Here is a 55,764-nt window from a genome sequence, read left to right as displayed (position 1 = left end):
CTGTGGGCTGGTGGCGGCGGGCTTGCACGGCGCTGCTGTGCAGGCTGCCGACAAGGGCAAAGAGCCCGTGAGCTTCCAGCACAAGGACTGGGCCTTGCAGTGCGACAACACCCGCACTTGCAGGGCCGTGGGTTACCAGTCGGAGAGTGGCGAGTCGGAGCCGGTCTCCATGCGCCTGACCCGCGAGGCAGGACCTGACACGCCGGTGCTGGTGGACCTGCAGGTGTCCACCGAGAAAGCCACTCCAGCGTCGCTGCACCTCAAGGTGGGCACACTGTCTTTGCCAGGGCTCAAGGGCGACACCCCCAGCGTGCCGGCAGCGCAGGTGCCCCGCCTGCTGCAGGAGCTGCTCAAGAACGAAGAGGCCACGGTGGCCGCTGGCAAGGACCGTTGGGTGCTGTCACTGGCGGGTGTCACCGCGGTTCTGCTCAAGATGGACGAGGCCCAGGGCCGGGTGGGCACACCGGGCGCCTTGGTGCGCAAGGGCACGAAGCCAGAGGCTTCTGTGCTGCCGTCTTTGCCTGCTCCGGTCATCAAGGCTGTGACCCCGATGCCTGCGCGCAAGGGGGATGCCGCACTTGCCAAGCCGCTGGTGGCTGCGCTGGGCCGCGCCAGTACCGAAGGCCAGTGCAACGGCGACGATGCGTTCAACCCCGCCAATGTGCAGGTCTACCGGCTCACGGAGCGCAAGGTGCTGCTGTCCGTGCCCTGTGGCATGGGCGCTTACAACTTCAGCAGCTTGCTGTGGGTGGCCAACGACCGCCCGCCCTACAAGCCAGAGCCCTTGCAGGACGTGGACGGCGATTTCGATCCGGCCTCGGGCACGGTGCATTCGGCAATGAAGGGCCGGGGCATTGGCGACTGCTGGTGGGTGCGTGAGTGGCAGTTCGACGGCCAGGGTTTTGTGCTGCGCGGCGAGTCTGGCGACGGCATGTGCCGTGGCTTTGCGGGCGGCGCCTGGCAGTTGCCGACCTATGTCACGCGTTGAGGGATCTGCTGCTCGACACCGCGCCCTCTACATCCCTCCCGAATCATTGTTTTTCTTTCCCTTCCCATTGCTATGAAACCCATCCAAGTAGGCCTTCTGGGCATCGGCACCGTCGGCAGCGGCGTGTTCAACGTGTTGCAGCGCAACCAGGACGAGATCAGCCGCCGTGCTGGCCGTGGCATCGAGATCACCATGGTGGCGGACCTGGACGTAGCGCGCGCCAAGGCTGTGGTGGGTGACGGCATCCAGGTCGTCAACGACGCCCGTGCCATCATCGCCAACCCCGACATCGACATCGTGATCGAGTTGATCGGCGGCTACGGCATCGCACGCGCACTGGTGCTCGAAGCCATTGCCGCAGGCAAGCATGTCGTCACCGCCAACAAGGCGCTGCTGGCCGTGTATGGCACCGAGATTTTTGCGGCCGCATCGGCCAAGGGCGTGATGGTGGCCTTTGAGGCCGCCGTGGCAGGTGGCATCCCCATCATCAAGGCGCTGCGCGAAGGCCTCACGGCCAACCGCATCCAGTGGATCGCCGGCATCATCAACGGCACCACCAACTTCATCCTGTCCGAGATGCGCAGCAAGGGCCTGGACTTCGACGTCGTGCTCAAAGAAGCGCAACGCCTGGGTTACGCCGAAGCCGACCCGACCTTCGACATTGAAGGCGTGGATGCCGCGCACAAGGCGACGTTGATGAGCGCCATCGCTTTCGGCATCCCGGTGCAGTTCGACAAGGCCTATGTGGAAGGCATCACCAAGCTCTCCTCCGCCGACATCAAATACGCAGAACAACTGGGCTACCGCATCAAGCTGCTGGGCATCACCAAGCGCGCCGAAAAGGGCATCGAGCTGCGCGTGCACCCGAGCCTCGTACCCTCCAAGCGCCTGATTGCCAACGTCGAAGGCGCGATGAACGCCGTGGTGGTGCAGGGCGATGCCGTGGGCACCACGCTGTACTACGGCAAGGGCGCAGGCAGTGAGCCCACCGCCAGTGCAGTGATCGCCGACCTGGTAGACATCGCACGCTTGCACACGGCCGACCCTGAACACCGCGTGCCGCACCTGGCCTTCCAGGCCAACACGCTGCAGGGCGCCATGGACCAGCTGCCCGTGCTGCCGATGAGCGAAGTGGTCACCAGCTACTACCTGCGCCTGCGCGTGGCCGATCAGGCCGGCGTGCTGGCCAAGGTCACAGGCCTGCTGGCCGAGGCCGGCGTGAGCATCGATGCCGTGCTGCAGCGCGAAGCCGATGAGGTGGGTGGCGAAGGATCGACTCAGACCGACCTGATCATCCTGACCCATGACACCCGCGAAGGCACGATGGATGCCGTCATTGCACAAATGCAGGCCCTGCCTACCGTGCTGGCGCCCATCACGCGCATCCGCAAGGAAGAGCTCAACTGATGATGGACCACGCCGCGCCATGATGCTGCCCCGCCGTGCCCACGCTGGTTGCCGCCCTCACGCTGTCGGCGCTGCTCAAGATGGCGCATGTCGATCTGCCGCGCTGGCATCTGGCGTTCTGGTTTGGCCTGCTGGTCGCACTGGCCCTGTTCGGGTCCATGCCGCGCACGCAGGCCGTCCTCAACGGGGCGGGCAGCTTTCTGGCCGCGTGGCTGTACTTTGTGCTTCTGGAGCGCACCGACAACCGCCAGGACCGGGCACTGCACTGGCTCATCCTGATCGGCGGGTTCTTCCTGCTGATCGCCTCGCGTCTCTACATTGACATCCGTGTGTACGGCATAAGCTTTTAGCCAGTTCACCCCATTCACCGATACCGACGGGAACCCCTCATGAAGTACCTCAGCACCCGCGGCCATGCAGACCGCAAGCAGTTTTGCGACATCCTCCTCGAAGGCCTGGCGCCCGATGGTGGTCTGTACCTGCCCGAGCATTACCCGCAGGTAGATGACGCCATGCTCACGCGCTTGCGCAAGGCTTACCACGAGCAAGGCTATGCCGAGCTGGCGTTCCAGATCCTGTCGCTCTACATCGACGACATCCCCGCTGCCGACCTGAAGGCCCTGTGCGCCAAGACGTACACCGCCGAAGTGTTTGGCACGGGCGAGATCGTGCCCCTGCGCCACCTCGAAGACGGCCTGTGGCTCGAAGCCCTGTCCAACGGCCCCACGCTGGCCTTCAAGGACATGGCCATGCAGTTGCTGGGCAACCTGTTCGAGTACGAACTGGGCCGCCGTGGTGAGCAGCTCAACATCCTGGGCGCCACCAGCGGCGACACCGGCAGCGCGGCCGAATACGCCATGCGTGGCAAGGCGGGCGTGCGTGTGTTCATGACCAGCCCGCACGGCCGCATGAGCGCCTTCCAGCAGGCGCAAATGTTCAGCCTGCAGGACGAGAACATCCACAACATCGCCATCGAAGGCGTGTTTGACGACTGCCAGGACATCGTCAAGGCAGTCTCCAACGACCACGCCTTCAAGCACAAGTACAAGATCGGCACGGTCAATTCCATCAACTGGGCGCGCCTGCTGGCGCAGGTGGTGTACTACTTTGCGGGCTACATCCAGGCCACCGAGACCAACGACCAGAAGGTCAGCTTCACGGTGCCCTCGGGCAACTTCGGCAACGTGTGCGCCGGCCATGTGGCGCGCATGATGGGCCTGCCCATTGCCAAGCTGGTGGTGGCCACCAACGAGAACGATGTGCTCGACGAGTTCTTCCGCACCGGCGTGTACCGCGTGCGCAGCAGTGCCGACACGCACGAGACGTCCAGCCCTTCGATGGATATCAGCAAGGCCAGCAACTTCGAGCGTTTCATTTTCGACCTGCTGGGCCGCAACGGCCAACGTACCAAGGCCTTGTTCGGCGCTGCATTGCAAACCTACGGCCGCTTTGACTTGAGCGCGGAGCCGCTGTTTGCCGATGCCGCCACCAAATACGGTTTTGAGAGTGGCAAGAGCACCCACGCCGACCGCTTGGCCACCATCCGCGACAACTATCAGCGCCATGGCGTGACCATCGACACCCACACCGCCGACGGGGTGAAGGTGGCCCTTGAGCATCACCAAGACCCCAACGTACCGATGATCGTGCTGGAAACGGCGCTGCCCATCAAGTTTGCCGAAACCATCGTCGAAGCGCTGGGCCATGCGCCCGAGCGGCCTGCCAAGTTTGCAGGCATCGAAGACCTGCCCAAGCGTGTACAGGTGATGCCCGCCGACGTGGACTTGGTCAAGGCCTACATCGAACGCCATTGCTCCCCTGCCGCGCTGGGGTGAACGGTCGGTACCTGCCTGTCCGCGTGAGCGGCCGGCAGATGCCGGGCGGGCCAGGACAAGGTCGTTTGTGGTCAATATTGCCCCGGGCGCTAGTCTGGCATGCACTTAATGCTATAAATAACATAGCTAATCAAGGAGCAGTGGATGAAGGTTGTCGGTTTTGCCGGGTTTTCCGGCAGTGGCAAGACCACGCTGGTCGAGCAGTTGATCCCCGCGCTGCGGCTGCGGGGCCTGCGAGTGTCGGTGGTCAAGCATGCCCACCACAGTTTTGATGTGGACCACCCGGGCAAGGACACCTACCGCCACCGCGAGGCGGGGGCTTTCGAGGTGGTCGCGGCATCGGACAAGCGCCTGATGCTGGTGCGCGAGTTCGAGCAGCCCGCCACCCTCAGCGTGCACCACCTGCTGGCGGAGCTGTACCAGGGTGTGGACTGGGTGCTGGTGGAGGGTTTCAAGGACAGCGACCTGCTCAAGATCGAAGTCTGGCGAGCCCCCGAGCCAGGGCAAGTGGCCAAGCCCGTGCGTTACCCCGAAGACGACTTTGTGGTGGCTGTGGCCACTGATGCCCCCGAGAGCCTGCCGGTCGCCACGCAATTGCCCTTGCTGGACCTGAACGCACCCGACCAGGTGGTGGACTGGCTCATCCAGTACGAACACCGCTTTGAGTACAACTGGGAACTGCACGGGGGGCTGCTGCCATGCGCCCCGCAATGAAGCCGCTCAAGCCGCTGGACGAGGCGCTGGCGGACCTGCTGGCGCACGCCCAGCTGCTGCCAGGCTCCGATACCGTCACCACCTTTGACGCCGACGGCCGCGTGCTGGCGCAAAGCTGTGTGTCGGCTCTGCAGGTGCCTCCCCAGGACAACAGCTCGATGGATGGTTACGCCGTGCGCTGCGCCGACGTGGCAGCGGCAGGGGTGTTGTTGCGCGTGTCGCAGCGCATTCCTGCCGGCAGTGCGGGCGACCCACTGCAGCCCGGCACGGCAGCGCGCATCTTCACCGGTGCGCCAGTGCCTGCAGGTGCCGATGCCATCCTGATGCAGGAAGACTGTGAAGCCCTTGCGGCGGCCGATGGCTTGGGCTCGGTGCGTATCAACGCCGTTCCGCGAGCCGGGCAGTGGATCCGCAGCGCGGGCGAAGACATCACGCGGGGTGCGGTGGTGCTGTCGGCTGGCACGCGTCTCACTCCGGCCGAACTGGGCCTGGCCGCCAGCATTGGTCAGCACCAGCTGCAGGTCGTGCGCCGCCCGCGCGTGGCGCTGTTTTCCACGGGCGATGAACTGGTCATGCCCGGCGAAGTCCCGCCCGAGCAGATGCGCCCCGGTGCCATCTACAACAGCAACCGCTTTTTCCTGCGTGCGATGCTGCTACGCTTGGGCTGCGAGGTGACCGACTTGGGCATCGTGCCCGACCGGCGCGAGGCCACCATCGACGCCCTGCGCCAGGCCAGCAGCGCGCACGACCTGATCCTGACCAGCGGGGGCGTGAGTGTGGGTGAGGAAGACCACATCAAGCCTGCTGTGGAGACTCTGGGCACGCTGGACCTGTGGCAGATCGCGATGAAGCCCGGCAAGCCGTTTGCCTATGGCCAGATCCCGCGTGAAGGCGGTGCTGCCCACTTCATGGGCCTGCCCGGCAACCCGGTGTCTAGCTTTCTGACCTTTGCATTGCTGGTGCGGCCCTTTGTGCTGCGGCTGCAGGGCGTGCAGGACGTGACTCCACAGGCCGTGGCGGTGCGTGCCGATTTCACCTGGCCCAAAGCCGATAAACGCCGCGAATTTCTGCGCGTACGGCACAACGCGGCGGGCGGACTGGACCTGTTCAACAACCAGAGTTCGGGCGTGCTCACTTCGGCCGCCTGGGGTGATGGCGTGGTGGACAACCCGGCGGGCCAGACGATTGCGCCAGGCGATATGGTGCGGTTTATCGCGTTTTCGGAGTTGCTGGGATGAAGGTCTCTGTGCGCTACTTTGCCTCGATCCGTGAGGCCATTGGGCACGGCAGCGAGGCGGTCGAAACCGCTGCCACCACGCTGGGCGCCTTGCGCGATGAGCTCATCGCACGCGGTGGTGCCCATGCCAGCAGCCTGGCGCGGGGCCGGGCCGTGCGCATGGCACTCAACCAGACCTTGAGCGACGAGTCCGCCACCCTGGCCGATGGGGCCGAGGTGGCTTTCTTCCCCCCGGTTACGGGCGGTTAACCGGGGCGCTCCCGCGCTCGCCAGCACGTCACCTCAAAGCGCCTTCAAACGATCTTGCAGCGCCTTTGAGGCCGGCATCATCGGCGCGCGCAGTTCACTGTGCATCCACCCTGCATGCGCCAGCATGGCCTTGAGCGGGGCAGGGTTGGGCTCTGCAAAACACGCTTCCACCCAGGGTTGCAAGGCCTGCCACAAATGGCGGGCTGCGGGCAGGTCGCCCTGACGCAGCAATGCCATCAACTCCACAAAAAGCGGCGTCTGCCAGTGTGCACAGGCAGAGATGGCGCCTGCGCCACCGAGGGCCAGCGTATGGAAGATCTGCGCGTCTTCGCCCGTCAGCACCTGCAGCCGGCCATCGGCGATCAGGGCCTGCGTCTTGGCCGTGTTGCCGCCACAGTCCTTGATGGCCTCTATGCGCGGATGTGCGGCCAGCGCCAGCAGCGTTTCGGTGGTGAGCGTGGCGCCTGTGCGGTACGGAATGTCGTAGATCAGCAGGGGCACCGCGCTGGCATCGGCCAGAGTGCGGAACCAGTGCAGCAGGCCCTCCTGCGAGGGGCGGATGTAGTGCGGGGCGGACACCAGCAGGCCTGCCACCGGGTAGTGTGCAAGGGCCTGCACCTGCTCCAGCACCTGGCCCTGGTGGTAGCCCGACACGCCCATCACCACGGGCAGACCCTGGGCGGCGCTGAGCACGGTATCCAGCACCTGCAGTTGCTCGGCCTTGTCGAGGGCCGCGGCCTCACCGGTCGAGCCGCAGGCAACGAAGCCCGCAACGCCGTCGGCACGCAGCCGGGTGGTGAGGGCGGCAAGGGCCGGGTGATCCACGGCGCCATCCTTGAACGGTGTGACCAAGGCGATCCAGAGCCCGCTGAACAGCGGCTGGTGGGAGGTAGCGGTATCGGTGGCAGACATGCGAAGCGTCCTTTCAGGGTTCGACCAGGGGAAGAACCGTCTGGAGGGAGCGCGCGCGGAATGCCGGGGAGTGAAACGAGAAAAGGAAATTTCTCTACCAGGTGGTTCCGTCGCTCATCCGGACGGAACCACAGCTCCGGTCAGATGAGCTCTGGTTTTTTGGTTTTGCCCACGCACTGCAACGCCACCGCAAGTGCGGCGGTCATGGCAAAGGGGGTGTGCGTGGACATGGGCCGCAGTATAGCCAAGCGCGCACCGTGTCCCAAGGTTGGTCAGCCTGCCTGCGGTGGCTGGGCCGCGTCGGCTGCAGATTCAGGCTGCGGCGGAACTAGCACGGGGCATTGCCACACCAGCAGCTCGGCCAGTCGGGTGACGATCCATGTCGCTTCGGCCACCGCCACGCCAGATTCGGCCGTGCACAGCCCCGCGTGGATGCGCTGCAGGATCTCGGTCTCGGAAGGCGCCTGCACGTGGTACAGCGTCTGCGCGTGCTCCACCAGGTGGCCTGCCAAGTCTTCGCACAGTTCGTAGCGGGCGCGCACGCCGTCCGCCTTTTCCGTCAGGCGCCCTCGGGTGTCGGTGTACACCGCCATGAAGGAGGGCGGCACGTGGATCTGGTTGTCGTCGTCCATGGGGTGGTTTAGTCGGGGGTGAACAGCCGTTCGAACTTGGCCTGATCGGAGGCCAGCTCGAAAGTCACCACCTGGCCCATTTTCATGTCCGACAGGCGGCAGGCACCAAACAGCGTCGTTTTGCCCGCCAGCTCCATCACATCCAAGTCAATGATGGCGTAGGGGTGGGGCACGAAGACCTGGTGCTCGAACACATCGCGGACCGTATTGCGCGGGGATGGGTAGAGCTTGTAGAGATCGGTCTGAATCGTTTGCGTGGCCATGGGTGGAAAGGGCTTGGAAGATCACGTACCGGATCGCATGCGGGTACAGTGCGGGCGAATCGTACAGACAAACGTTATTACCAATCTATGGCACGCAATAAAAGTGAATGGCCCGCCAAGGTGCTGGCGTTGGTTCGGGGCGGCAACCTGCCCGCTGCCATTGCTCAGATCAAGGTGGCACCGACCGTGGGCGACGTCACGCGGCTGCAGGCATTGCTGGCGCAGTTGCCCCCATCGCCCGCACTGGCGCAGTTGAACAAGGTGGTGGAGGAAGAACGTGCCCTGCTGGCTGCGCCACGGCTGCATCGTTCGCCCTGACGCGACTTCCTGTCTGAACTCCACACTCCCTGCTGAGAGCCTTTTGTCATGACCTTGCCCCGCGTTTCTATTCAGACCGAGGACTTTGACCTGTCCACCGAAATCGCTACCTTGCGTCGTGAGAACAAGGGTGTGGGCGCTGTCTGCAGCTTCGTGGGCACCGTCCGTGATCGCAACGAGGGGGATCAGGTGTCCTCCATGGAGTTGGAGCACTACCCTGGCATGACCGAAAAATCCATCGAAGCCATGGTGGACGAGGCCTTTCGGCGCTTCGATATTTTTGGCGCCCGCGTGATTCACCGCGTAGGTCTGCTGCAGCCCCTGGACCAGATCGTGCTGGTGGCGGTGACCAGTGCCCACCGGGGTCAGAGTTTTCAGGCCTGCGAGTTTTTGATGGACTACCTCAAGACCCAGGCGCCGTTCTGGAAAAAGGAACAAACCTCACATGGCGCTCGCTGGGTGGATGCACGGGTGAGTGACGATGCAGCGCTCGCGCGCTGGGGGATCACGGCGGCCAACGCCTGAAAGAGCAACGGCCTTTTCGCAGCGCCGGCGCCACGCCCCGGGGTGTCTCTGAGGGATGCGGATGACTTCAGGCTTGGCAGCGTGGTGTGTGGGGTCACGGTTTGTGGGTGTATCCGAGGCAGGCGCCCGCATTGGCGCGCCCCTTGCACTCCCGATACAGCCGGCGGTCGCGTTCCGAGCGGCTTTCCTCGGATGAGCTTCGCTCCTGTTTCACCTTGGTGGATTTCTTTTTCTTGCTCACTTCGCTATGGCCGCTTTGGGTCGCATTTTGGGTGGTGGCGTGGCTTGCCCCGGTATGCAGCCCGAGGCCAAGGGCCAGCATCCACGAAAGCAGGGGAGCGATAACCTTGCGCAGTGCCACGTTGGTCGAGGGGTGGAGGGCCGGGGGGAATGGCATGTTGAGTGGTCCGGGGGAGTGAATGTTGGGATGCCGGGGCGCCGGGTGATCTTAAAGTGGGCTTGGGCTGCAATGCTTCGAGGCGGGCTCACGCCGATGAGGCCTGTGCTGCGGCGTATCCTCTACGCTACACCGGCGGCGAAGGGCGGCAGCAAGCCCCCGTGTTCTGGTCCGGCGAGATCGGGCTGGCAAGGTGCCTGTGGGCTGGTCAGAGGCGAATTGAGGGCCTCGGGTTATAATCCACGGGTTTTGCATGGTGCAAGACGCACGCCTGCGGCCGTTCCAGCTGCTGGCGCAAGTAAAAACCATGGTCTTCCGCCTGCGGCAGGCCACATTCAAGGAAAAACATGATCGCATCCTCCATCAAGGCCGAAGTCGTCAAGGCGAACGCCCGTGCTGCCAATGACACTGGTAGCCCAGAAGTGCAAGTGGCCCTGCTGACCGCTCGCATCAACGAACTGACTCCCCACTTCAAGACGCACGCCAAGGACCACCATGGTCGCCGTGGCCTGCTGCGCATGGTGAGCCGCCGTCGTAAGCTGCTGGACTACCTGAAGGCCAAGGACGCTGACCGTTACACCGCGCTGATCGCCAAGTTGGGTCTGCGCAAGTAATCTTCATTGCATGCCAAAACGCCTGGGTTAGTCCGCTAGCTCAGGCGTTTTTTACTTCGGAGCCGCAAAACAGAGCGAAGCTGTGTCATTCCAATGAAGTTGTTGTTACTGCCTGGCGCAGAACTTCCCTGGAATGGCATCGTGTTCTGAATTGCTCTCCAAGACAATCTGGTAGGGCACTACCAGCTATTAAAACAGGAGCTGAACATGAGCATTTTTAATAAAGTCACCAAGACCTTCCAATGGGGTGACAAGACCGTCATCATGGAAACCGGCGAAATCGCCCGCCAGGCCTCTGGCGCCGTGCTGGTGAATATTGACGACACCGTGGTGCTGGCCACTGTGGTCGCCTCCAAGTCCGCCAAGCCCGGCCAGGACTTCTTTCCCCTGACGGTGGACTACATCGAGAAGACGTATGCTGCCGGCAAGATCCCTGGCAGCTTCTTCAAGCGCGAAGCCAAGCCCAGCGAGCACGAAACCCTGACCAGCCGCCTGATCGACCGCCCGATCCGTCCGCTGTTCCCCGAAGGTTTCTTCAACGAAGTGCACGTGGTGATCCACACGGTGTCGCTGAACCCTGAAGTGGATGCCGACATCGCTGCGTTGATCGCTACCAGTGCTGCCCTGGCCATCTCTGGCATTCCGTTCAACGGCCCCATTGGTGCCGCACGCGTGGGTTATATCAACGGCGAGTACGTGCTCAACCCTGGCCAGACTGCGCGCAAGAACTCGCAAATGGATCTGGTGGTGGCGGGTACCGAAGCCGCAGTGCTGATGGTCGAATCCGAAGCCCAGCAGCTGTCTGAAGAAATCATGCTGGGTGCCGTGGTGTTCGGTCACGAGCAAGGCAATGTGGCCATCAACGCCATTCACGAACTGGTGCGCGACGCGGGCAAGCCCGTGTGGCAATGGGAAGCGCCTGCCAAGGACGAAGCCCTGATCGCCAAGGTGGTGGCACTGGCCGACGACAAGCTGCGCGCTGCCTACCAGATCCGCAACAAGCAAGCCCGCACCCAGGCCTGCCGCGAAGCCTATGCAGCCGTGATGGCGGCGTTGAAGGCCGATGGTGTTGAGTTCGACGCCGTCAAGGTTGAAGGCATGCTGTTCGACATCGAAGCGGGCATCGTGCGCAGCCAGATCCTAGCTGGCGAGCCCCGCATCGACGGCCGCGATACGCGCACCGTCCGCCCCATCGAGATCCGCAACAGCGTGCTGCCCCGCGCCCACGGCTCAGCCCTGTTCACGCGTGGCGAAACCCAGGCGCTGGTCGTGACCACGCTGGGCACCGAGCGTGATGCACAGCGCATCGATGCGCTGGCTGGCGAGTACGAAGACCGCTTCATGATGCACTACAACATGCCTCCCTTCGCCACCGGCGAAGTGGGTCGCATGGGCTCGACCAAGCGCCGTGAAATCGGCCACGGCCGTCTGGCCAAGCGTGCTCTGGTGGCTGTTCTGCCGACCAAGGAAGAATTCCCCTACACCATGCGTGTCGTGTCGGAAATCACTGAGTCCAACGGTTCCTCGTCGATGGCTTCGGTTTGCGGCGGCTGCCTGTCGCTGATGGATGCCGGCGTGCCCATGAAGGCCCACGTGGCCGGTATTGCGATGGGGCTGATCAAGGACGCCAACCGTTTCGCCGTGCTGACCGACATCCTGGGCGATGAAGATCACCTGGGTGACATGGACTTCAAGGTAGCGGGTACCACGGGCGGTATCACGGCCCTGCAGATGGACATCAAGATCCAGGGCATCACCAAGGAAATCATGCAAGTGGCACTGGCCCAGGCCAAGGAAGCGCGCATGCACATCCTGGGCAAGATGCAGGAGGCCATGGGTGAAGCCAAGACCGAAGTGTCGAACTTCGCGCCCAAGCTGTACACGATGAAGATCAACCCCGAGAAGATCCGTGACGTGATCGGCAAGGGCGGCGCTGTGATCCGTGCGCTGACCGAAGAAACTGGCTGCCAGATCAACATCGAGGAAGACGGCACCATCACCATCGCCGCTACCGACGCTGCGAAGGCCGACGAAGCCAAGAAGCGCATCGAGCAGATCACGGCAGAAGTCGAGATCGGCAAGATCTACGAAGGCCCTGTGACCAAGATCCTCGACTTTGGCGCGCTGATCAATCTGCTGCCTGGCAAGGATGGTCTGCTGCACATCAGCCAGATCGCTCACGAGCGCGTCGAAAAGGTGTCTGACTACCTGACCGAAGGCCAGATCGTGAAGGTCAAGGTCATGGAAACCGACGAAAAGGGCCGTATCAAGCTGTCCATGAAGGTGTTGGCAGATCGTCCCGCCGGTGGCAGCGACCGTCCAGCGCCTGCAGAACGTGGCGATCGCGAACCCCGCCGTGATCATGGTCGCGATGGCGGCCGTCATCCCGCAGAGCAGCAACAGCAGCAGGCCCTGCCTGCAGATGGTGCGTCTGTTCAGGTGAATGGCTAAATTGTTGATCTGCTATTGATTTGGTAGCTGCTGGTGCATATAAATCATGCGCTAGCGGCCTAAATCATCTGAATCCATCTTCGGTAAACCCCGTTATGCATGCTGTTGAGATCACATCGTTTGGTGGGCCTGAGGTGCTGCGTCTGGGTGAGCGCCCCGCTCCTGTAGCGGGTGCGGGTGAGCTGCTGATCCGCGTGGCGGCCAGTGGCATCAACCGCCCAGATGTATTGCAGCGAATGGGCCACTATGCGCCGCCTCCTGGCACCTCGGATCTTCCGGGGCTGGAGGTCGCGGGGGTGGTTGAGTCGGGCGATGCTTTGGCGATGGCAGAGGCGGGCATTCGTGTGGGTGACCGTGTTTGCGCCTTGGTGGCGGGTGGTGGTTATGCCCAGTGGTGTGTGGCGCCGGTGGTGCAATGCCTGCCGGTGCCTGATGGCTTCAGTGACGTAGAGGCTGCATCACTTCCGGAGACGTTCTTCACGGTGTGGAGCAATGTCTTTGACCGTGCGCGTTTGCAAGCCGGTGAAACCTTCCTGGTGCAAGGCGGTACGAGTGGCATTGGCGTGACGGCTATTCAGCTGGCACGTGCCTTCGGTGCTACCGTGATTGCCACCGCTGGGAGCGATGACAAGTGTGCAGCGTGCCTGGCGCTGGGCGCGCACCACGCCGTCAACTACAAGTCTCAGGACTTTGTGGCCGAGGCGAAACGAATCACCGAGGCGCGTGGTGTTGATGTGGTGCTCGATATGGTGGCAGGTGACTATGTCGCCCGCGAGGTCGAATGCCTGGCCGAGGACGGCCGGATCGTCATCATCGCCGTGCAAGGGGGTGTGCAGAGCGGTTTCAATGCCGGGTTGGTGCTGCGCAAGCGGCTCACCATCACAGGGTCCACGTTGCGTCCGCGTCCCGTGGCTTTCAAGGGTGCGATTGCACGGGCGCTGCGTGAGCATGTCTGGCCCTTGCTGGCAGCGGGCAAGGTGCGTCCGGTCATCCACAGCACGTTTGCTGCTGCGGATGCGGCACAAGCCCATGCGCTGATGGAGTCCAACCAGCACGTTGGCAAGATTGTTTTGACGTGGTAATCATGAACAACAAGAAAAAACTCATCGCTGGCAACTGGAAGATGAATGGCAGCCTCGCTGCCAACGAAGCGTTGTTGAAGGCCTTGATTGCGGGTGCTGCAGATGTGGCTTGTGATGTGGCCGTCGCAGTGCCTGCGCCCTATCTGGCGCAGGTGCAGGCGTTGACCGCCGGCACTGCCATTGCGGTGGCAGCACAGGATGTGTCTTCCCACGAGGCGGGTGCCTACACTGGTGAGGTATCGGTGGCCATGCTGAAGGATTTTGGTGTGCGCTATGCGCTGGTGGGGCACTCTGAGCGCCGCCAGTACCACGGTGAAACGGACGCGATCGTGGCGGAGAAGGCCCAGCGCGCGCTGGCGGCCGGTGTGACGCCGGTGGTCTGTGTGGGGGAAACACTGCAGGAGCGTGAAGCGGGACTGACCGAGGCGGTGGTCAAGCGGCAACTCGCAGCGGTAATTCATCTCAACGGTCATTGCATCAGCGAGATCGTGGTGGCTTACGAGCCAGTGTGGGCCATTGGCACGGGTCGCACTGCGTCGCCGGAGCAGGCGCAAGCCGTGCATGCCGTGCTGCGCACCCAGCTGGCAGCTGCGAGCGAGCATGCGGACCGCATCCGGTTGCTGTATGGCGGCAGCATGAATGCGGCCAATGCAGCCCAGTTGCTGGCGCAGCCCGATATCGACGGTGGCCTGGTCGGTGGGGCTTCGCTGAAGGCGCCCGACTTTCTACAAATCATTGCGGCCGCCCGTTGAAGCGGCTGCGAGTCAAACAATTCAATCAGGAGTGAACAGAGAATGAACGTGATCGTGAATGTGATTTTGGCGGTGCAGATGTTGGCGGCCCTGGCCATGATCGGCCTGATCTTGATTCAGCATGGCAAGGGAGCCGACATGGGGGCGGCTTTCGGTAGCGGCAGTTCGGGCAGCCTCTTTGGCGCCAGCGGCAGCGCCAACTTCCTGTCCCGTACCACGGCCGTGCTGGCTGCAGTGTTCTTTGTTTCTACGCTCGCGTTGGCCTACTTTGGCAACGCTCGTCCCGCCAGTTCGGGCAGCGTTCTGGAAACGCCAGCCGCTGCCGTGCCTGCCGGCGTACCTGCTTCTGAGGTGCCTGCAGCGCCTGCCGCTCCCGCTTCGGGCGCCGCGCAGATCCCGACCAAATAATTGAACTGAATTTCGGCTCGCAGGGCCGAAGCAGGGTTTTTCCGGAGTAGAATTCTGGATTGTCTGGAAAGCCAAAGCCGCAAGGTTCCTCATGCCATCCAGATGCAAAAATCAGCCGTCGTGGTGAAATTGGTAGACACGCTATCTTGAGGGGGTAGTGGCGAAAGCTGTGCGAGTTCGAGTCTCGCCGACGGCACCAAAACAAAGGCCTGCCTGCATGACCCGGCTTGGGTCCTGACGGGCAAGGCCACAGCGGTGAGCACATCCTCAAGATGAACCTCGATCAGTACCTCCCCGTCCTTTTGTTCATCTTGGTCGGCATCGCCGTAGGCGTTGTCCCCCTTGTACTCGGCTACATACTGGGCCCCAACCGCCCGGATGCCGCAAAGAACTCCCCCTACGAATGTGGCTTTGAAGCCTTCGAGGATGCGCGCATGAAATTCGATGTGCGCTACTACCTCGTGGCCATTCTCTTCATTCTGTTCGACCTGGAAATCGCATTCCTTTTCCCGTGGGCGGTCACGCTGCACGAGGTGGGCGTGGCCGGTTTTGTGGCGGTCGTGATTTTCCTGGCCATTCTGGTCGTGGGTTTTGCCTACGAATGGAAAAAGGGCGCCCTGGATTGGGAATGAGCGGACTTCAACAAGGACAATGCAATGATTGAAGGCGTGATGAAGGAAGGCTTCATCACCACGAGTTACGACTCCGTGGTGAACTGGGCCAAGACCGGTTCTCTGTGGCCGATGACGTTTGGTCTGGCTTGCTGTGCTGTGGAGATGATGCACGCTGCGGCGGCCCGGTATGACATCGGTCGTTTTGGTGCGGAAGTGTTCCGTGCCAGCCCTCGTCAGTCCGACCTGATGATCGTGGCAGGCACACTGTGCAACAAGATGGCCCCCGCACTGCGCAAGGTGTACGACCAGATGTCCGAGCCGCGCTGGGTCTTGTCGATGGGTTCGTGTGCCAATGGTGGTGGTTACTACCACTACAGCTATTCGGTGGTGCGCGGTTGTGACCGCATCGTGCCGGTAGATGTTTATGTGCCAGGTTGCCCTCCGACGGCAGAAGCTCTGATCTACGGGATCATCCAGCTGCAGCAGAAGATCCGCCGCACCAACACCATTGCTCGTGTCTGAAGGGTTGATGATGACAGCTGTTGCCATTCGGCCTGAGAAGCTTAAAGAGAATATCTCTGCGGCGCTGGGTGCCAAAGTGCGCCAGATTTCGGTCGCTCTCGATGAGGTCACCCTGGTGGTCGCTGCTGCGGACTATCTGGATGCGATGCGCTTGCTGCGCGATTCGGAAGGTTGCCGTTTCGAGCAGCTGATCGATTTGTGCGGTGTGGACTATTCTGCATATGGCGATGCAGCCCACGAGGGTGCACGCTACTGTGTGGTGTCGCACCTGTTGTCGGTCAGCCTCAACCAGCGAGTGCGCGTAAAGGTGTTCTGCCAAGACGATGATTTCCCGGTCGTTGCTTCGGTAGCTGAGTTGTGGAATGCAGCCAACTGGTACGAGCGCGAAGCCTTCGATCTGTTTGGCATCGTGTTTGATGGTCATAACGACCTGCGCCGCATTCTCACGGACTACGGATTTATCGGGCACCCTTTCCGCAAGGATTTCCCCTTGTCTGGACATGTCGAAATGCGTTACGACGCCGAGCAGCGCCGTGTCGTGTATGAACCCGTGTCCATCGAGCCGCGGGAAATCACGCCCCGCATCATCCGCGAAGACAAGTACGGAGGCCTGCACTGAGTCGCCTCGCGCCTCATGTGATCCATCATGGCTGAAATCAAGAACTACTCCCTGAACTTTGGTCCGCAGCACCCTGCGGCGCACGGTGTGTTGCGCCTGGTGCTGGAGCTGGACGGCGAGGTTGTGCAACGCGCTGACCCGCATATCGGTCTGCTCCATCGCGCCACCGAGAAGCTGGCCGAGCACAAGACCTACATCCAGTCACTGCCCTACATGGACCGGCTGGACTACGTGTCGATGATGTGCAACGAGCACGCCTACTGCCTTGCCATCGAGAAGCTGCTGGGCCTGGAAGTGCCGGTGCGCGCGCAGTACATCCGCGTGATGTTCTCCGAGATCACGCGCTTGCTGAACCACCTTATGTGGTTGGGTTCGCACGGCAACGACTGCGGCAGCTCCACCATCCTGATCTACACCTTCCGCGAGCGGGAAGACCTGTTTGACATGTACGAGGCGGTTTCTGGCGCGCGCATGCATGCGGCCTATTTCCGCCCGGGCGGCGTCTACCGCGACCTGCCCGACAGCATGCCGCAGTACAAGGTCAGCAAGATCAAGAATGCCAAGGCGCTGGAGGCGTTGAACCAGAATCGTCAAGGGTCTCTGCTGGACTTCATCGACGATTTCACCCAGCGTTTCCCAGGCTGTGTGGACGAATACGAAACGCTGCTCACAGACAACCGCATCTGGAAGCAGCGCACGGTAGGCATCGGCGTGGTGCCCCCCGAGCGAGCCCTGAATCTGGGTATGACCGGCCCCATGCTCCGTGGCTCCGGTATCGCCTGGGACCTGCGCAAGACCCAGCCATACGACGTATACGACCGTGTGGATTTCGATGTGCCAGTGGGCAAGACAGGTGACTGCTACGACCGCTACCTGGTGCGTGTGCAGGAAATGCGCGAGTCCAATCGCATCATTAAGCAATGCGTGGACTGGCTCAAGGCCAACCCCGGTCCTGTGATCACGGACAACCACAAGGTGGCTGCGCCCGCGCGTGAATCCATGAAGTCGAACATGGAAGAGCTGATCCACCATTTCAAGCTCTTCACGGAAGGTTTCCACGTACCGGAAGGCGAGGCCTATGCGGCGGTGGAACATCCCAAGGGCGAATTCGGTATTTATCTGGTGAGTGATGGTGCCAACAAGCCTTACCGACTCAAGATCCGGGCGCCGGGTTTTGCGCATCTGGCGACGCTCGACGAAATGGCGCGTGGCCACATGATCGCGGACGCTGTCGCCATCATTGGCACTATGGATATCGTGTTCGGAGAGATTGACCGATGATTACCGAAGTGACCAAGGCGCGGTTTGCGCGCGAAGTGGCCAAGTACCCTGCGGACCAAAAGCAGTCTGCGGTGATGGCTTGCTTGTCCATCGTTCAGCAAGAGCAGGGCTATGTCAGCGCCGAGAGCGAGGCAGTGATCGCCGACTATCTGGGCATGGCGCAGATCGCCGTGCACGAAGTCACGACCTTCTACAACATGTACAACCAGCAACCGGTGGGCAAGTACAAGCTCAACGTGTGCACCAATCTGCCCTGCCAGTTGCGCGACGGGCAAAAGGCGCTGCATCACCTGGAAAAGAAGCTGGGTGTTTCGATGGGTGAGACCACATCTGACGGCATGTTCACTCTGCAGCAATGCGAATGCCTGGGTGCTTGCGCTGATGCGCCTGTGATGCTGGTGAACGATCGCACGATGTGCAGCTTCATGGACAACGACAAGCTCGACCAGCTCGTTGACGGCCTGCGGGCCGCGGAGGGCCAGTGATGACCACGGCAGCACAAATACTCTCCCAGTTCCAAGCTACGGGTGTTCAGACCTGTTTCCACGACCGCCATATCAACCCCCAAATCTATGTGGGCCTGAATGGCAGCAACTGGAGCATCAAGGACTACGAGGCGCGTGGTGGCTATCAGGCGCTGCGTCGTATCCTGGGCAAGGATGGTGAAGAGGGCCTGACGCAGGATCAGGTCATTGCCACTGTCAAGGAGTCTGGCTTGCGTGGCCGGGGTGGTGCAGGCTTTCCGACGGGTCTCAAGTGGAGCTTCATGCCCCGCTCGTTCCCCGGCCAGAAGTATCTGGTGTGCAATTCCGATGAGGGCGAGCCTGGTACCTGCAAGGACCGTGACATCCTGCAGTTCAACCCGCACATCGTCATCGAAGGCATGATCATCGCAGCCTATGCGATGGGCATCTCGGTGGGCTACAACTACATCCATGGCGAGATCTTCCAGACCTACGAACGGTTTGAAGCCGCTCTGGAAGAAGCGCGGGCAGCAGGTTATCTTGGCGACAACATCCTGGGCAGCAGTTTCAGCTTTCAGCTGCACGCAGCCCACGGTTTTGGTGCCTACATTTGCGGTGAAGAAACTGCATTGCTCGAATCGCTGGAAGGCAAAAAGGGGCAACCCCGTTTCAAGCCACCGTTTCCGGCCAGCTTTGGCTTGTATGGCAAGCCCACCACCATCAACAACACGGAAACCTTTGCGGCTGTGCCTTGGATCATCCGCAATGGCGGTGCGGCTTATCTGGAGTGCGGCAAGCCTAACAACGGCGGCACCAAGATTTTCTCGGTATCTGGTGACGTCGAAAAGCCAGGAAACTATGAGGTGCCGTTGGGTACCCCATTTGCCAAGCTGCTGGAACTGGCCGGTGGCGTGCGCAAAGGCCGTCAACTCAAGGCGGTGATTCCTGGTGGTTCATCGGCCCCTGTCCTGCCTGCATCCGTCATCATGGAATGCACGATGGACTACGACTCCATCGCCAAGGCTGGCTCCATGCTGGGCTCTGGTGCCGTGATCGTCATGGACGATTCCCGGAGCATGGTTGAGAGCCTGTTACGCCTGTCGTATTTCTATTCGCATGAATCCTGCGGCCAGTGCACGCCTTGCCGTGAAGGCACGGGATGGATGTGGCGCGTGATCGATCGCATCCAGCATGGCCAGGGTCGTGAGGGTGACCTGGATCTGCTCAATTCGGTGGCGGACAACATCCAGGGCCGCACCATCTGTGCGCTGGGTGATGCTGCTGCCATGCCTGTGCGCGCCATGATCAAACACTTCCGTCCCGAGTTTGAGGCACTGATCCGGAACAAGGCTCCACAAGCCGCGACTTCCGTCTGATCGCGAGAAAACATATGGTTGAAATTGAACTGGACGGTCAGAAAGTGGAAGTCGCCGAGGGCTGCATGGTGATGCATGCGGCTGAAAAGGCTGGCACTTACATTCCGCATTTCTGCTACCACAAGAAGCTTTCGATCGCCGCCAACTGCCGCATGTGCCTAGTGGACGTGGAGAAGGCTCCCAAGCCCATGCCAGCCTGCGCCACGCCGGTCACGCAGGGCATGATCGTGCGTACCAAGAGCGACAAAGCCATCAAGGCGCAGCAGTCGGTCATGGAGTTTCTGCTCATCAACCACCCTCTGGACTGCCCCATCTGCGACCAGGGCGGCGAGTGCCAGTTGCAGGATCTGGCCGTGGGCTACGGTGGCTCCTCCTCGCGGTACGAGGAAGAAAAGCGCGTGGTGTTCCACAAGGACGTGGGCCCGCTGATCTCCATGGAGGAGATGAGCCGCTGCATCCACTGCACCCGTTGCGTGCGCTTCGGCCAGGAAGTGGCGGGCGTGATGGAACTCGGCATGATCCATCGTGGCGAGCATTCTGAAATCACCACGGTCACCGGCGACACGGTGGACTCTGAACTGTCGGGCAACATGATCGACATCTGCCCCGTGGGTGCATTGACCAGCAAGCCTTTCCGTTACAGCGCCCGCACCTGGGAACTGTCGCGCCGCCGCTCGGTGAGTCCACATGACTCCACCGGTGCCAACCTGATTGTTCAGGTCAAGAACCACAAGGTCATGCGCGTTGTCCCGTTTGAAAACGAGGCTGTTAACGAATGCTGGATTGCCGACCGCGACCGTTTCTCCTATGAAGCGCTCAACGGTGACGACCGCCTGACCCAGCCCATGCTCAAGCAGGGCGGGGTGTGGAAGGAAGTGGACTGGCAGACTGCGTTGGAATACGTGGCCAATGGCCTCAAGAACATCAAGAACGACCACGGCGCTGCCAGCATTGGTGCGCTGGTGAGTCCGCACAGTACGTTGGAAGAGCTGTATCTGGCCAGCGCCCTGGTGCGCGGACTTGGTAGCGACAACATCGACTATCGTCTGCGCAACGCCGAGTTTGCTGCTCCCGAAGGTATTCGCTGGCTCGGTACGTCCATCGCTTCGTTGTCCACGCTCCAGCGCGTGCTGGTCGTGGGTTCCAACCTGCGCAAGGACCATCCGTTGTTTGCGCAGCGCATCCGTCAGGCGGCCCGCCATGGCTGCCAGGTCAGTGCCATCGCTTCGGTATCCCATGACTGGGCCATGCCGGTGCAGACATTTGTGGCACAAGGTGCCGGCCAGTGGGTCGAGATGCTCGGAGGCATTGCTTCCGCCATCGCCCATGAAAAGGGCATTCCTGCTCCGCAAGGTGCCAGCGCGGCCAGCGAGGCTGCCCAGGCCATCGCCCGCTCGCTGCTGGGCGGGGAGCGCAAGGCGGTGTTGCTGGGCAATGCGGCGGCGCACCACGCGCAAGCTACGCAGTTGCTGGCATGGGCCAACTGGATTGCAGAGAACACCGGTGCAACAGTGGGCTACCTGACAGAGGCCGCCAATACGGTGGGCGCGCAATTTGCGGGCGCTCACCCTGTCAACGGTGGACTGAATGCTGCTCAAATGCTCTCCGGTGGTTTGAAGGCGGCGGTGCTGCTGAACACCGAGCCCGTCCATGATTCTGCGACGGGTGCTCAAGCTGCAACTGCTCTTGCTGGTGCAGAAATGGTGGTCACGTTGAGCCCCTTCAAGGCCAACATGGAGTTCAGTGACGTTTTGTTGCCAATTGCTCCGTTCACGGAAACTTCGGGCAGCTTTGTCAACGCCGAGGGACGCATACAGGGTTTCCACGCCGTGGTGCGCCCTCTGGGCGATACCCGTCCCGCTTGGAAGGTTCTGCGCGTGCTGGCCAACCTGTTGGGTGTGCCAGGCTTTGACTTTGAGACCTCCCAGGACGTTCTGGCCCGTGCGACGAACGCCGCTGCCGGTGCCGTTACGCAGGTGCCCGCCGCACAGTTGTCGAATGCAGTGAAGGCGTCGCCAGCCGCAACGGCTGCAGCTGGTGATCCGGTCGTGGCATCCATCTATCAACTGGACGGCTTGGTGCGCCGTTCTACGTCGCTGCAGCTCACTGCCGACGCACGCATGGCACGCGAAGGAGTGGCCGCATGATCGACGCGATCTACAACGCGGGCCTGAACCTGCTCTCCTTTGGGTGGTGGACTGGCATCGTCTGGCCAGTGCTCTGGATCCTGATCAAGATCGTCTGCATCTTGGCGCCGCTCATGGGTGCCGTGGCTTACCTCACTTTGTGGGAGCGTAAGCTGCTGGGCTTCATGCAAGTGCGCCACGGTCCCAACCGCGTGGGACCGATGGGGCTGCTGCAGCCCATTGCTGACGCACTGAAGCTGCTGACCAAGGAAATCATCCAGCCTGCGGCGGCCAGCAAGGGCCTGTTTGTTCTCGGGCCCGTTATGGCCATCATGCCGGCCCTGGCTGCCTGGGTGGCCATTCCTTTCGGCCCCGACGTGGCCTTGGCGAATGTGAATGCTGGTCTGTTGTTGGTGATGGCCATCACTTCCATCGAAGTCTATGGCGTGATCATTGCGGGCTGGGCTTCCAACTCCAAGTACGCATTCTTGGGCGCACTGCGGGCCTCGGCACAGATGGTGAGCTACGAAATCGCGATGGGCTTTTGTTTCCTCGTCGTGATCATGGTGTCGGGCAGTATGAACCTGACGGAAATCGTGCTGGGTCAGGGGCGGGGCATGGCCGCAGACAAGGGCCTGACGTTCCTGTCTTGGAATTGGCTGCCCCTGCTGCCGATCTTCCTTGTGTACCTGATCTCTGGCGTGGCAGAAACCAACCGCCATCCCTTCGACGTGGTGGAAGGCGAGGCAGAAATCGTGGCCGGCCACATGGTCGAGTACTCCGGTATGGGCTTCGCGATCTTCTTCCTGGCCGAGTACGCCAGCATGTGGCTCGTGTCCATCCTGGCGGCTCTCATGTTCCTGGGCGGCTGGCTGTCTCCCATCGATAGCGCGGTGTTCAACTGGATTCCAGGCTGGATCTGGCTGGGTCTCAAGACCTTCCTTGTGGTATCCATGTTCATCTGGATCCGGGCTACCTTCCCGCGGTTCCGGTACGACCAGATCATGCGTCTGGGCTGGAAGATCTTCATTCCGGTCACGCTGGTGTACTTGTTGTTTGTTGGCGGGTGGTTGCTCTCGCCTTGGAATATCTGGAAATAAGCGGGGACACAAATGACTGCTGTTGCTGCTGCTGCACCTTTTTCGTTCAAGGATTTCTTCAAGAGCTTCATGCTCGTGGAGTTGCTCAAGGGGATGGCCCTGACTGGCCGCTACGCGTTTCGCCGCAAGGTGACCGTGCAGTTTCCCGAAGAGAAGACGCCTTTGTCGCCACGCTTCCGTGGCCTGCATGCACTGCGCCGTTATGACAACGGCGAGGAGCGTTGCATCGCTTGCAAGCTGTGCGAAGCCGTATGCCCTGCGATGGCCATCACCATCGAATCGGATGTGCGTGCAGATGGTTCGCGTCGCACCACGCGCTATGACATCGACCTGACCAAGTGCATCTTCTGCGGGTTCTGCGAAGAGAGCTGCCCGGTCGATTCGATTGTCGAGACACACATCTTTGAATACCACGGCGAAAAGCGTGGTGACCTGTATTTCACGAAGGACATGCTCTTGGCCGTGGGCGACCGGTACGAAGGTGAAATTGCGGCAGCCAAGGCTGCAGACGCCAAGTACCGCTGAGCGGTACGGGGTTCAGCCTCTTTGCCAGACTTTCTATAAAGACCCGATTCATGGACGCCAAGACTGGTTTCTTCTATCTCTTCTCGGTGGTGCTGCTGTTTGCAGCCTTCCGGGTGATCACTGCGCGTAACCCTGTGCATGCAGTGCTGTATCTCATCCTTGCGTTCTCGCAGGCGGCGGCTGTTTGGCTGTTGCTCAAGGCAGAGTTCCTGGCAATTGCGCTGGTGCTGGTGTACCTGGGCGCGGTCATGGTGCTCTTCCTGTTCGTGGTGATGATGCTGGACATTCATATCGATACCGTACGCAAGGGGTTCTGGAAGCATTTCCCTTTGGCGGCCCTCATTGGGGCGGTCATCGCCCTGGAAATGGCTGCCGTGTTGATGGGCGGATTCCGCGGCATGGAAGAGCCCAAGGCCGTCGCTGCCATGGTCGATGCCGCTGGTCATGTGGTCCCGTACTCCAACACCAAGGCGTTGGGCAAGCTGCTGTACACCCAGTATCTGTATCCCGTTGAGATCGCTGCAGTCATTTTGCTGGTGGCCATGGTGGCTGCCATCGCACTGACCCTGCGTCAGCGCAAGGACAGCAAGGCCATCAATCCTTCAATGCAGATCCGAGTGCGTGCGGCCGATCGTCTGGCAGTGGTCAAGGTGGCCGCCACCCAAAAGCCTGATGCTGAAGAGCCTGCGCAAGCTGCTGCCGAGGAGAAAAAAGCATGACATTGACTCTGGGCCACTTTTTGTCGCTGGGCGCCATGCTGTTTGCGCTCGCTGTGATCGGCATCTTCCTGAACCGCAAGAACCTGATCGTGCTGCTGATGGCGATCGAGCTCATGCTGCTGGCCGTGAACATGAACTTCGTGGCGTTCTCCCACTACCTGGGAGACATGCACGGCCAGGTGTTCGTGTTCTTTATCCTGACCGTGGCAGCCGCTGAATCGGCGATCGGCCTGGCCATCCTGGTGCTGCTGTTCCGCAACAAATCCAGTATCAACGCGGAAGACCTCAACACCCTCAAGGGTTGATGGGTCGCGAGTATTCCCAAGGTTCTCAAGAATGAGTCAAACCCTCTCTGCTTCAACCCTCCTGGCAGTGCCGTTGGCACCGCTGGCAGGCGCCGTACTGGCCGGCGTCTTCGGTACGACCTTCGGTGGTAACTGGATCGGTCGTCGCCTGAGCCATACCCTGACCATCCTCGGGGTGCTGGTTGCTTTCATCCTCTCGGCGATGACGCTCAAGAGCGTGGCGCTCGATGGTGCCCGGTTCAACGAAACCCTGTACACCTGGATGGTGGTGGGTGGCTTGAAGATGGAAGTGGGCTTCCTGATCGACAGCCTCACGGCGATGATGATGGTGGTGGTGACCTTTGTGTCGCTGATGGTTCACATCTACACCATTGGCTACATGGAAGAAGACGAGGGCTACAACCGCTTCTTTGCCTACATTTCGCTGTTCACCTTCTCCATGCTCATGCTCGTCATGAGCAACAACCTGCTGCAGCTGTTCTTCGGCTGGGAAGCCGTGGGTCTGGTGTCCTACCTGCTCATCGGGTTCTGGTTCAACAAGCCTTCTGCCATCTTCGCCAACATGAAGGCGTTTCTGGTCAATCGTGTCGGCGACTTTGGCTTCATTCTGGGCATTGGCCTGATCGCAGCGTATACCGGCACCTTGAACTATGGCGAGATCTTCGCCAAGGCGGGTGAACTGGGCTCTGTGTCGTTCCCCGGCACCAGCTGGATGCTCGTCACGGTGATCTGCATCTGCCTGTTCATCGGCGCTATGGGCAAGTCAGCGCAGTTTCCCTTGCACGTCTGGCTGCCTGATTCGATGGAGGGTCCGACTCCCATCTCAGCTCTGATCCACGCTGCTACCATGGTGACCGCCGGAATCTTCATGGTGTCGCGCATGTCGCCTCTGTTCGAGCTGTCGGACACTGCGCTCAACTTCATCCTGGTGATCGGTGCCATCACAGCATTGTTCATGGGTTTCCTGGGCATCATCCAGAACGACATCAAGCGCGTGGTGGCGTACTCGACGCTCTCGCAGCTCGGCTACATGACAGTAGCGCTTGGCGCCTCGGCGTACTCGGTGGCTGTGTTCCACCTGATGACCCATGCGTTCTTCAAAGCCTTGTTGTTCCTGGGCGCAGGCTCGGTCATCATGGGCATGCACCACAACCAGGACATCCGCTGGATGGGCGGTGTGCGCAAGTACATGCCCATCACCTGGATCACCTCGCTGCTGGGTTCGATGGCCCTGATCGGTACGCCGCTGTTCTCTGGTTTCTATTCCAAGGACAGCATCATTGAGGCGGTGCACTTCAGCCATCTGCCTGCAGCCGGTTTTGCACATTTCGCAGTGCTCGCGGGTGTGTTCATCACGGCGTTCTATTCCTTCCGCATGTACTTCCTGGTCTTCCATGGCAAGGAGCGTTACGACCAGAATCCGGATGCTCACCACGACGATCACCATGGCCACGGCCACGATGATCACCACGAACCGCACGAGTCTCCCTGGGTGGTGACGGTGCCTCTGGTGCTGTTGGCCATTCCTTCGGTGGTGGTGGGTTTCCTGTTCATCCAGCCCATGCTGTTTGGGGACTTCTTCAAGGATGTCATTTTTGTGGATGCGGCCAAGCATCCTTCCATGGCACACATGGCGGAGCATTTCCACAGCGCCTGGGCCATGGCATTGCATGGTCTGCAGACGGCGCCGTTCTGGCTCGCATTGGCAGGTGTTGCGCTTTCGTACTACATGTACATGGTCAATCCTGCGTTGCCCACGGCGATCAAGGCGCGCGTACAGCCCATCTACACGTTGCTTGAAAACAAGTACTACCTCGACTGGATCAACGAGAACATTCTGGCCCGTGGTGCACGTGCGCTGGGCGTGGGTCTCTGGAAGGGTGGGGATCAGGCTGTGATCGATGGCGCCCTGGTCAACGGGTCCTGGAAGCTGGTCCGTGGCGTCGCGGGAGTAGTCCGCTGGGCGCAGTCTGGCTTTATCTTCCATTACGCACTGGTGATGATCCTGGGTGTATTCGCACTGATGACCTGGTTTGTCTGGGGCGATGTTTTCATGCAGCTCATCAAATAAGGAAAACAACAAATGGGTCTGTTGAGTCTTGCAATCTGGACACCGATTGCGTTTGGCGTGCTGTTGCTCGCCATCGGGCGCGATGAGCACGCGCGTGCCGTGCGCTGGCTGGCGCTCGTCGGCGCGCTGATCGGCTTCCTGGTCACGCTGCCTTTGTACGATGGCTTCAAGCTGGGTACAGCAGCCATGCAGTTTGTGGAGAAGGCTGACTGGATCGAGCGCTTCAACGTCCACTACCACCTTGGGGTGGACGGCATTTCCTTCTGGTTCGTGCCGCTGACAGCATTCATCACCGTCATTGTGGTGATTGCTTCCTGGGAGTCGATCACGGAGCGCGTGAACCAGTACATGGGAGCTTTCCTGATCCTTTCGGGGCTCATGATCGGTGTGTTCAGCGCACTCGATGGCATTCTGTTCTATGTGTTCTTCGAGGCAACGCTGATCCCGATGTATCTGATCATCGGCATCTGGGGCGGCCCCAATAAGATCTACGCAGCGTTCAAGTTCTTCCTGTATACGCTGCTCGGGTCGCTGTTGATGCTCATCGCGCTGATCTACCTGTACAACCAGTCGGGTGGCAGCTTTGACATTGCGACCTGGCATCAGCTACCGTTGAGCGGACGTGCACAGACCCTGCTGTTCTTCGCATTCTTTGCCGCCTTTGCTGTGAAGGTGCCCATGTGGCCCGTCCACACCTGGCTGCCCGATGTGCACGTGGAGGCGCCTACGGGCGGTTCAGCAGTGCTGGCCGCCATCATGCTGAAACTGGGTGCCTACGGTTTTCTGCGGTTTTCGCTGCCAATCGCTCCTGACGCTGCACGCCAGTGGGCTTGGCTGATGATTGCCTTGTCGCTGATCGCCGTGATTTATGTGGGCCTGGTGGCCATGGTCCAGAAGGACATGAAGAAGCTGGTGGCTTACTCGTCGGTGGCGCACATGGGTTTTGTGACCTTGGGCTTTTTCATCTTCAACGACCTGGGCGTGTCCGGCGGTATTGTCCAGATGATTGCGCACGGCTTTGTGTCCGGTGCGATGTTCTTGTCCATCGGTGTCTTGTACGACCGCGTGCACTCCCGTGAAATCGCCGCCTATGGTGGCGTGGTCAACACCATGCCGAACTTCACGGCGTTTGCCCTGCTGTTTGCCATGGCCAACTGCGGTCTGCCGGGTACGGCCGGTTTTGTGGGTGAGTGGATGGTGATCCTGGGTGCCGTCAAGGCCAATTTCTGGATCGGCCTGGCTGCCGCCACTGCGCTGATTTTTGGTGCTGCTTACACCTTGTGGATGTTCAAGCGTGTGTACCTGGGCCCCGTGGGCAATGACAACGTCAAGGGCTTGACGGACATCGACAGCCGCGAGTTCCTGGTGCTTGCTGTGCTGGGCATCGCGGTGCTGGCCATGGGCCTCTACCCCCGTCCGTTCACCGACGTGATGGACACCTCGGTGGCAGAACTGCTCAAGCATGTCGCGCAGACCAAGCTGAACTGAACAGACCAGACTGAACTGAGAGATTCGAGATGATTGACAACATCAGCTGGCTAGCGATTTACCCCGAAATTGTGCTGTTGACGATGGCCTGCGTGATTGCGCTGGTTGATCTGGGCGTACACAGCCCTCGTCGCACCAGCACCTACGTGCTGACCATGCTCACGCTGGCCGTGGTGGCTGCCCTGCAGGCCATGTATGCCAGCAGCGGTAATACCTTCTACGGTTTTGGAAACATGGTGGTGAGTGACGCCATGGGCAATTGGCTCAAGTGTTTTGCCACCGTGGCCATGATGGTCACCCTGGTGTATGGCCGCCCCTATGCTGCCGACCGCGACATGTTGCGGGGGGGCGAACTCTTCACGCTGTCCATGTTCGCTTTGCTCGGCATGTTCATCATGATCTCGGGCAACAACTTCCTGGTGATCTACCTGGGGCTTGAATTGCTCACGCTGTCGAGCTATGCCCTGGTGGCATTGCGTCGCGACAACGCTACTGCTACAGAAGCGGCCATGAAGTATTTTGTGTTGGGCGCCATGGCCAGTGGCTTCCTGCTGTATGGGTTGTCCATGGTGTACGGTGCTACGGGCTCGCTGGATATTGGCCAGGTGTTTAAGGCAGTCAATTCCGGTCAGATCAAGCATCAGGTGCTGGTGTTCGGCTTGGTGTTTGTGGTAGCCGGTCTGGCCTTCAAGCTGGGGGTGGTGCCCTTCCACATGTGGATTCCTGATGTCTACCAGGGCGCACCCACTGCAGTGACGCTGATGATTGGTGGTGCGCCCAAGCTGGCTGCATTTGCCATCACCATCCGTTTGCTGGTGGATGGTCTGCTGCCGCTGGCTATCGACTGGCAGCAGATGCTGGCCGTGTTGGCGATTGGTTCTTTGCTCGTGGGTAACCTGGCAGCCATTGCGCAGACCAACCTCAAGCGCATGCTGGCCTACTCCACCATCTCCCAGATGGGCTTTGTGCTGCTGGGCCTGATGTCCGGGGTCATCAATGGCAACGTGGACGCCACTGCGGTGGAGAACGCCTACAGCGCCTCGATGTTCTACGTCATCACCTATGTGTTGACCACGCTGGCGGCCTTTGGTGTGATCCTGCTGCTGGCCCGGGAAGGTTTTGAGAGCGAAGAGATTTCCGATTTCGCAGGCCTCAATCAGCGGAGCCCCCTGTACGCTGGCGTGATGGCTGTCTGCCTGTTCTCCATGGCAGGTATTCCTCCTCTGGTGGGCTTCTATGCCAAGCTGGCGGTTCTTCAAGCCCTGATCGCTTCGGGGCAGACCATCTACATGGCGATGGCTGTGTTTGCCGTGATCATGTCGCTGATCGGTGCGTTCTACTACCTGCGGGTGGTGAAGGTCATGTATTTCGACGCACCCTTGACCGCTACCAATGTATCGGCGCCCGCCGATGTGCGCGTGGTGCTGACCATCAACGGCGCTTTGGTGCTGGTGTTGGGCTTGCTGCCAGGCGGTTTGATGGCCCTGTGTGCCGACGCCGTGGTCCGCGCACTGGCGACCTGATCGCTAGCCTGCGCGCACACGCCGCGCGGGCTACTGCTCCCATTCCCAATTTGCTGCCTCGATCAGTTCCTCTGTGTCACTCACCGGTTCGGTTTGGCTTGTGATTGTGGCGGCTTTGATTGCCGCCAATCTGCCCTTCGTCAATCAGCGCTGGCTGGTGGTGGGCCCCTCCGTCGCCAACGGCAAGCCTCTGGTCGGGCGCATGGCCGAACTGATCGCTTTGTACTTCTTGGTGGGCGGGATGGCTCTGTTGTTGGAGCGTCGTGCAGGCCAAATTGCACCTCAGGGCTGGGAGTTTTACGCCATCACCGGCACCATGTTTCTCACGCTCGCCTTCCCCGGGTTTGTCTATCGGTATCTGCTGCGGCGCCACGGCTGAAGCAGCGGTCGGTTCCGGGCAGAGCCATTCGAAAAAGCCTTGAGGGCACTTCCCCGTTGCCAGCTGTAGGCCGGCAGATGGGGTCGAGCACTTCTGAACACAACTCTGCACCTGGACGTTGACGTGCCTTGTAGCGCAAATCATGGGATCGCGCTCACCAGCGTACGATGCATCTTATGAAGGTACTGGATCTCCAATGTCAGCACGGCCATGTGTTCGAAGGCTGGTTTGGTTCTGAAGATGACTTTCAGAGCCAGAAGCAGCGCGGGTTGGTGCAGTGCCCTTTGTGCGCAGACGTCCATATCGACAAGCGGCTGAGCGCGCCGCGCCTGAATCTGGGCGCCCGCGAGCCCTCCGCAGCTGCGGCGGCACCGTCCGGCACAACTTCTGTTTCACATGCTGTTTCCAGCGCGCAGGTCGAGGCATTAACGCTTCCGCCAGCACTACAGGCAGCGTGGCTGGAGCTGGCCCGCAAGGTCGTCGCGAATACCGAAGATGTCGGCTCCCGGTTTGCCGATGAAGCCAGGCGCATGCACCACGGCGAGATTCAGGATCGGGCCATTCGTGGCCAGGCCACCGCGCAGGAGGCGTTGCAGCTGCTGGATGAGGGCATTGCCGTCATGCCGCTGCCAGCGGCAGTCAAGGAAACCCTGCAGTAGCCACTGCACCCGGTCCAGGGGGTAGACCTTGCGGAATGGTGCCGGGATCAACTGGTGAACTGCAGTGCAGCCAGACGCGCATACACCCCACCTTGTACCATCAATGCGCTGTGGGTGCCTTGCTCCACGATCTGACCGTGGTCCAGCACCACGATGCGGTCGGCATTTTGTACCGTGGCCAGGCGGTGGGCGATCACCAGCGTGGTCCTTCTGCCCGTGTGGCGCTGCATGGCGGTGTCCAGCGCGGCCTGCACCATGCGCTCACTTTCTGCGTCCAGTGCGCTGGTGGCCTCGTCCAGCAGCAACAGGGGCGGATTTTTGAGCATGGCTCGGGCAATGGCGATGCGTTGGCGCTGGCCGCCCGACAGGCGTACACCCCGTTCGCCCAGAAACGTGTGATAGCCCTCGGGCAGGGCTGCGATGAAGTCATGCGCAAAGGCAGCCCGGGTGGCCGCTATGACATCTTCGTCGGAGGCGTCCGGACGGCCATAGCGGACGTTGTCCATGGCCGAGGCGGAGAAAATCACGGCATCCTGGGGCACGGTGCCCGTATGGGCGCGCAGTGTGTCCAAGCTCAGGTCGCGGATGTCCACACCGTTCAATAGGATGCGTCCCTCTCGTGAACCCTGAGCACCCGCCTCCCTGCCTCTATCCACGTCATAAAAGCGCTGCAGCAACTGAAACACCGTGGTCTTGCCCGCCCCGCTGGCGCCCACCAGTGCCACCGTCTCTCCGGGTGACAGGTGCAGCGAGAAGTTCTGCAGTGCGGGCTGATCCGGGCGCGACGGGTAGTGAAACTGCACGTTGTCAAACTGCACCTCCAGCCCCTGATCCGAAGTGGGCAGCCGCTTGGGTATTGCTGGGTTCGCCACCGGGGATTGGCTGGACAGCAACTCCATCAAGCGCTCGGTGGCACCGGCAGCACGCAGCAGGTCTCCGTACACTTCGCCCAGTACTGCCACCGCGCTCGCTAGCAGAATCACGTACACCACGGTCTGGCCCAGGTGGCCCGCACTCATCTGCCCTGCCAGCACGGCTTCTGTGCCCCGGTACAACCCCCACAGCAGAAGGGCCGCGTTGGCGATGATGATGAAGGCCACGAGCAAGGCGCGTGCCTTGGTGCGCTTGACTGCCGCGCGAAAGGCGTCTTCCGTGGCCCGCGCAAACCTTGAGGCCTCGCGTGGCTCTGCGGTATAGCTTTGCACCACGGGGATGGCGTTGAGCACTTCGGCCGCGATGGCGCTGGAGTCGGCCACGCGGTCCTGGCTGTCGCGTGACAATCGGCGCACCCTGCGACCGATCCACATCGTGGGCAGCACCACCAGCACGACGGCCAGCAGTACCACCGACATTACATAGGGATTCGTCCACACCAGCATGATCAGGGCACCCAGGCCCAGAACCGCATTGCGCAGCCCCATGGACAGCGATGAGCCGACCACGGTCTGCACCAGCGTCGTGTCCGACGTCAGCCGCGACAGCACCTCGCCGGTTTGGGTGGTCTCGAAGAACTGGGGGCTTTGCTGCAGCACATGGCTATAGACGGCGTTGCGCAGGTCAGCGGTGACGCGCTCGCCCAGCCAGCTCACCATATAAAAGCGCGCGGCTGAAAACCCGCCCAGTGCCATGGCCACCGCAAACAGCTCTTCAAAATGCCCGCGAAGGGCCATGGCCTGCGCTCCCCGGTCACCCGTCGCAGAGACCAGACCTCCATCGATGAGATTGCGCAGTGCCATGGGAAACGCCAGTGTGGCCAATGCCGCCAGCACCAGGAACACCAACGACAGTGCAATGCGCGCACGATACGGCCGCAAAAAGGGCAGCAGTCCCGTGAGCGAGCGGGGGGCGCCACGGGCGGGTGTGGAGGAGGGGAGGGAGGGCATCATGGCAGTGTAGGCGGCTCAGCTGGGTGCCGCAGAAGGAGCGCGGTCCGGCCCCTCTATGGATATAAGTGGTGCCCACGGCGGTGAATACCAAGGCTTGTCAGTAAAAAGTCAGTGATGGGCGCGGCGCTGCACCACCACCGCGTGTGGTCTTCTGTGCCAGCCACGGCGCCAGATTGAGCATTGGCGCGCTGCCCGCGCCCGTACATCCCCAGCGCCATGCGCCCTCAGGGCGGGTACGTAGGCATTTATACATAGGCATTAGTCCCAGTATCTACCGCGGGGTAGGGAGACATACGATGCGTTGCGATCCAACCTCCCCGGAGACCTTGTTGCAAGGCTCCTCATTTCAGCACCTTACGGAGCGGCCAAGGCGCAATGAGCGACGTCATTCTTGAAACCAACAGCCTGACCAAAGAGTTCAAGGGCTTCACCGCCGTCAGTGACGTGAACCTGGCCGTTCGGCGCGGCTCCATCCATGCGCTGATCGGTCCCAATGGGGCGGGCAAGACCACGTGCTTCAACCTGCTCACCAAGTTCCTGGAGCCGACCTCGGGTGTCATCCGCTTCAACGGGCACGACATCACGCGGGAGCAGCCCGCGCAGATCGCACGCCGTGGAGTGATCCGCTCGTTCCAGATCTCGGCCGTGTTCCCGCACCTGACACTCATCGAGAACGTGCGCCTGGGCCTGCAGCGCAAGCTGGGCACTTCGTTTCACTTCTGGCGCAGCGAGCGCACCCTGCGGCAACTGGACGACCGCGCCATGCAATTGCTGACCGAGGTGGGACTGGAAGACCTGGCCGATGAAGTGACCGTGAACCTGCCCTATGGCCGCAAGCGCGCACTGGAGATCGCGACCACGCTGTCCATGGAGCCCGAGTTGATGCTGCTGGACGAGCCCACGCAGGGCATGGGCCACGAAGACGTGGACCGCGTTACGCAACTCATCAAGAAGGTCTCGGCAGGCCGCACCATCCTGATGGTGGAACACAACATGAAGGTGGTGTCGACCATCGCAGACCGTATCACCGTGCTGCAGCGCGGCGCCGTGCTGGCCGAAGGCCCCTACGCAGAAGTCTCCAACAACCCCCAAGTCATGGAAGCCTACATGGGCACGACCGACGGCCAACTGCAGGGAGCGCACTGATGGCTGGCGCTCCCGCACTCGAAATCAAGAACCTCGAAGCCTGGTACGGCGAGTCGCATGTGCTGCACGGCGTGGACATCGTCGTCCAGCCGGGCGAGGTGGTCACGCTGCTGGGCCGCAACGGTGCAGGCCGCACCACCACCATGCGCGCCATCATGGGGCTGACCGGTGCGCGCAAGGGTTCGGTCAAGATCAACGGCGTGGAAACCGTGAACATGCCCACGCACCGTATTGCGCACCTGGGCGTGGGCTACTGCCCTGAAGAGCGTGGCATTTTCTCCAGCCTGTCGTGCGAAGAAAACCTGCTGCTGCCACCCGCCCTCAAGACGGGCACGCCGGGCATGTCGGTGCAGGAGATCTACGCCATGTTCCCCAACCTGGCCGAGCGCAAGAACAGCCAGGGCACGCGCCTGTCGGGCGGTGAACAGCAGATGCTGGCCGTGGCCCGCATCCTTCGCACCGGCGCCAACCTGCTGCTGCTCGATGAAATTTCCGAAGGCCTGGCGCCCGTCATTGTGCAGGCCCTGGCCCGCATGATCACCATGCTGCGCCAAAAGGGCTACACCGTGGTCATGGTTGAGCAGAACTTCCGCTTTGCCGCACCGCTGGCCGACCGGTTCTACGTGATGGAGCACGGCCGCATCGTGGAGAAGTTCGGCGCTGCCGAGCTGGAAGCGAAGATGCCTGTGCTCAACGAACTGCTGGGCGTCTGAGCCACGCCCACACCCTTTCCCCACCATTTTCTTCCACCACACCCACAGGAGACAAATCCATGAAGAAACAACTCAAAGTGCTGGCACTGATGCTGGGCGTTGCAGGTCTGGCCACCTCGGCCGCGCACGCGCAGGACAAGGTCAAGATCGGTTTCATCACCGACATGTCCAGCCTGTATGCGGACGTGGAAGGCAAGAACGGCGCAGTGGCCATTCAGATGGCGATTGATGACTTTGGCGGCAAGGTGCTGGGCATGCCCATCGAGCTGCTGACAGCAGACCACCAGAACAAGGCCGACATCGCAGCCTCCAAGGCCAGGGAGTGGATCGATACCCAAGGCCTGACAATGCTGTTTGGGGGAACCAACTCGGGTACCGCACTTGCTTCGGCCAAGGTCGCTGCAGAGAAAAAGCGTGTCTATATCAACAACGGTGCTGCCAGCTCCGCGCTGACCAACGACCAGTGCACACCGTACACCGTGCACTACGCGTATGACACTGTGGCACTGGCCAAGGGCACGGGCTCGGCCATTGTGGATGGTGGCGGCAAGAGCTGGTACTTCCTGACGGCAGACTATGCCTTCGGCCATGCGCTCGAAGCCGACACCACCGCCGTGGTCAAGGCCAAGGGCGGCAACGTGGTGGGCGCTGTGCGCCACCCGCTGAACGCGTCCGACTTCTCGTCCTTCCTGCTGCAGGCACAGAACTCCAAGGCACAGATCCTGGGCCTGGCCAATGCAGGTGGTGACACCATCAACTCCATCAAGGCTGCCAAGGAGTTCGGCATCGGCAAAAGCATGAAGCTCGCCGGCCTGCTGATCTTCATCTCCGATGTGCACAGCCTGGGCCTGCGCAACACCGAAGGCCTGCAGTTCACCACCAGCTGGTACTGGGATCTGAACGACGAGACCCGCAAGTTCTCGGCCCGCTTCTTCGAGAAGACCAAGCGCATGCCAACCGAAATCCAGGCGGCTGACTACTCGGCCACCATGAATTACCTCAAGGCCGTGGAAGCCGCCAAGTCGGTGGACGCCGACAAGGTCATGACCACATGGCGCGGCATGAAGATGAACGACTTCTTCGGCTCGGGCCAGCTGCGCGCCGACGGCCGTTACGTACACGACATGTACCTGATGGAAGTGAAGAAGCCTGCAGAGTCCACCAAGCCCTGGGACTACTACAAGCTGATCAAGAAGCTGCCTGGTGACTCCGTGTTCACCACCAAGGCCGAGAGCAAGTGCCCGCTCTGGAAGTAAACCCCTGAGAGGGCCCACGCCGGCCAAGCTGTCCCAGCGGGACGCCGGTCCCGGTGTGGCCCTCTGACCTGAACTCTCTCCACCTGCTGCTGCCTCCCATGGAAATCTTTGGTGTCTCATTGCCCGGCCTGTTGAGCCAGCTCCTTCTGGGGCTGGTCAACGGATCGTTCTACGCAATCCTCAGCCTGGGGCTGGCTGTGATCTTTGGCCTGCTCAACGTCATCAACTTTGCGCACGGTGCACTGTTCATGACCGGGGCATTGCTGACATGGATGGCCATGAACTACTTCGGCATCAACTACTGGTTGATGCTGGTGCTGGCGCCGCTCTTGGTGGGGCTGTTTGGGGTGCTGATCGAGCGCTTGCTGCTGCGCTGGATCTACAAGCTTGATCACCTGTACGGGCTGCTGCTCACGCTGGGTCTGACCCTGCTGATCGAAGGCGTGTTTCGCTCCATCTATGGCGTGTCGGGCCTGGGCTACGACACTCCCGAGCTGCTAGAAGGCGCGACCAACCTCGGCTTCATGATCATGCCCAATTACCGTGCGTGGGTGGTGGTGGCCTCGGTGGTGGTGTGTATCGGCACCTGGTACGTGATCGAAAAAACCAAGCTCGGCGCCTATCTGCGCGCCGGTACTGAAAACCCGCGCCTGGTGGAAGCCTTCGGCATCAACGTGCCGGTGATGGTGACCCTGACCTACGCCTTCGGCGCTGCGCTGGCTGCCTTTGCCGGTGTGCTGGCCGCTCCCGTGTACCAGGTCACCCCGCTCATGGGCCAGAACCTGATCATCGTGGTGTTTGCCGTGGTCGTGATTGGCGGCATGGGCTCCATCATGGGCTCCATCTTGACCGGGCTGGGCCTGGGAGTGATCGAAGGTTTCACCAAGGTGTTCTACCCTGAAGCGTCTTCCACCGTGGTGTTTGTCATCATGGTCATCGTTCTTCTCATTCGCCCCGCCGGCCTGTTCGGCAAAGAAAAATAAGGGGCCGCCAGCATGAATTCCAAGAACACTGCCACCATTGGTTACGGCCTGCTGTTGCTGGCCCTCATTGCCGCGCCTTTTCTCGGCGCCTATCCCGTCTTCGTGATGAAGCTCATGTGCTTTGCACTGTTTGCTTCTGCGTTCAACCTGCTGCTCGGTTACACCGGCCTGCTGTCTTTTGGCCATGCGGCCTTCCTCGGTGGCGCCGCCTATGTGGCTGGCCACGCCATCAAGGTGTGGGGCCTGACGCCTGAAGTAGGCCTGCTGCTCGGCACCGCCGGTGGCGCGCTGCTGGGCCTGCTGTTTGGCTGGCTGGCCATTCGCCGCCAGGGCATCTACTTCTCCATGATCACATTGGCGCTGGCGCAGATGCTGTTCTTTGCCTGTCTCCAAGCCCCCTTCACGGGTGGTGAGGATGGCTTGCAGGGTGTGCCGCGCGGCAAGCTGTTTGGCGTGATCGATCTGCAAAGCGACCTCGTCATGTACTACGTCGCGCTGGTCATCGTGGTCGCAGCGTTCTTGCTGATCGTGCGCACCATCCACTCGCCGTTTGGCCAGGTGCTCAAGGGCATCAAGGAGAACGAGCCCCGCGCGATCTCGCTGGGCTATGACACGCACCGCTTCAAGCTGCTGGCCTTTGTGTTGTCGGCGGCTCTGGCGGGCCTGGCAGGCTCTCTCAAGACCCTGGTGCTCGGCTTTGCCACGCTGTCCGATGTGCACTGGACCGCGTCGGGCCAGGTCATCCTGATGACGCTGGTAGGCGGCCTGGGCACGCTGTCGGGCCCGCTCATCGGCTCGGCCGTGGTGGTGCTGCTGGAGAACAAGATCGGCGAATTCGGCAACCTGTTGGCCGCCTTGACCAGCGTGGAATGGTTCAAGACCCTGGGCGAATCCGTCACCATGGTCACGGGCCTGATCTTCGTGATCTGCGTGCTGGCTTTCCGCCGCGGCATCATGGGCGAGATCATTGCCTGGCTGGCGCAGCGCCGCGCAGGCAACTCTGCCAAGCATTGAAGATGTGACACCGCCCGATCTGGCGGTATCTTTCTGACATCAAGCCGCTGCTGCTTTTACAGGCGCAGCGGCTTTGCGTATCCAGTCATCTCCAGGTAGCCCCTACCTATGGGTTGGCCTCTGGCGCTCATCAGGTCCGACAGCCCTTCCCAATAGATGGCCCCCGTTGAACCGCTGCTGTCCAGCTCCTGGCTTTCCAGCAGCGCATTCACGTCAAAGCTGCCTGCGGGCGTTTCCACCCGCCACTGCACCGGGTAGCGCGCGCCACTGCGCGGGCTGGCCCACCACCGCAAGGGGGTGAACGCCACAGACTGTGCGCCAAACACCTGCACCGGCTGCCCGGGTGCCCGCCACGATCCGCCCGCCCACAGCGCGGTGCCATCAGCCCGCCGCAGTCGGAAGGCCGTGAGCGCACTTCCATCATGCAGGTTCATGCCAATCCAGTCCCACCCCTGGGCCTCGGGGTGCAGCAGGGCCTCGCTCCACTCGTGGTCCATCCAGGCGCGGCCCGTGTCGGGCGTCACCACCATGCGTTTGTTGCCCACCTGCAAGGTACCGCTGACGGTGAGCTGAGGCTGGCTGTAGTAGTAGCTGGCCTGCTCGGCGTCCGGCCCCTTGCGGGACAGCCCCTGCTGCCCTTGCAACAGCACGGGCTGGGTGCTGTCAAACACCAGGTCCAGCCCAAACTCGCTGCCCACGATGTGTGTGATGTAGCGGCTGGCTGCAAAGTCTGGCTTGCCGCGTGCCGTGTCCCTGCGTTCCAGCGTCCAGTCCTGCAGGCGGATGCGGGTGTCGGCCTCGCTGGCTTGCGCCACACCAAACCCTGCGCGCGCAATGCGCTGGTCATGCACCAGCCGCTGCCCGCGCACATCGGTGATGGCGGCGTGCGCGAACAGCAGGTGTTTGGCAGCAAACGCCGACTGCAGCTGTTGCGTTGCATCGACCCGCGAGCGAAAGAATGTGATCTGAAAGCCCCACGGTTGCCCCTGCGCCTGCACCTGGCCGGTGATGTACCACCACTCAGTACGCAGCTCCGGGTGGCTGCCGTGGTCACGGGGAAAGCTCAACGCCCGTGCAGGCAATGCATGCGCTGTCTCGGGCAACCACCCTGCAGCACCGACGGCTGCCAGGCCCACGGGCACCCGCGTTACCAGCCACTGGCGTCGCGTGGCCAGAGGGCCACTTGGTTGCGTCAACAGGCCTGGAGGCAAAGCAGAAAAGGGCATGGTGCGGAGGGGAGCGGGCGTCAGCCGATCAGTGCGGCTATCTTCTGCTGTGCGGCCGAGCAATCACCAAACGTGCGGTCCACCCATTCAGTGTCGAAATACGTGGGCAAGTACCGTTCGCCCGCATCACACAGCAGCGACAGGATGGAGCCGCGCTCGCCCCGCTCGCGCATCTCGCTGGCCAGTGCGAGCATGGCCACAAAGTTGGTGCCGGTGGACGGCCCCACGCGCCGTCCCAGCAACTGCGACAGCGCGCGCATGGCGGCGATGGACTCGCAGTCCGCCACGTCCACCATGCGGTCCACCAGCGTGCGGATGAAGCTTGGCTCCACCCGTGGGCGACCAATGCCTTCAATGCGGGATCCTGGCGCCGTCAACTGCGCATCGCCCGTGCGGTGGTAGGCGCTGAACACCGACCCCGCTGGGTCGGCCACACACACCTGCGTGGCATGGCGCTGGTAGCGCACATAGCGGCCAATGGTGGCGCTGGTGCCACCCGTGCCCGCGCCCACCACAATCCAGCGCGGCACAGGGTGCGGCTCGCGCGCCATCTGCGTGAACATGCTCTCGGCAATGTTGTTGTTGCCGCGCCAGTCGGTAGCGCGCTCGGCATAGGTAAACTGGTCCATGTAGTGGCCGCCTGTCTGCTCGGCAATCGCACGCGCAGCGTCATACACCGCGCCCGCACTGTCCACAAAGTGGCAACGCCCACCATGGAACTCGATCTGAGCGATCTTTTCTGGCGACGTGCTGCGCGGCATCACCGCCACAAACGGCAACCCCAGCAGCCGGGCAAAGTAAGCCTCACTCACCGCCGTGGAGCCGCTAGACGACTCGACGATGGTCGACCCCTCATGCACCCAGCCATTGCACAGCGCATACAAAAACAGCGACCGCGCCAACCGGTGCTTCAGGCTGCCCGTGGGGTGGGTGGATTCGTCCTTGAGGTACAGGTCAATGCCATGCGCAGCAAACGCGGGCAAGCGCAGCGGGATCAGGTGGGTGTCGGCACTGCGCTGGTAGTCGGCTTCGATGCGGGCGATGGCTTCGTGCAGCCAGGGGGCGCGATCTTGAGGGTGGCAAGGTCCGGAGGTGTTCTGTTGAAAAGACATAGTTGCATTGTCGCGGTGTTCCATGGGGTAGCTTGTATCTTCACCAATCCTCCTTCACCGCCATCACCGCATCCCTTCCCGCCGCCGCCCGGCCCGCCAGCCATGCGGTGACCGTGCCCGACACAACAACGGCAGCACACAGCCCCAGCAACCTCCAACCCGGCACCGCCAAATCCATCGTCCAGTGAAAACTCTGCGGGTTGACCACGTGCACCAGCACCACGGACACAGCCAGCCCCAGCAGCACCCCCGCCGCTGCACCCACCGCCGTCCACGCGGCTCCTTCGCCCGCCACCACGGTCAGGATTTGCCGCCGTGTGAGGCCTAAGTGGGCGAGCAGGCCGAACTCCTTGCGACGGGCCAGCACCTGGGCGCTGAAGCTGGCGGCCACGCCGAACAGGCCGATGCCGATGGCGACGGCCTGCAGCCAGTAGGTAACGGCAAAGCTGCGGTCGAAGATGCGCAGCGAGCGTTCGCGGATGGTGGCGGCGGAGCTGAATTCCACCAGGGCCTCGTTGCCGTCGCCCGTGGTGCCACCCGCCGCAGTGGAGGGTTGGCGGCCGGCTTGCGTTGCGGCGAGCGCGCGGATGGACGCCTTCAGGGCCGACACATCGGTGCCCTCGCTGGGCCACAGGGCCAGGTCGCTGGTGCGGGCGTCGCCGGTCAGGCGCAGCCACACGGCGCGGTCCATTACCCCGGCGCCGGTTTGCCGGGCGTAGTCCCGCCAGATGCCTGCTATGTAAAAGATAGCTGCGGGCGCATGATTCTCTAGCGCTTGGGCGCTAAAAGCCTTGGAAAGTGCAGGCCACTCCATGCCGGGGCGCAGGCCGTACAGGTCCACCACGGCCTCGCTGATGTACACGCCGGTGCGGCCGGGGGGCACCGGCAGGGCCTCGCCCACCAGGGGCAGGGTCTGCGCAGGCTCATCGCCCAAGGGGCGGTTCAGCACTGTGAGGGCGGGCAGAGTGGGGGACAGCTGCAGTGGGCTGGCGCGCAGGGGCTGCACGCGGTCCAGCCCCGGCAACTGGGCTACGGCTTCTGCAAAGCCCGCAGGCAGCAACGCGGCCTCCCCGCCGCCCGTGCCGCCTCCACCGATGGCCGAGCGCACGTACAGCGGCGACGGCAGCACCGCGTCCAGCCACTGCGTGACCGAGCCGCGAAAGCTGGACACCATCACCGTCAGCGCCACGGCCAGGCTGAGGGACGCGACCACACCGCCCACCGCGACGGCCGCGCTACCGCGCATGCGCCGCGCGCGCTCCAGCGCCAGCAGTGGCAGTGCATGGCGTGCGGCCAGGGGCTGCAGCCACGCCAGCAACCGGGCCATGCCCCAGGGCAGCAGGGCGATGCCGCCCACCAGCAGCAGGGCAATGGCGACGTAGGCAGCCAGTGGAATGCCAAATACGGGTGGAGCGCTAGTCAAAATTGCCCCGGTAGCTATCAAAACGATACCAAGAGTGCCCTTGTCCGCCTGGCTGGCTGCGGCGCCGAGGCCCTTCAGGGTCTGGGCCGGGGGCAGGGTCTGCGCGGCGCGGGCGGGCCACCAGCCACCTGCCAAGGCGGCCGCCACGCCCAGTGCGCCGTACACCAGGGCGGGGGGGGCGCTCCATTGCAGCGCGGGCCGCACGCCCGCAAAGTAGCCGCCGCCCAGGTCGCCGCCCAGCAGTTGCAATGCGGTGGCGGCCAGCGCGGTGCCCAGGGCGATGCCCAGCACGCTGCCCAGCAGGCCCAGCGCTGCCGACTCTGCCAGCACCAGCGCCAGCCGCTGGCGAGGTGTGGCGCCCAGCACGGCCAGCAGCGCAAACTGCGGCCCGCGCTGCGCCACGCTGAGGGCCAGCACCGAGAACACCAGAAACGCCCCGGTGAACAGTGCCACCAGCGCCAGCACCGTCAGGTTGACCCGGTAGGCGCGTGACAGGTTGCTGATGCGCTGGGTGGCATCGCCGGGCTGCGCCAGCACCAGGTTGGCAGGCCAGCCGGGCTGCGCGCGCAGTGCGGTCTCCCACGCAGTGCGGTCGGTGCCGGGCTGCAGTTGCAGGTCGATGCGGGTGAGTGCGCCTGCACGGCCAAACAGGTCTTGCGCAGCGCCAATGTCCATCACGGCCAGCGGCGCGCCGCCGGCGGTCACGGTGCCCGCCACCTGCACCGTGAGCGCCTGTTGCAAACCCACCTGCAGCGTGAGGCGGGGCAGGGGCGAGGGTGGTGCTGGAGCGGCGGCAGAAAGCCCCAGCACCTGCAGCGCGGCCGTGTTGAGGAACACTGTGGCGGGTGCGAAGAGGGCGAACCGGTCGGCGCTGTCCCAGGGGCGCGGCACCAGTGCCGGGGCCATGGTGGGCAGCAGCAGTGCATCAGCGCCCAGCACGCGGATGGGAGTGCGAAGGGACAGGTCTTTGGCGCCCGCTGTTGTAGCTGCTTGCGCTACGGCCGACAGCTCCAGCAGCGGGCTGGCGCGGGCCACTTGCGGGTCGGTGGCCAGGCGTTCGTACAGCGTCTCGGGCAGGCTGCCTTGCATGGCGCGCAGCTCCAGGTCGGGCTGGCCGTTGACGGCGCGCACGGCCTGCGAGAACTCGTCCAGCGCCGACGCATTGATCACATGCACCGCAAACGCCAGCGCCACACCCAGCATCACGGCCGCCACCGCTGCGGCGCTGCGCCAGGGGTGGTGGCGCAGGTCTTGCCAGGAGAAGGTGCGGAGCAGGGCGAGCATGGCCAGCATTGTGGCCGCAGGCGTTGGGAGCCTGGGTTTTTGACGCACATCAACCTTGCATTTCAACCCCCTTGAAGCCGCGATACCGCAGGCCTATCTTGGAGTCAGGGCCCGCCCTCCTGCGCTGGCTCAGTTGTCTGTTTCAACCCCTTTTCAGGAGCCAAAACCATGAACTCTCTTGTGACCCGTGGCAGTCTGTTTGACGACTTTTTCAAGGACATTGCCCCCGGCTTTTACGTGCGCCCGCTGCATGGCGACAACCTGCCTTCGCCCAGCCAGATCAAGGTGGATGTGAAGGAAACCGAAGGTGGCTACACGGTGCAGGCCGAGGTGCCCGGCGTGGCCAAGGAGGACATCCATGTCTCGCTCGAAGGCAATGTGGTGAGCCTGCGTGCCGAGGTGCGCCAGCACGATGAAAAGCGCGAGGGCGAAAAGGTGCTGCGCAGCGAGCGCTACTTTGGCGCTGTGGCCCGCAGCTTCCAGCTGCCCGCCGATGTGGACGCCGCGCAGGCCAAGGCCAAGTACGACAACGGCGTGCTGACGCTGAACCTGCCCAAGAAGGTGAACAAGGCGGCGCAGCGGCTGAACATCGAGTGAGCGCGGCTCACACAACCCTTCTGGCGTTGTTGCTGCGTCTTGTCGTACTAAAAGTACTGCCTGCGACGCAGCGCCTAGCCAGAACCGCTGCGCTGGGTTGTGTGATCCGCTCCACGCCTTCGCTGAAGTTCGGGTTTGCCTAGGCGGCGATGCCGCTGGCAGTGAGGCGCAGCACCCGGTCGGCCCGCGCCGCAGCAGCGTCGGAATGGGTGACCAGCACCAGCGATGCGCCGTGCTCGCGTGTCTGCGCCAGCAGCAGGTCCATCACGCGCGTGGCAGTGGTGGGATCGAGGTTGCCGGTGGGCTCGTCGGCCAGCAGCAGGGCGGGGCGGTGTACCAGTGCGCGGGCGATGGCCACGCGCTGCAGCTGGCCGCCGCTGAGCTGCTGCGGCAGCCGTGCGCTGAAGGCCTCCAGGCCCACGGCGGCCAGCATGTGCTGCACCCGGGCCGCGTCGGTTTGGCCCAGCAGCATCAGCGGCAGGGCCACGTTCTGCGCCACGTCCAGGTGCGGCAGCACGTGGAAGGCCTGGAACACAAAGCCCACATGCGCACGGCGCCACAGCGCACGGGCGGTGTCGTCGAGCTGGCCCAGGTCGGTGGTGCCGTGGGTGATGCCGCCGGTGTCCCAAGTATCCAGCCCCGCCAGGCAGTTGAGCAGGGTGGACTTGCCCACGCCCGAATCGCCCACGATGGCCACAAACTCGCCGGGTGCCACGGCGAACTGCACGTTGGCGAACACCGGCGTGCTGCCGTAGTGCTTGCCCAGGTTCTCCACACGCAGCAGCGTCATGGCGTGGGCTGCTCCAGGCGTTGCAGCACGGCCTGCACCAGCGTGGCCACGGCATGGGGCTGGTCGCAGGCGATGGCTTGGCGCTGCGGCATGCTGCGCAGCCAGGTGATCTGGCGCTTGGCCAGTTGCCGTGTGGCGGCAATGCCGCGTTCGCGCAGGAAGGCAGTGTTCAACGGGGTGCCCGCAGGACGGCTGGCCTGGAAGTCAAGCTCCTCCCACACCTGCCGGTAGCCTACGCAGCGCATGGAGGGCAGGTCGGGATGCAGGTCACCGCGTGCGCGCAGGGCCGCCACCTCATCAATGAATCCTCCGGCCAGCATGGTGTCGAAACGCTGGGCGATGCGCTCGTGCAGCCAGGCCCGGTTGTCGGGTTCCAAGGAAAAAAGCGCGCTAGCGCCGGTGTTACTCGTGTTGTCTGCTACTTTTTTAATAGTGTGAAAGCTCGACAACGGCTGGCCCGAGACATGCCACACCTCCAGTGCACGTTGAATGCGCTGGCTGTCGCCGGGGGCCAGGCGCGCGGCCGTCACTGGGTCCACACGCGCCAGCTCGGCATGCAGGGCGGGCCAGCCCTGCTCGGCCGCCTGGGCTTCGATCTTGGCGCGTACCTCGGGGTCGGCGGCGGGCATGTCGTCAATGCCATCAAACAGTGCCTTGAAGTACAGCATGGTGCCGCCCACCAGCAGGGGCAGTGCGCCGCGCGCGCGGATCTCGGCGATGAGCCGGGTGGCGTCCTGCACAAACTCGGCGGCGCTGTAGGCCTGCAGCGGATCGCGGATGTCGATGAGGTGGTGCGGCACGGCGGCGCGCTCGTCGGGCGTGGGCTTGGCGGTGCCAATGTCCATGCCCCGGTACACCAGGGCCGAGTCCACGCTGATGATCTCGACCGGCCGGCCCTGTTTGCCCAGCACGGCGGCCAGCGCCAGCGCGCCGGCGGTCTTGCCCGACGCCGTGGGGCCCGCCAGGGCGATGGTAGGTAGAGTGTCAGGCGTGCTCACGGGGCGCTCCAAACTTCTGCACCAGCGTCCACGAGATCACGGCCAGCACCACCGACCAGAACCAGATGCCGTTGACCAGCGGCCACACCGTGCCATCGAGCCGCAGGCCCAGCCAGCCACCAATGGCAAAGGCCGCCAGCATCATCGTGAAGCCGTTCAGGGCCGATGCGACGCCCGCCGCCTTGGGGAAGGGCCCCACCGCGCCACTTTGCCCGCAGGGCTGGTGGATGCCGTGCGCCACCATGAACAGGTAGAACGGCAGCGTCAGTGCCCAGGGGTGGTGCCAGCCCATCCAGGCCACCAGCGCCATCAGCGTGCCGCCCCCGGCGCTCAAGGCCCCGGCAATGGCCACCGTGCGCTGCAGGCCAAACCGCGCCAGCAGAGCGCGGCACACAAAGGTGCCCGCAAAGTAGGCCACGCAGGCAGACGCCATGACCCAGCCATACATGGTGCGCGTGAGGCCCAGCACGTCGATGTAGACGAACGAGGACGACGCCAGAAAGGTGAACAGCCCGCCATAGGTGGCCGTGGTCTGCAGCGAAAACGCCCAGAAGGTGGGGCTGCGCAACACCTGTTGCCAGGTGCCCACCAGCGCACGGGGCTGCAGCGCTTGGGGGTTGCGGTGGGCCAGGGTCTCGGGCAAGCGCAAGGCCACCAGCGCCAGCGTGACCACGGCGTACACCGTGAGTGCCAGCAGTGCAGCACGCCAGCCCAGCCATTCGCTCAGCAGGCCACCCATGGGCGCGCAGATGCAGGCCACGATACCCAGCCCAGTAAGCGCCTTGGACATGGCGCGAGCGCCCTCCAGCGGGGTGTACAGGTCGCGCACGATGGCGCGCGCGCACATCACCACGGCCCCCATGGCAGCACCCTGGGCGATGCGCCACAGAATGAGCAGGCCCATGGTCGGCGCAAAGGCACTGCCCAGCGAGGCCACGGTGTAGATGGTGAGCCCAGCCAGCAGGATGGGGCGGCGACCATAGCGGTCAGACAGCGGGCCCCACACCATTTGCGAGCAACCAAACGCGAGCAACAGACCGCTGAGCGTGAGCTGCGCGGCCGCCATGGGGGCGCCCAGGCTGCGGGTGAGCGCGGGCAGGGCGGGCAGATACAGGTCGGTGGTGACGGGCTGGATGGACAGGAGCAGGGCCAGCACCAGAATGGCCAGGCCGGGATGGATTGAGACAGGGGCGGCCGCAGACGCTGCGGTGGCTGAGGGGGCAGACATATCTGTCTGAGCGTACCAGAAGGGGTGGGCGCGCTGCAGGCAGGGCGGTGGACCCAGGCGGTGAGAACTTGCGCAAATTTATGTATGACAAAGGTCGCGCGGGTGACATCCTGCCTTGCGCGGGGCGCAGCACCATGGTGGGGCGGTGGCTGGCAGCCCGTCATGCCTTGGACGCTGTTCTGAGGGACGCTTCGCCCGGATGCTGCATCAAGCAACACAACACAACACCACAAGGAGACAAGCCATGCACAAGACTCACAGCGCCTCTGCGGCGCAAACCGCTCACCCTGCGCATCCTGCGCAGCCCCGGCGTTCTGGCGCATCCCCCGCCGCGCTGTGGCGGGCAGCCTGCGCTGCGGCGGCATTGGGTGTTGCCTTTGCGGCCCCAGCCCAGGCGCAGGCCCCGGCGCTACCGGCGCCCGAGACCGTGACGCTGGACAAGCTGGGCTACATGAGCACCTTCCCACCCGAAGGGGCGCAGCGTGTGGACCTGAGCAACTCGTACAAATACCCGCAGCTGCGCTGGGCCGTGCAGCACCTGCGCGAGCTGCAGCCCACGCGCAATATCCGCCGGGGCGCGGCGGCACCATCTGCGTTGCCGGCCGACCCGCGACCACTGGGCGCAGTGGCATTCGATGACGACAAGGGCCAGCCCATCACGGTGGACCAATGGTTCACCCGTACCTACACCGATGCGCTGGTGGTGATGCACAAGGGCCGCGTGGTGTACGAGCGCTACGACAACCAGATGAAGCCCTACTCGCCGCATCTGCTCTTCTCGGTCACCAAGTCGTTCACCGGGCTCATGGCGGCGCAGCTGGCGCACGAGGGCAAGATCGACCCCGAGGCGCTGGTGACCAAGTACGTGCCGGAGCTGGCCGAATCGGCCTGGGGCGACATGAAGGTGCGCGATGTGATGGACATGACGGGCGCCGTGCGCTTCCGCGAGGTCTACACCGACCCCACCACCGAGATTTTTGGCTACAGCTGGTCCAGCGGCCTGCTGCCCCGTCCGCCTGGTTACCAGGGGCCGACCAATGTCTACGACTTCCTCAAGATGCTCAAGAAGGAAGGCGAACACGGCGCAGGTTTTGTGTACCGCACCGTGCATTCTGAGGTGCTGGGCTGGATCGTGTCGCGCGCTACCGGCAAACACTGGGCGGAGTTGATGAGCGACAACATCTGGCAAAAGCTGGGCACCGAGGAAGACGCCCATGTGATGGTGGACAGCGTGGGCACGCCCCTGCAGGGCGCGGGGCTCAATGCCACGGCGCGCGATCTGGCGCGGTTTGGCGAGATGCTGCGCCTGGGCGGCAGCTTCAACGGCCAGAAGATTTTTGACAAGGCCGTGATCGACGATACGGCCAAGGGCGGCGACCGCGAGAAGTTCAAGATGGGGGGGATGGCCTTTCGGCCGGGCTACAGCTACCGCAACCAGTGGTGGGTGCTGCACAACGCCGACGGCGCCTACGAGGCTGCAGGCATCCACGGCCAGTTCATCCATGTGAACCCTGCCGCCGAGATGGTGGTGGTCAAGCTGTCGTCCCACCCCGTGGCGGGGGCAGGCTTTACCCACCCGCTCACCCTCAAGGCCTGGGCGGCGCTGGCGCAGGCGGTGCGCCGCTGACGATACGCCTACTTCAGGTGAAACAGCGAGGCCACGGCCTCGCGGTACTGCCGTTGGCCCACAGAGTTGGTGTTGTGGTGCGAGCCACCTTCCACCAGCACAAACTGCTTCGGCTCCCGCGCTGCCTCGTACAGCTGGCGGCCCAGCGTGGGGCGGATCAGGCTGTCGTCGCTGCCATGCACAACCAGCAGCGGCGAGCCGATCTCGGCCACCTTGCGGATGGATTCGAACCGCTGCGTGATAAGGGGCGACACCGGCAGCCAGCCCCACTTGAAGGTGCTGACCACGTCGGGGATGCTGGTGAAGGTGCCTTCGACGATGGTGCCCTTTTCATCCGGCACCTGGCGCGCCAGATCGATCGCAATGGCGCCGCCCAGCGAGTGGCCGAAGATGTAGCGCGGCTTGTCCGGGTGCTGCTCGGCCAGCCAGTTCCAGGCGGCGCGGGCGTCCTCGGCCGCGGTGGCCTCGGAAGGCAGGCCTGCGCTGCTGCGCCCAAAGCCCCGGTAGTCGATGGCCAGCACCGAAAAGCCCAGCTCCTGCATGCGCCGGATGCGGCCTGACGAGCCCGCCACGTTCCAGCGCGCGCCGTGCAGGTACAGCAGCACTGGCGCCTTGGCCTGGGTGTGGGGCAGCCACAGCCCGTGCAGGCGCTCGGCCTTGCCGCTGGCGTCGGAGGCGAACTCGATCCAGACGTCCTGCATGCCTTCGGTGGACGGCGCGCCGCCCCAGCTGCGGTCGCTGGGCTGGAAGATCCATTCGCGCTGCTTGGCGTCAAGGGTGGCGCAACCCACGCTCACGGCCACCACCAGCCCCAGGGATGCAAGAAGAGGGATTCGTTTCATCGTCCGACTGATTCTGGCGCAGGTACAAAAGTTCGGTGAGGATCAAGCACGGGAGCCGGTGGCTTGCAGTGGTGGAGCAGACGATATCCCTGGCGCCGTCCCGGCGCTGGCGCCAGCACGCCGTTCACGACAGCCGCGAGGCCGACTGCATGGGCGAGGAGGTATCGATGGAAAGCTCTCCTGCATCCTGCGTGGTCACGCCGGCCGCCAGGCGCACGCGCAGCGCCAGGTCGGTGCGCGAGTCTGCGTTGTGCAGGGCCTCGTCCAGCGAGATGCGGCTGTCGGTGTAGAGCTGGTACAGCGCCTGGTCAAAGGTGCACATGCCGATCTCGGTGCTGTGGCCCATGGCCTCCTTGATGCCCGAGAACTCACCCTTGGCGATCAGGTCGGCGATGTAGGGCGAGTTGAGCATCACCTCCACCGCAGGCACCAGCTTTTCGTGCAGGCCGGGGATCAGGCGCTGAGAGATCACGCCGGCCAGGTTCAGGCTCAGGTCCATCAGTAGCTGGTGGTGGGCGTCTTCGGGGAAGAAGTTGATGACCCGCTCCATGGCCTGGTTGGCGTTGTTGGCGTGCAGCGTGGACAGGCACAGGTGGCCGGTCTCGGCATAGGCGATGGCCTGCTTCATGGTGTTGCGGTCGCGGATCTCGCCGATCATGATCACGTCCGGCGCCTCGCGCAGCGCATTCTTCAGGGCCTCTTCGTACGACTGCGTGTCGATGCCCACCTCGCGCTGGTCCACCACCGAGCGCTTGTGCGCGTGCAAAAACTCCAGCGGGTCTTCGATGGTGAGGATGTGGCCCGTGACGTTCTCGTTGCGGTAGTTGATCATCGACGCCAGCGTGGTCGATTTGCCCGAGCCCGTGGCCCCGGTCACCAGCACCAGGCCGCGCTTGCGCAGCACCAGCTTTTCCAGCACCGGGGGCAGGCCCAGCGCGGCCAGTGGCGGGATCTTGTTCTTGATGTAGCGCACCACCATGCCGGTTTCGCCGCGCTGCACGAATACATTGACCCGAAAGCGCCCCAGGTTCTCGGCCGAGATCGACAGGTTCATCTCCTGCTTGGCCTCGAACTCGCCGATCTGCTTTTCGTTCATCACCGCGTAGGCCAGCTGCTTGACCTGGCCGGGCAGCAAGGCGGGCATCTTCAACGGGTGCGTGACCCCTTCGATCTTGAGATTGACCGGCGCACCGACACTGAAAAAGAGGTCCGAGCCTCCCTTTTCGACCATGACGTTCAAGAAGCTGAAGATTTCCACGGCGGACTCCCGAAAGTGTGCGTATTGGTTTTCAAGTGCAGCATAGCCTGCACTGCGCTGCGCGCCAAAAACAAAGGGGCCGAAGCCCCAGTGATTTGCTGTGTGAACAGGCTGTTGGAACGCAAACACGTTCCAAGGCCCGGCCCTTCCCCTTACACCACGCCCTGCGCCAGCATGGCGTCGGCCACCTTCACGAAGCCGGCGATGTTGGCGCCGTCGATGTAGCTCACGCTGCCATCGGCGCGCTTGCCGTAGTGCAGGCAGGCTGCGTGGATGCCCTGCATGATCTGCAGCAGTCGGGCGTCCACCTCCTCGCGGGGCCAGGACAGGCGGGCGGCGTTCTGGCTCATCTCCAGGCCAGATGTGGCCACGCCGCCTGCGTTGCTGGCCTTGCCGGGGGCGTACAGCACGCCTGCGGCCTCAAAGGCCTTGGCGGCCTCGATGGTCGAGGGCATGTTGGCGCCCTCGGCCACGCAGAGCACGCCGTTCTGGATCAGCGTTTTCGCGTCGTTCTCGTCCAGCTCGTTTTGCGTGGCGCAGGGCAGGGCCACGTCCACCTTCACATGCCAGGGGCGGACACCGGCTTCAAACTTCACACCCGTGCGGGCGGCGTAGTCGCTCACGCGGCCGTAGAGGTGGTTCTTCACATCCATCAGGATGGCGAGCTTTTCGGGAGTGAAGCCATCCTCGTCCACCACGGTGCCGCTGGAGTCCGACACCGTCACCACCTTGGCGCCCAGCTCCATCGCCTTTTGCACGGCGTATTGCGCCACGTTGCCCGAACCGGACACCGACACGCGCAGGCCGTCGAACGAACGGCCTCGGGTCTTGAGCATTTCCTGCGCAAAGTACACCGTGCCGTAGCCTGTGGCTTCAGGGCGGATCAGCGAGCCGCCGAACGACAGGCCCTTGCCGGTGAACACGCTGGCTGCGTTGTTGGCCAGCTTTTTGTACATGCCCGCCATGAAGCCCACCTCGCGGCCGCCCACGCCGATGTCGCCGGCGGGCACATCGGTGTCGGGGCCCACATGGCGGTACAGCTCGGTCACGAACGCCTGGCAAAAGCGCATGACTTCGCCAGGGCTCTTGCCCTTGGGGTCGAAGTCGGAACCGCCCTTGCCACCACCCATGGGCAGCGTGGTCAACGCGTTCTTGAACGTCTGCTCAAACGCCAGGAACTTGAGCACCGACAGGTTGACCGACGGATGAAAACGCAAGCCGCCTTTGTACGGGCCAATCGCCATGCTGTGCTGGATGCGGTAGCCCCGGTTGACCTGCACGCCGCCATGGTCGTCCACCCAGGACACGCGGAACATCACGATGCGCTCGGGCTCCACCAGCCGCTCCAGCAGACCATGCTCGGCATAGCGCGGGTGCTGCGCAATGAACGGCCAGAGGCTTTCCATCACTTCGGTGACGGCTTGCAGGAATTCCGGCTGGCCGGGGTTGCGGAGCGCCACGTGGGAAAGGAAGCTCTCGGCGGTCGCGTGTTTCATGGTTCAAAAGGCTTTCAGCATCAAAAGGTCAACAACGTCAAAGATCGCTAACGCACCGGTTTGGCGCACTGCAACATCGAATTATGTTCAAAAGTTATACGTTCATGCCGATGCCTATGCACAATGGTGGGGAATGTGGCCGAGATATTCGCCACATATTGGTGCGGTTGATGTGTGGTGCGACCGTCATGCGTTTGCCAAAAGGACGTCATGGTCTTGTCACATGCCGACCCCACAGTTCGGCGGTTCTACCAACAACATAGCGAGGAGAAGAGCATGCACATCACTGGTGTGAAATGGGGAGCGCTGGCCATGGTGGCCACGCTGGCAGCCTGCGGCGGCAGCGACAACTATCCGTACCCCACCCTGAACGGCGACAAGCCTCTGGTGATCGGCCACCGGGGCACGGCGGGCTACCGGCCCGACCACACGCTGGAGGGCTACAAGCTGGCCATCGACATGGGCGCCGACTTTATCGAGCCCGACCTGGTCGCCACCAAGGACGGTGTGCTGGTTGCCCGCCATGAGCCCAACATCACGGGCACCACGGATGTCTCCACCCGCGCCGAGTTTGCGGGCCGCAAGACCAAGAAAGTGGTCGATGGCGTAGAGGAGGAAGGCTGGTTTGTCACCGACTTCACCCTGGCCGAACTCAAGACCCTGCGCGCCATCCAGCCTCTGTCGGACCGCGACCAGTCGTACAACGGCAAGTTCCAGATCCCCACCTTTGAAGAAGTGCTGGACCTGGCCAAGACCGAAGGCGCCAAGGCCGGCCGCACCGTTGGCGTGTACCCCGAGACCAAGCACCCCACCTACCACGTCAAGCAAGGCCTGCCGCTGGAAGACCGCCTGCTGGCCATCCTGGCCAAGTACGGCTACACCTCCAAGAGCTCGCCCGTCATCATCCAGTCGTTCGAGGTCTCCAACCTCAAGTACCTGCGCACCAAGACCCAGGTGCGCCTGGTGCAGCTGGTGGACGCGGACGATGTGAACCCCGATGGCACCATGTCCCTGGTGGCCCCATACGACAAGCCCTATGACTTTGCCGTGGCCGGTGACTCGCGCACCTTCGCCAGCCTCCTGACCCCCGCAGGTCTCAAGGAAGTCAAGACCTATGCCGACGGCATTGGTCCCTGGAAGCCGTACCTGATCCCCTCCAAGCAAGTGGATGCGAACAAGGACGGCAAGGCCGACGACCTGAATGGCGACGGCAAGATCGACGAGCGCGACCGCGTGATGATGGCGCCCACCGACGTGGTGAAGAACGCCCACGCCGAAGGCCTGTTCGTGCACGCCTACACCTTCCGGAACGAAGCCAAGCGCCTGGCCTCGGACTTCAAGGGTGATCCCAAGGCCGAGTACAAGCTGTTCTTCAACCTGGGTGTGGACGGCGTGTTCAGCGACTTTGCCGACACCGCCAAGGCTGCGCGGGACAACTGACCGCGACATCGGCCGTGACAGTGCGGCGTGCCGAACGCCCACAAAAAAGCCCGCATGCGCGGGCTTTTTTTATGCGTTGCGCTTGTGTCAGAACCCCAGCGCAAACCCCAGGCTCAACAAGGTGCGCCCTTGCTGGCGGCCCACGGTAGCGTCGAGCTGCTTGCCAGGCGCCCACTCCCACCGTGCACCCGTCTGAAAGGCGGGGGCGCTGCCCCGGGTGCCAAAGGCCTCCAGGTGCGGCGTGATGGCACCCCAGCTGCGTTCCACCGATGCGCCCCAGGTGGCGCGCCAGGACTGGCCGCGCTCGCGCTGGCTGCCCAGGTTGGCATTGACCACGCCCCAGGTCGCGGCGCATGTGCCGATGAGGTTGAGCGCCACGACGCTGCCCGCGCTTTGCCCAGCACTCTGGCGCCGGTGCACGACACCGGCACTGCTGCCTGCGTTGCAGCCCTGCTCCTGTGCGGGGCTCCACAGCCACTTGGCCTGCACGCCTTGCAAGGTGTGGCGTTCATTGCGGTCACGCGCCAACACGGCGCCCAACTCCAGTCCTGCCATGGGGGTGAAGGCAGGGGCCATGTACACCGTGCCGGGCTGGCCGCGCTGGCCCTCCCACCACACTTCGACGTGACCATGGCCCACCTCGTCCACGCCCGCATCGTCCACGGTCAGGGGGCGCCCGGCGTGGGCGGACCAGGCCACGCACAGGGTGGTGGTGGCTGCCAGCATGCGCGATGCGGTGGCGTGGGTGGTACGGTGGTAGCGGTGCTGGGTCATGGAGGGCGGTGGGCAATGGCTGGAGGAAAGGGCTCTGGCTATGTCGCGGGCGGGGAAGTGCCCGCCGCTACCGACCGCGCAGGAACAGCGCATCCAGCTCCTTCATGCTCAACTGCCGCCAGGTGGGGCGGCCGTGGTTGCACTGGTCGGAGCGGTCGGTGGTTTCCATCTGGCGCAGCAGGGCGTTCATCTCGTCGATGGTGAGCTTGCGGTTGGCCCGCACGGCACCGTGGCAGGCCATGGTGCCCAGGATTTCATTGCGGGCGCGTTGCACCACGGTGGTGGCGTCGTGGGCGGCCAGCTCGGCCAGCACGCTGCGGGCCAGCTCCACCGGGTCGCCCTGCGCCAACGTGGTGGGCACGGCGCGCACGGCCAGCGTCTTGGGCGAGAAGGGCACCACCTCCAGGCCCAGCGTGGCCAGCACGTCGGCAGACTCTTCGGCCGTGGCGACCTCCTGCGGCGTGGCGGCGAAGGTGGCCGGGATCAGCAAGGGCTGGCTGGCAATGCGCGCGCCACTGTCCACCTGGGCCTTCAGGCGTTCGTAGACGATGCGCTCGTGGGCGGCATGCATGTCCACCACCACCATGCCCTGGGCGTTTTCGGCCAGGATGTACACGCCGTGCAACTGGGCCACGGCCTTGCCCAGGGGCCAGGCGGTTTCGTTGCCATCGCGGCCCACGGGCCAGGCCGTGGGTGGGTTGCTGGCCAGGGGCTCGGTGGGGGAGCCTGCAACCGGAGCGGCCGTCTGTGCGGACGGCGCACCGTCCCAGGGCGTGGCAGATGCATGGGATGCGGCAGGCGTTGCCCATGTTGCGGGCGCATCTGCCTGGGCTGAGGGCGCCCACAAACCGCCCACGGCCGCGCCCGGCGCGGGGTTTGCCACGGGGCTGGCAGGCGTCGCACTGCGCGGCCCCCACAGGGCCTGCAGGTCTTCCACACGGTGACCACGTTCTTCAAATTTGATAGCGGCCTGGGCATTCCACACCGGCGCTTGGGGCGTCTGGGGCTTGAAATGCTCCCCATCACCGGCTGCGGGTGGTGGGGGTGCCGCCGCGGCGGCTGCCAATGCGGCCGCCCGGGGCGCAGCCAGCGCGTTTTCCACCGCATGGCGTACGGCCTGGTGCACCTCGCGGCTGTCGCGAAAGCGCACCTCGATCTTGGTGGGGTGCACGTTCACGTCCACACGCGACGGGTCGATCTCGACATACAGCGCATAAATGGGCTGCTTGTGCCCGTGCAGCACGTCCTCGTAGGCGCTGCGGGCGGCGTGCGTGAGGACCTTGTCGCGCACGAAGCGGCCGTTGACGTAGCAATACTGGTGGTCGGGCCGCGAGCGCGCCGCGTCGGGCAGGCCTGCGCGGCCGGTGACGGTGACCGGGCCCACGCGGTGCTGCACGGCGACCGACTGGGTGACGAAGTCTTCGCCCAGCACGTCCGACAGGCGGCGGGCCAGCGCGTCATGGGCGTCCTGCGGATCACCCTGGCCGGGCACAAAGGTGGCGCGCCACTGCTCTACCAGCTTGCCTTCGTGCCAGATGGCAAAGCCCACGTCGGGCCGTGCCAGTGCGTGGCGGCGCACCGATTCAATGCAGTGCGCCAGCTCGGTGGCGTCGGTCTTCAAGAACTTGCGGCGCGCGGGCGTGGAGAAGAACAGTTCCTTCACCTCTACCGTGGTGCCGGTGCTGCGCGCGGCGGGGCGCAGCTCGCCGCTGCGCGCGTCCAGCAAGAAGGCGCCGGCCTGCGCGGCCGGGCGCGAGAGCAGGGCCATCTCCGACACCGAGGCAATTGCCGCCAGTGCCTCGCCCCGAAAGCCCATGGTGGCCACGGTCTCCAGGTCGTTCAGGTTGGTGATCTTGCTGGTGGCGTGGCGGCGCAGGGCCACGGGCAGCTCTTCTTGCGGGATGCCGCCGCCATCGTCCTCCACGGTGATCAGCCGCACGCCACCGGCCGACAGGCGCACGGTGATCTGCGTGGCACCCGCATCGAGCGCGTTGTCCACCAGCTCGCGCACCACCGAAGCGGGGCGCTCCACCACTTCACCCGCAGCAATCTGGCTGATGAGTTCATCGGGCAGATCGCGGATGGGGCGGCGCGTGGCGGTGGGGGGGCTGGAGGC

Annotated in this window: 54 protein-coding genes and 1 tRNA gene (1 of these 55 only partly in view); 39 read left to right on the top strand and 16 right to left on the bottom strand. The window is 63.2% G+C overall.

What is annotated here, in order from left to right; translation table 11 throughout:
* The 7 genes from AC07X4_RS09820 to moaD all read left to right on the top strand — a co-directional run.
* A protein-coding gene (locus AC07X4_RS09820) for a DUF1176 domain-containing protein (RefSeq protein ID WP_494739960.1) crosses the window boundary here: on the top strand, positions 1-988 show its 3' portion. Its footprint begins 44 nt before the window's first position; the window shows 988 of its 1,032 coding nt (coding positions 45-1,032); its start codon lies beyond the left edge, outside the window; the stop codon is at positions 986-988.
* A 72-nt stretch (positions 989-1,060) separates the two neighbouring features.
* On the top strand, positions 1,061-2,395 hold the full coding sequence (locus AC07X4_RS09815; protein WP_494739959.1) for a homoserine dehydrogenase: 1,335 nt from the start codon (positions 1,061-1,063) through the stop codon (positions 2,393-2,395).
* 35 nt (positions 2,396-2,430) lie between these two features.
* The gene (locus AC07X4_RS09810) at positions 2,431-2,745 is read left to right on the top strand and encodes a response regulator (protein WP_309825412.1); all 315 of its coding nucleotides are present in this window, start codon (positions 2,431-2,433) and stop codon (positions 2,743-2,745) included.
* A gap of 39 nt (positions 2,746-2,784) precedes the next feature.
* Positions 2,785-4,230, top strand: coding sequence for a threonine synthase (gene thrC / locus AC07X4_RS09805; RefSeq protein WP_494739958.1), 1,446 nt, complete (start codon positions 2,785-2,787; stop codon positions 4,228-4,230).
* A gap of 144 nt (positions 4,231-4,374) precedes the next feature.
* Positions 4,375-4,944, top strand: coding sequence for a molybdopterin-guanine dinucleotide biosynthesis protein B (gene mobB, locus AC07X4_RS09800; RefSeq protein WP_288852980.1), 570 nt, complete (start codon positions 4,375-4,377; stop codon positions 4,942-4,944).
* Positions 4,929-6,182, top strand: coding sequence for a molybdopterin molybdotransferase MoeA (locus AC07X4_RS09795; protein WP_494739957.1), 1,254 nt, complete (start codon positions 4,929-4,931; stop codon positions 6,180-6,182). The genes mobB and AC07X4_RS09795 overlap by 16 nt, the downstream gene beginning before the upstream one ends.
* Positions 6,179-6,430 carry a molybdopterin converting factor subunit 1 gene (gene moaD / locus AC07X4_RS09790; RefSeq protein ID WP_056061518.1) on the top strand — a complete coding sequence of 84 codons (252 nt, stop codon included), beginning with the start codon at positions 6,179-6,181 and terminating at the stop codon, positions 6,428-6,430. Before AC07X4_RS09795 ends, moaD begins: the two co-directional genes overlap by 4 nt.
* A gap of 33 nt (positions 6,431-6,463) precedes the next feature.
* On the opposite strand, the gene dapA is transcribed toward moaD, so the two are convergent.
* The 3 genes from dapA to AC07X4_RS09775 form a co-directional block, all read right to left on the bottom strand.
* Complete coding sequence (gene dapA / locus AC07X4_RS09785) at positions 6,464-7,342, bottom strand: 4-hydroxy-tetrahydrodipicolinate synthase (RefSeq protein WP_146871198.1); 879 nt, start codon at positions 7,340-7,342, stop codon at positions 6,464-6,466.
* A gap of 272 nt (positions 7,343-7,614) precedes the next feature.
* Positions 7,615-7,974: a hypothetical protein gene (locus tag AC07X4_RS09780; RefSeq protein WP_146871197.1), complete on the bottom strand. Its 360-nt coding sequence runs from the start codon at positions 7,972-7,974 to the stop codon at positions 7,615-7,617.
* Positions 7,975-7,982: 8 nt separating this feature from the next.
* A complete protein-coding gene (locus AC07X4_RS09775) occupies positions 7,983-8,237 on the bottom strand; it encodes a hypothetical protein (protein WP_056061527.1) in 255 nt (84 codons plus the stop codon).
* An 87-nt stretch (positions 8,238-8,324) separates the two neighbouring features.
* Here AC07X4_RS09775 and AC07X4_RS09770 point away from each other — a divergent pair, with 87 nt between their 5' ends.
* Positions 8,325-8,555 carry a hypothetical protein gene (locus AC07X4_RS09770; RefSeq protein WP_056061531.1) on the top strand — a complete coding sequence of 77 codons (231 nt, stop codon included), beginning with the start codon at positions 8,325-8,327 and terminating at the stop codon, positions 8,553-8,555.
* 48 nt (positions 8,556-8,603) lie between these two features.
* Complete coding sequence (locus AC07X4_RS09765; protein WP_056061533.1) at positions 8,604-9,080, top strand: molybdenum cofactor biosynthesis protein MoaE; 477 nt, start codon at positions 8,604-8,606, stop codon at positions 9,078-9,080.
* A 94-nt stretch (positions 9,081-9,174) separates the two neighbouring features.
* Here AC07X4_RS09765 and AC07X4_RS09760 read toward each other — a convergent pair whose 3' ends face one another.
* A complete protein-coding gene (locus tag AC07X4_RS09760; protein ID WP_494739956.1) occupies positions 9,175-9,441 on the bottom strand; it encodes a hypothetical protein in 267 nt (88 codons plus the stop codon).
* Positions 9,442-9,824: 383 nt separating this feature from the next.
* Here AC07X4_RS09760 and rpsO point away from each other — a divergent pair, with 383 nt between their 5' ends.
* The 22 genes from rpsO to AC07X4_RS09650 all read left to right on the top strand — a co-directional run bounded on the left by rpsO (position 9,825) and on the right by AC07X4_RS09650 (position 30,555).
* Complete coding sequence (gene rpsO, locus AC07X4_RS09755) at positions 9,825-10,091, top strand: 30S ribosomal protein S15 (protein ID WP_005793232.1); 267 nt, start codon at positions 9,825-9,827, stop codon at positions 10,089-10,091.
* A gap of 207 nt (positions 10,092-10,298) precedes the next feature.
* Positions 10,299-12,542: a polyribonucleotide nucleotidyltransferase gene (gene pnp / locus AC07X4_RS09750; protein WP_056061536.1), complete on the top strand. Its 2,244-nt coding sequence runs from the start codon at positions 10,299-10,301 to the stop codon at positions 12,540-12,542.
* A 95-nt stretch (positions 12,543-12,637) separates the two neighbouring features.
* Complete coding sequence (locus AC07X4_RS09745; protein ID WP_056747674.1) at positions 12,638-13,624, top strand: NAD(P)H-quinone oxidoreductase; 987 nt, start codon at positions 12,638-12,640, stop codon at positions 13,622-13,624.
* Positions 13,625-13,626: 2 nt separating this feature from the next.
* Positions 13,627-14,376: a triose-phosphate isomerase gene (gene tpiA / locus AC07X4_RS09740; RefSeq protein ID WP_056747675.1), complete on the top strand. Its 750-nt coding sequence runs from the start codon at positions 13,627-13,629 to the stop codon at positions 14,374-14,376.
* Positions 14,377-14,418: 42 nt separating this feature from the next.
* Positions 14,419-14,784 carry a preprotein translocase subunit SecG gene (gene secG / locus AC07X4_RS09735; RefSeq protein WP_494739955.1) on the top strand — a complete coding sequence of 122 codons (366 nt, stop codon included), beginning with the start codon at positions 14,419-14,421 and terminating at the stop codon, positions 14,782-14,784.
* Between the two features lie 114 nt (positions 14,785-14,898).
* Positions 14,899-14,983: transfer RNA gene (locus tag AC07X4_RS09730), tRNA-Leu, on the top strand.
* Positions 14,984-15,056: 73 nt separating this feature from the next.
* Entirely contained in the window at positions 15,057-15,416 is a 360-nt protein-coding gene (locus tag AC07X4_RS09725) for an NADH-quinone oxidoreductase subunit A (RefSeq protein ID WP_056061547.1), read from the top strand.
* Positions 15,417-15,440: 24 nt separating this feature from the next.
* Entirely contained in the window at positions 15,441-15,920 is a 480-nt protein-coding gene (locus tag AC07X4_RS09720) for a NuoB/complex I 20 kDa subunit family protein (RefSeq protein WP_007849129.1), read from the top strand.
* A gap of 10 nt (positions 15,921-15,930) precedes the next feature.
* Positions 15,931-16,539, top strand: a complete 609-nt coding sequence (locus tag AC07X4_RS09715; protein WP_108497213.1) for an NADH-quinone oxidoreductase subunit C — start codon at positions 15,931-15,933, stop codon at positions 16,537-16,539.
* 27 nt (positions 16,540-16,566) lie between these two features.
* Complete coding sequence (locus AC07X4_RS09710) at positions 16,567-17,820, top strand: NADH-quinone oxidoreductase subunit D (protein WP_056061550.1); 1,254 nt, start codon at positions 16,567-16,569, stop codon at positions 17,818-17,820.
* Positions 17,817-18,305: an NADH-quinone oxidoreductase subunit NuoE gene (gene nuoE, locus AC07X4_RS09705; protein WP_494739954.1), complete on the top strand. Its 489-nt coding sequence runs from the start codon at positions 17,817-17,819 to the stop codon at positions 18,303-18,305. Before AC07X4_RS09710 ends, nuoE begins: the two co-directional genes overlap by 4 nt.
* Entirely contained in the window at positions 18,305-19,660 is a 1,356-nt protein-coding gene (gene nuoF, locus AC07X4_RS09700) for an NADH-quinone oxidoreductase subunit NuoF (RefSeq protein ID WP_056061561.1), read from the top strand. The genes nuoE and nuoF overlap by 1 nt, the downstream gene beginning before the upstream one ends.
* A gap of 14 nt (positions 19,661-19,674) precedes the next feature.
* Positions 19,675-21,807 (top strand): NADH-quinone oxidoreductase subunit NuoG, encoded by a 2,133-nt coding sequence (gene nuoG, locus AC07X4_RS09695; protein WP_260666822.1) that lies wholly within the window; start codon positions 19,675-19,677, stop codon positions 21,805-21,807.
* Positions 21,804-22,886, top strand: coding sequence for an NADH-quinone oxidoreductase subunit NuoH (gene nuoH, locus AC07X4_RS09690; RefSeq protein WP_494739953.1), 1,083 nt, complete (start codon positions 21,804-21,806; stop codon positions 22,884-22,886). Before nuoG ends, nuoH begins: the two co-directional genes overlap by 4 nt.
* A gap of 12 nt (positions 22,887-22,898) precedes the next feature.
* On the top strand, positions 22,899-23,411 hold the full coding sequence (gene nuoI, locus AC07X4_RS09685) for an NADH-quinone oxidoreductase subunit NuoI (RefSeq protein ID WP_010463942.1): 513 nt from the start codon (positions 22,899-22,901) through the stop codon (positions 23,409-23,411).
* Between the two features lie 50 nt (positions 23,412-23,461).
* The gene (locus tag AC07X4_RS09680) at positions 23,462-24,130 is read left to right on the top strand and encodes an NADH-quinone oxidoreductase subunit J (RefSeq protein ID WP_056061571.1); all 669 of its coding nucleotides are present in this window, start codon (positions 23,462-23,464) and stop codon (positions 24,128-24,130) included.
* Positions 24,127-24,435 (top strand): NADH-quinone oxidoreductase subunit NuoK, encoded by a 309-nt coding sequence (gene nuoK / locus AC07X4_RS09675; protein ID WP_005793248.1) that lies wholly within the window; start codon positions 24,127-24,129, stop codon positions 24,433-24,435. The genes AC07X4_RS09680 and nuoK overlap by 4 nt, the downstream gene beginning before the upstream one ends.
* Positions 24,436-24,466: 31 nt before the next feature.
* Positions 24,467-26,506, top strand: coding sequence for an NADH-quinone oxidoreductase subunit L (nuoL, locus tag AC07X4_RS09670; protein ID WP_494739952.1), 2,040 nt, complete (start codon positions 24,467-24,469; stop codon positions 26,504-26,506).
* A 12-nt stretch (positions 26,507-26,518) separates the two neighbouring features.
* On the top strand, positions 26,519-27,994 hold the full coding sequence (locus AC07X4_RS09665) for an NADH-quinone oxidoreductase subunit M (RefSeq protein ID WP_056061577.1): 1,476 nt from the start codon (positions 26,519-26,521) through the stop codon (positions 27,992-27,994).
* 29 nt (positions 27,995-28,023) lie between these two features.
* Positions 28,024-29,517, top strand: a complete 1,494-nt coding sequence (gene nuoN, locus AC07X4_RS09660; protein WP_056061579.1) for an NADH-quinone oxidoreductase subunit NuoN — start codon at positions 28,024-28,026, stop codon at positions 29,515-29,517.
* A 73-nt stretch (positions 29,518-29,590) separates the two neighbouring features.
* The gene (locus AC07X4_RS09655; RefSeq protein WP_494739951.1) at positions 29,591-29,896 is read left to right on the top strand and encodes a DUF2818 family protein; all 306 of its coding nucleotides are present in this window, start codon (positions 29,591-29,593) and stop codon (positions 29,894-29,896) included.
* A 176-nt stretch (positions 29,897-30,072) separates the two neighbouring features.
* Positions 30,073-30,555, top strand: coding sequence for a DUF1178 family protein (locus AC07X4_RS09650; RefSeq protein ID WP_494739950.1), 483 nt, complete (start codon positions 30,073-30,075; stop codon positions 30,553-30,555).
* Positions 30,556-30,602: 47 nt separating this feature from the next.
* Here the strand turns inward: AC07X4_RS09650 and AC07X4_RS09645 are convergent, their stop codons facing one another.
* Positions 30,603-32,438 carry an ABC transporter transmembrane domain-containing protein gene (locus tag AC07X4_RS09645; RefSeq protein ID WP_494739949.1) on the bottom strand — a complete coding sequence of 612 codons (1,836 nt, stop codon included), beginning with the start codon at positions 32,436-32,438 and terminating at the stop codon, positions 30,603-30,605.
* Positions 32,439-32,816: 378 nt separating this feature from the next.
* Between AC07X4_RS09645 and AC07X4_RS09640 the strand changes: the two genes are divergently transcribed.
* The 5 genes from AC07X4_RS09640 (at position 32,817) to AC07X4_RS09620 (ending at position 37,553) form a co-directional block, all read left to right on the top strand.
* A complete protein-coding gene (locus AC07X4_RS09640) occupies positions 32,817-33,587 on the top strand; it encodes an ABC transporter ATP-binding protein (protein WP_015013285.1) in 771 nt (256 codons plus the stop codon).
* Positions 33,587-34,300, top strand: coding sequence for an ABC transporter ATP-binding protein (locus AC07X4_RS09635; protein WP_056747689.1), 714 nt, complete (start codon positions 33,587-33,589; stop codon positions 34,298-34,300). The genes AC07X4_RS09640 and AC07X4_RS09635 overlap by 1 nt, the downstream gene beginning before the upstream one ends.
* A gap of 59 nt (positions 34,301-34,359) precedes the next feature.
* On the top strand, positions 34,360-35,556 hold the full coding sequence (locus AC07X4_RS09630) for an ABC transporter substrate-binding protein (protein ID WP_056061590.1): 1,197 nt from the start codon (positions 34,360-34,362) through the stop codon (positions 35,554-35,556).
* A 98-nt stretch (positions 35,557-35,654) separates the two neighbouring features.
* Positions 35,655-36,539 (top strand): branched-chain amino acid ABC transporter permease, encoded by an 885-nt coding sequence (locus tag AC07X4_RS09625; RefSeq protein WP_056061592.1) that lies wholly within the window; start codon positions 35,655-35,657, stop codon positions 36,537-36,539.
* 12 nt (positions 36,540-36,551) lie between these two features.
* Positions 36,552-37,553, top strand: a complete 1,002-nt coding sequence (locus AC07X4_RS09620; RefSeq protein ID WP_056747694.1) for a branched-chain amino acid ABC transporter permease — start codon at positions 36,552-36,554, stop codon at positions 37,551-37,553.
* 56 nt (positions 37,554-37,609) lie between these two features.
* On the opposite strand, the gene AC07X4_RS09615 is transcribed toward AC07X4_RS09620, so the two are convergent.
* The 3 genes from AC07X4_RS09615 to AC07X4_RS09605 are packed head-to-tail and all read right to left on the bottom strand — an operon-like array spanning position 37,610 to position 42,607.
* Positions 37,610-38,779 (bottom strand): lipocalin-like domain-containing protein, encoded by a 1,170-nt coding sequence (locus AC07X4_RS09615; RefSeq protein ID WP_494739948.1) that lies wholly within the window; start codon positions 38,777-38,779, stop codon positions 37,610-37,612.
* 20 nt (positions 38,780-38,799) lie between these two features.
* Positions 38,800-39,891 (bottom strand): PLP-dependent cysteine synthase family protein, encoded by a 1,092-nt coding sequence (locus tag AC07X4_RS09610; RefSeq protein ID WP_494739947.1) that lies wholly within the window; start codon positions 39,889-39,891, stop codon positions 38,800-38,802.
* 40 nt (positions 39,892-39,931) lie between these two features.
* Positions 39,932-42,607, bottom strand: a complete 2,676-nt coding sequence (locus tag AC07X4_RS09605; protein ID WP_494739946.1) for an ABC transporter permease — start codon at positions 42,605-42,607, stop codon at positions 39,932-39,934.
* A 159-nt stretch (positions 42,608-42,766) separates the two neighbouring features.
* On the opposite strand from AC07X4_RS09605, the gene AC07X4_RS09600 reads away from it, so the two are divergent.
* A complete protein-coding gene (locus AC07X4_RS09600; RefSeq protein ID WP_056743473.1) occupies positions 42,767-43,195 on the top strand; it encodes an Hsp20/alpha crystallin family protein in 429 nt (142 codons plus the stop codon).
* 139 nt (positions 43,196-43,334) lie between these two features.
* Here AC07X4_RS09600 and AC07X4_RS09595 read toward each other — a convergent pair whose 3' ends face one another.
* The 3 genes from AC07X4_RS09595 to AC07X4_RS09585 are packed head-to-tail and all read right to left on the bottom strand — an operon-like array spanning position 43,335 to position 46,211.
* A complete protein-coding gene (locus AC07X4_RS09595) occupies positions 43,335-43,985 on the bottom strand; it encodes an ABC transporter ATP-binding protein (RefSeq protein WP_494739945.1) in 651 nt (216 codons plus the stop codon).
* On the bottom strand, positions 43,982-44,983 hold the full coding sequence (gene miaA / locus AC07X4_RS09590) for a tRNA (adenosine(37)-N6)-dimethylallyltransferase MiaA (RefSeq protein ID WP_494739944.1): 1,002 nt from the start codon (positions 44,981-44,983) through the stop codon (positions 43,982-43,984). Before miaA ends, AC07X4_RS09595 begins: the two co-directional genes overlap by 4 nt.
* A complete protein-coding gene (locus AC07X4_RS09585; protein WP_494739943.1) occupies positions 44,970-46,211 on the bottom strand; it encodes a multidrug effflux MFS transporter in 1,242 nt (413 codons plus the stop codon). The genes miaA and AC07X4_RS09585 overlap by 14 nt, the downstream gene beginning before the upstream one ends.
* Positions 46,212-46,455: 244 nt before the next feature.
* Between AC07X4_RS09585 and AC07X4_RS09580 the strand changes: the two genes are divergently transcribed.
* Positions 46,456-47,838, top strand: coding sequence for a serine hydrolase domain-containing protein (locus AC07X4_RS09580; RefSeq protein WP_494739942.1), 1,383 nt, complete (start codon positions 46,456-46,458; stop codon positions 47,836-47,838).
* Between the two features lie 8 nt (positions 47,839-47,846).
* On the opposite strand, the gene AC07X4_RS09575 is transcribed toward AC07X4_RS09580, so the two are convergent.
* From AC07X4_RS09575 to gdhA, 3 genes are all read right to left on the bottom strand, one after another.
* Complete coding sequence (locus AC07X4_RS09575; RefSeq protein WP_494739941.1) at positions 47,847-48,680, bottom strand: alpha/beta hydrolase; 834 nt, start codon at positions 48,678-48,680, stop codon at positions 47,847-47,849.
* 124 nt (positions 48,681-48,804) lie between these two features.
* Complete coding sequence (locus AC07X4_RS09570; protein WP_260666836.1) at positions 48,805-49,938, bottom strand: PilT/PilU family type 4a pilus ATPase; 1,134 nt, start codon at positions 49,936-49,938, stop codon at positions 48,805-48,807.
* A gap of 152 nt (positions 49,939-50,090) precedes the next feature.
* The gene (gene gdhA, locus AC07X4_RS09565; protein WP_108499001.1) at positions 50,091-51,434 is read right to left on the bottom strand and encodes an NADP-specific glutamate dehydrogenase; all 1,344 of its coding nucleotides are present in this window, start codon (positions 51,432-51,434) and stop codon (positions 50,091-50,093) included.
* A 276-nt stretch (positions 51,435-51,710) separates the two neighbouring features.
* Between gdhA and AC07X4_RS09560 the strand changes: the two genes are divergently transcribed.
* Positions 51,711-52,874, top strand: a complete 1,164-nt coding sequence (locus AC07X4_RS09560; RefSeq protein WP_108499002.1) for a glycerophosphodiester phosphodiesterase — start codon at positions 51,711-51,713, stop codon at positions 52,872-52,874.
* An 87-nt stretch (positions 52,875-52,961) separates the two neighbouring features.
* On the opposite strand, the gene AC07X4_RS09555 is transcribed toward AC07X4_RS09560, so the two are convergent.
* Complete coding sequence (locus tag AC07X4_RS09555) at positions 52,962-53,648, bottom strand: PA4824 family protein (RefSeq protein WP_494739940.1); 687 nt, start codon at positions 53,646-53,648, stop codon at positions 52,962-52,964.
* 67 nt (positions 53,649-53,715) lie between these two features.
* Entirely contained in the window at positions 53,716-55,731 is a 2,016-nt protein-coding gene (gene mutL, locus AC07X4_RS09550; protein ID WP_494739964.1) for a DNA mismatch repair endonuclease MutL, read from the bottom strand.
* Positions 55,732-55,764: the final 33 nt, after the last annotated feature.

The sequence above is a fragment of the Acidovorax sp. GW460-11-11-14-LB4 genome, assembly GCF_059423685.1.
This window is presented reverse-complemented; position numbering and strand designations above follow the sequence as displayed.

Bases quoted from the DNA above. Each gene is read 5' to 3' on its own strand.
- dapA (WP_146871198.1), bottom strand. From the start codon at position 7,342: ATGTCTGCCACCGATACCGCTACCTCCCACCAGCCGCTGTTCAGCGGG.
- AC07X4_RS09635 (WP_056747689.1), top strand. From the start codon at position 33,587: ATGGCTGGCGCTCCCGCACTCGAAATCAAGAACCTCGAAGCCTGGTAC.
- nuoG (WP_260666822.1), top strand. From the start codon at position 19,675: ATGGTTGAAATTGAACTGGACGGTCAGAAAGTGGAAGTCGCCGAGGGC.
- AC07X4_RS09815 (WP_494739959.1), top strand. From the start codon at position 1,061: ATGAAACCCATCCAAGTAGGCCTTCTGGGCATCGGCACCGTCGGCAGC.
- AC07X4_RS09795 (WP_494739957.1), top strand. From the start codon at position 4,929: ATGCGCCCCGCAATGAAGCCGCTCAAGCCGCTGGACGAGGCGCTGGCG.
- AC07X4_RS09650 (WP_494739950.1), top strand. From the start codon at position 30,073: ATGAAGGTACTGGATCTCCAATGTCAGCACGGCCATGTGTTCGAAGGC.
- AC07X4_RS09595 (WP_494739945.1), bottom strand. From the start codon at position 43,985: ATGACGCTGCTGCGTGTGGAGAACCTGGGCAAGCACTACGGCAGCACG.
- AC07X4_RS09555 (WP_494739940.1), bottom strand. From the start codon at position 53,648: ATGACCCAGCACCGCTACCACCGTACCACCCACGCCACCGCATCGCGC.
- AC07X4_RS09765 (WP_056061533.1), top strand. From the start codon at position 8,604: ATGACCTTGCCCCGCGTTTCTATTCAGACCGAGGACTTTGACCTGTCC.
- AC07X4_RS09645 (WP_494739949.1), bottom strand. From the start codon at position 32,438: ATGCCCTCCCTCCCCTCCTCCACACCCGCCCGTGGCGCCCCCCGCTCG.
- mobB (WP_288852980.1), top strand. From the start codon at position 4,375: ATGAAGGTTGTCGGTTTTGCCGGGTTTTCCGGCAGTGGCAAGACCACG.
- AC07X4_RS09780 (WP_146871197.1), bottom strand. From the start codon at position 7,974: ATGGACGACGACAACCAGATCCACGTGCCGCCCTCCTTCATGGCGGTG.
- AC07X4_RS09710 (WP_056061550.1), top strand. From the start codon at position 16,567: ATGGCTGAAATCAAGAACTACTCCCTGAACTTTGGTCCGCAGCACCCT.
- AC07X4_RS09620 (WP_056747694.1), top strand. From the start codon at position 36,552: ATGAATTCCAAGAACACTGCCACCATTGGTTACGGCCTGCTGTTGCTG.
- AC07X4_RS09560 (WP_108499002.1), top strand. From the start codon at position 51,711: ATGCACATCACTGGTGTGAAATGGGGAGCGCTGGCCATGGTGGCCACG.
- rpsO (WP_005793232.1), top strand. From the start codon at position 9,825: ATGATCGCATCCTCCATCAAGGCCGAAGTCGTCAAGGCGAACGCCCGT.
- nuoN (WP_056061579.1), top strand. From the start codon at position 28,024: ATGATTGACAACATCAGCTGGCTAGCGATTTACCCCGAAATTGTGCTG.
- AC07X4_RS09630 (WP_056061590.1), top strand. From the start codon at position 34,360: ATGAAGAAACAACTCAAAGTGCTGGCACTGATGCTGGGCGTTGCAGGT.
- nuoI (WP_010463942.1), top strand. From the start codon at position 22,899: ATGACTGCTGTTGCTGCTGCTGCACCTTTTTCGTTCAAGGATTTCTTC.
- AC07X4_RS09625 (WP_056061592.1), top strand. From the start codon at position 35,655: ATGGAAATCTTTGGTGTCTCATTGCCCGGCCTGTTGAGCCAGCTCCTT.
- gdhA (WP_108499001.1), bottom strand. From the start codon at position 51,434: ATGAAACACGCGACCGCCGAGAGCTTCCTTTCCCACGTGGCGCTCCGC.
- AC07X4_RS09615 (WP_494739948.1), bottom strand. From the start codon at position 38,779: ATGCCCTTTTCTGCTTTGCCTCCAGGCCTGTTGACGCAACCAAGTGGC.
- nuoK (WP_005793248.1), top strand. From the start codon at position 24,127: ATGACATTGACTCTGGGCCACTTTTTGTCGCTGGGCGCCATGCTGTTT.
- nuoL (WP_494739952.1), top strand. From the start codon at position 24,467: ATGAGTCAAACCCTCTCTGCTTCAACCCTCCTGGCAGTGCCGTTGGCA.
- moaD (WP_056061518.1), top strand. From the start codon at position 6,179: ATGAAGGTCTCTGTGCGCTACTTTGCCTCGATCCGTGAGGCCATTGGG.
- thrC (WP_494739958.1), top strand. From the start codon at position 2,785: ATGAAGTACCTCAGCACCCGCGGCCATGCAGACCGCAAGCAGTTTTGC.
- AC07X4_RS09665 (WP_056061577.1), top strand. From the start codon at position 26,519: ATGGGTCTGTTGAGTCTTGCAATCTGGACACCGATTGCGTTTGGCGTG.
- AC07X4_RS09600 (WP_056743473.1), top strand. From the start codon at position 42,767: ATGAACTCTCTTGTGACCCGTGGCAGTCTGTTTGACGACTTTTTCAAG.
- AC07X4_RS09680 (WP_056061571.1), top strand. From the start codon at position 23,462: ATGGACGCCAAGACTGGTTTCTTCTATCTCTTCTCGGTGGTGCTGCTG.
- nuoH (WP_494739953.1), top strand. From the start codon at position 21,804: ATGATCGACGCGATCTACAACGCGGGCCTGAACCTGCTCTCCTTTGGG.
- AC07X4_RS09745 (WP_056747674.1), top strand. From the start codon at position 12,638: ATGCATGCTGTTGAGATCACATCGTTTGGTGGGCCTGAGGTGCTGCGT.
- AC07X4_RS09585 (WP_494739943.1), bottom strand. From the start codon at position 46,211: ATGTCTGCCCCCTCAGCCACCGCAGCGTCTGCGGCCGCCCCTGTCTCA.
- nuoF (WP_056061561.1), top strand. From the start codon at position 18,305: ATGACCACGGCAGCACAAATACTCTCCCAGTTCCAAGCTACGGGTGTT.
- AC07X4_RS09715 (WP_108497213.1), top strand. From the start codon at position 15,931: ATGACAGCTGTTGCCATTCGGCCTGAGAAGCTTAAAGAGAATATCTCT.
- AC07X4_RS09610 (WP_494739947.1), bottom strand. From the start codon at position 39,891: ATGTCTTTTCAACAGAACACCTCCGGACCTTGCCACCCTCAAGATCGC.
- nuoE (WP_494739954.1), top strand. From the start codon at position 17,817: ATGATTACCGAAGTGACCAAGGCGCGGTTTGCGCGCGAAGTGGCCAAG.
- AC07X4_RS09725 (WP_056061547.1), top strand. From the start codon at position 15,057: ATGAACCTCGATCAGTACCTCCCCGTCCTTTTGTTCATCTTGGTCGGC.
- AC07X4_RS09775 (WP_056061527.1), bottom strand. From the start codon at position 8,237: ATGGCCACGCAAACGATTCAGACCGATCTCTACAAGCTCTACCCATCC.
- AC07X4_RS09640 (WP_015013285.1), top strand. From the start codon at position 32,817: ATGAGCGACGTCATTCTTGAAACCAACAGCCTGACCAAAGAGTTCAAG.
- AC07X4_RS09580 (WP_494739942.1), top strand. From the start codon at position 46,456: ATGCACAAGACTCACAGCGCCTCTGCGGCGCAAACCGCTCACCCTGCG.
- AC07X4_RS09575 (WP_494739941.1), bottom strand. From the start codon at position 48,680: ATGAAACGAATCCCTCTTCTTGCATCCCTGGGGCTGGTGGTGGCCGTG.
- AC07X4_RS09720 (WP_007849129.1), top strand. From the start codon at position 15,441: ATGATTGAAGGCGTGATGAAGGAAGGCTTCATCACCACGAGTTACGAC.
- AC07X4_RS09605 (WP_494739946.1), bottom strand. From the start codon at position 42,607: ATGCTGGCCATGCTCGCCCTGCTCCGCACCTTCTCCTGGCAAGACCTG.
- tpiA (WP_056747675.1), top strand. From the start codon at position 13,627: ATGAACAACAAGAAAAAACTCATCGCTGGCAACTGGAAGATGAATGGC.
- AC07X4_RS09770 (WP_056061531.1), top strand. From the start codon at position 8,325: ATGGCACGCAATAAAAGTGAATGGCCCGCCAAGGTGCTGGCGTTGGTT.
- pnp (WP_056061536.1), top strand. From the start codon at position 10,299: ATGAGCATTTTTAATAAAGTCACCAAGACCTTCCAATGGGGTGACAAG.
- secG (WP_494739955.1), top strand. From the start codon at position 14,419: ATGAACGTGATCGTGAATGTGATTTTGGCGGTGCAGATGTTGGCGGCC.